Genomic DNA, 57,671 nt, shown 5'->3' with positions numbered 1-57,671 from the left:
AGAAGTGCCACTATTTTTAAAATGCCAATTTCTATGGAAGCTGCAATAGAGATTGCAGGTAGAAGTAGGGGAACACCTCGTATTGCTAATGCATTGTTGCGCCGTGTACGTGATTTTGCACAAATTAAAGGAAATGGTACAATTGACATAGAAATTGCTCGTTATGCCTTAAAAGCGCTTAATGTTGATGCGCATGGCTTAGATGAAATGGATAATAAAATCTTAACCACAATTATCGATAAATTTAAAGGTGGACCAGTTGGTTTAACTACTTTGGCGACAGCTGTTTCCGAAAGTAGTGAAACTATCGAGGAAGTTTATGAGCCGTTTTTGATTCAAGAAGGATTTATCATGAGAACGCCACGAGGGCGTGAAGTCACCGATAAAGCATACAAGCATTTGGGTAAATTAAATACAAATATTCAAGGAGGATTGTTTTAATTCCTTTTAGATCTAATTCCTACTATTTTCGTTGTTCCTTATTTTGTAAAACTAAGCATCAAAAAGGTTTGTTTTTCTAAATCAGGAGATGCTATTAGAGCTTTAAAAATCTGTTTATTAACTTCTAGATCCTGATTATAAACCACAAGTCTACATATACACAATTTATCAAATCCGAAGCGCAACGTCTCGGTTTTTTATCTTGTGGAATATCCAAAGCTGGCTTCTTAGAGCAAGAAGCACCACGTTTAGAAAGCTGGTTAAATAACAACCGAAATGGCCAAATGTCCTATATGGAAAACCATTTTGACAAGCGTCTTAATCCAACATTATTAGTTGATGATGCCAAAAGTGTTGTTTCGCTTTTGTTAAATTATTTCCCCGAAGAACTACAAAATCAGGATACTTATAAAATTTCAAAATATGCTTATGGGCAGGATTATCATTTTATAATCAAGGAAAAACTCAAAGAGTTTTTGTTTTCCATTCAATCAACAATTGGAGATGTATCTGGCCGTGCTTTTGTAGATTCTGCGCCTGTACTTGATAAAGCTTGGGCTGCTAAAAGTGGTTTGGGTTGGATAGGAAAAAACAGTAATTTATTGACTCAAAAAGTAGGCTCATTTTATTTTATTGCAGAACTTATTATTGATTTAGAATTAGACTACGATAATCCTACAACGGATCATTGTGGAACTTGTACTGCTTGTCTTGATGCCTGCCCTACAGAGGCAATAGTTGCTCCTTATGTCGTTGATGGTAGTAAATGTATTTCTTATTTCACTATTGAATTAAAAGAAAATATTCCTCACGAAATGAAAGGTAAATTTGATGATTGGGCTTTTGGATGTGATGTATGTCAGGATGTTTGTCCTTGGAATAAGTTCTCCAAACCTCATAATGAACCATTGTTTGATGCAAATCCTCAACTTATGTCTATGTCAAAGAAAGATTGGATTGAAATAACCGAAGAAACATTTAAGTCCGTTTTTAAAAATTCTCCACTCAAAAGAGCTAAGTTTCATGGCATAAAAAGGAATCTTGATTTTTTAAAATAAAGATATTTGAGATTTAATTTTTTTTATTTTTTATAGATGATTCTCTAATAATAACCCTAGTTTCTAATTCAACAGTTCTTGGAGTGAAAGGAATTCCTTCTTTATGACAATTCATTTCTTCCAATAATAAATTAAAAGATTCGATCCCCATTTCATGGCTTGGTTGATCCACAGTACTTAATTTTGGCGTTAGTACTTGTGACATAAACCAATTGCTAAAACCAATAACTGATACCTGTTCAGGAACATTGACTTTATTTTCATTAAAATATGCAAGTGTTCCAACTGCTACCAAATCTGTAATTGCAAAAACTCCATCGATGTCTGGATGTTCATTGATGATTTGTTTGGCAAAATTTTTTCCTTCTTCAAACGTCACGTTTTCGCAAGTATAAACTAATTTTGTGTCAAAAGGAATGTTGTTTTTCTCCAGCGCTTTTTTATAACCAATGTACCTGTCTATTGAATTTTGAGGATTCAATGGGCCGCGAATATGAGCAATCTTCTTACAACCATTATCAATTAAGTGTTGAACGGCATTAAAAGCGGCTTTTTGGTCATCAATTATTACCTTTGAGCATTTAGAGAGCTTAGCAATTTTGTCAAACATTACAAATGGAATGTTTCTATTTATTATTTCCTTAATATGGTCGTCATTATTAGATTCATTAGAAAGTGACATTATGATACCATCGACTCTTTTGTTAATTAGTAATTCTACTTGTTTTTTTTCTAAAGCCAAAGTTTCATTGGATTGTAAAATAATAACAAGATATCCGTTTTTCTCTGCTTCATTAATAATGGCATTTACCACATTCGAAAAAAAGTGATGTACTACTTCAGGAATAATTAATCCAATGGTTTTTGATTCTTTGGTTCTTAAATTTACGGCAAAACTATTAGGAGTATAATGTAGTTTTTGAGCAAGTTCAATTACCGCTCTCTTAGTTTTGTCACTAACATCGGGATAGTTTTTTAATGCTTTTGAAACTGTAGTTATCGAAATCCCCAGTTTAGTTGCAATTTCTTTAAGAGTAATATCTTTCATGAATCGAATTTCTACGGATTTTATTTTAGGAAAATATTTTTAGAAATGACTTTATTTTAAATCTCCAGATGTTTAATTTGTGCCTATAAAAACGGACTCTAACTTAAAATATTCTTTACCAAGATATTAATTTTTATCTTATTTCTGTATTTTTTATTAAAATAAACAAATTAATATTGATTAGTTAAATACGTGTTGGTTGATTATTAAGGATTCAATTTTTTTACGTCGACTCTCTTTCAATTATGTTAGTTTCTAATTCAATTGACTGGAAAATAACGGGTAAATTCTTCTTTTTTAGATTGATTTCGTCAAACAGAATCGCAGCAGATCTTCTTCCAATTTCAAAACCAGGTTGGTCAATTGTGGAGAGTTTTGGAGATATAACGCTCGACATAAACCAATTACTGAAACCTAGAACAGCGATGCGTTGTGGGATTGAAATCTCTATTTCGTTAAAATATTTAATGATTCCAATAGCAACTAAATCTGTGACTGCAAAAATAGCATCGATTTCAGGGTGCTCTTTAATTACTTTTTTAGCATTATCATAACCATCTTCAAAGTCTGCATTATTCTCACACACATAAACCAGAGATGAGTCATAAGTAATGCCATTATCTTCGAGTGCTTTTTTATATCCTAAAAATCGATCGATAGCATTCTGCGGGAGATAAGAACCTCTAAAGTGAGCTATCTTTTTGTATCCTTTTTTTATAAGATAACAAACCGCATTGTAAGCCGCTTTTTTATCATTGATGGTTATCTTAGAGCAATTTACAAGCTTTGCAATTTTATCAAGAAGTACCAGAGGAGTCTTATGAGCAAGAATCGATTTTAAATGTTCAAAATCACCTGTTTCATTAGATAACGACATTAAAATTCCATCAACTCTTTTATTTAATAATAGATTGATTTGTTTCTTTTCAAACTCTATTTTTTCATTCGATTGTAAAATGATAACCAAGTAATCCCTCTTCTCAGCTTCTTCTAGAATTCCTTTGATTACACTAGAAAAAAAATCATGCACAAGCGTAGGGATTATCAATCCAATAGTCTTTGATTCTTTTGTTCTAAGATTTACTGCAAAACTATTAGGTGAATAATGTAATTTTTGAGCAAGTTCAATAACTGCTTTTTTTGTTTTTTCACTGACGTCTGAATATCCTTTAAGTGACTTTGAAACGGTGGTTATTGAAATTCCCAATTGGTCGGCAATTTCTTTGAGAGTGGGGTTATTCATATTGCAATACTCTATTTGTAAAAGCCAAAAAACTGCTTTCTGAGAACGAATTTACAATTTATTTATTGTAAACCAATTTTCAAAAAACAGTTTCGTACACTTTTATTAGTTTTAAAAGAAAAAGAACATTTTAATACTAAATCAATTGTGTAATTATTAATTAAAGGGAAAATTTTATCAGAAAGTATTATTTTGTGATGCTCTTACAATTATTTAAATAAGTATTTGAGGATTCATAAAAGCATTGATTTCTTGAATGGATATTTTTGGATTTGCACCTTCATTTTTTGCTACAATAGCTCCTAAAGCGCAAGCAAAATCTATGGCTTCTTGCGGGTTTTCATCATACAATAGTTTAGAAAGTAAACCGGCTAAAAAAGAATCTCCAGAACCTACAGTATCTACAACATCAATTTTGTAGCCGCTATTGTAATACATTTTCTCATTGTAGTACAAAACAGCGCCATGACTTCCTTTAGTCACACAAATGTGTTTTGTGTTTGTCTGTTCTGCTATAAAAAGTATATTTTGTTCCAATGAATGATAGGGAGAGTTCATAAAAGCACTAATTTCAAATAACTCATCATCATTGAATTTTATAAAATCAGATTGCATCATCAAATTAATAAGTATTTCTTTTGTGTAAAAAGGAGCACGTAAATTAACATCGAAAACAGCGTATTTTGCATAGTTTATTATCTCTAAAAGGGATGTATGCGATACAGAATCTCTACACACAAGAGTCCCAAAAACAAGTGCATCCGCTTTTTTGACCATGATTTCATCTTCTGGAATACAAATAATTTTGTCCCATGCAACAGGGTAATTGATGGTGTAGGAAGCAGAACCTTTATCGTTTAATTGAACAATAACTTGTCCAGTAGATAAGTTTTCGTCTATTTGAATCGTTTCGGTAGCGACTCCGTTTTTTTCAATAAAAGCAAGGAGTTCTTTTCCGATTTCATCCTTTCCAATTCGGCTGATTATTTGCGCATTTACTCCAAGTGATGCGAGTCTTAATGCTACATTTAATGGCGCCCCGCCGATTTTCCGATGTGTAGGGAAAACATCAAACAAGACTTCTCCAAAACAGATTATTTTTTTGGTCATGATTATTCGTTTTTTGATAGACTTTCAGATAGTTCTTCTAATGTTCTTCCTTTGGTTTCTGGCATTTTTGTAAATACCCAAAGCAGTTGGAAAACCATCATAATACAGAATATAGCAAAAACAGTTGTTGTTCCAATTTCTTTGAATAAAAATGGAATAAAAGAAGGAATCAATGCAGCTAAGACCCAATGAACAGAGGTCCCAAAAGAGGTTCCGGCTGCTCTTAGTTTATTAGGGAACAATTCGGAGATAAATACCCAAATCACGGCTCCTTGTCCTATCGCGTGGGATGCAATAAACAAAAAGAAAAATAGCGGAACGGCCATTCCTTTCCATTCAAAATAAAAGGCAGTTGTTACTAATCCCAAAGAAATAATGTATCCAACAGAACCTAAATACATCAATGTTTTTCTTCCGTATTTGTCAATCAGCGAGATTCCAATCATGGTAAAAATCAAATTAATCACTCCAATTCCGATACTACTCAAAAAAGAAGCTGATTTCTCTAATCCTGCTAATTCAAAAATTCGAGGTGCATAATATAGAAAAGCATTAATCCCGGAGAGCTGATTGAAAAAAGCAATAAAAAAAGCCAATAGTAATGGTTTTCTGTATTTTGCCATAAAAATAGATTCGTTTTTTTCTTCATGTGATGTTTCTTTTTCAATAGCTGCTATTTCTGCTTCTACTGCTGAGTCACTATTAATTTGTTTCAAAATAGCGACTGCTTTTGCTCTGTCTTTCTTGTATTCTAAAATCCAACGCGGACTTTCCGGGATTCCAAATACCAGAATTGTGTATAGAAAGGATGGGAAAGCTTGTATTCCTAACATCCAACGCCAGGCATTTTCTCCAATATCCTGTAAATAATAGTTTGAGGTAAAGGCGATTAATATTCCAAAAACAATATTGAATTGGTATAAAGCAACTAATTTTCCGCGGTCTTTAGCAGGAGCTATTTCAGAAACATATGTAGGAGCAGCAATGGTTGAAGCCCCAATCCCAATTCCGCCAAGAAATCTGAAAATAGAAAATATAATAGGATCATTTGCAAAAGCAGTTCCAATGGAAGAAACAAAAAACAGCAAACCTATAATTATTAAAGTTTTTTTCCGACCTAATATATTCGTTGGAAACGCACCAAAAATAGCACCTATAACCGTTCCCCATAATGCGGATGACATTACTACCAATCCATGAAACAATTCAGAAGAACCCCATAATTGCTGCAATTGTTTGTCTGCTCCCGAAATTACTACGGTGTCAAATCCAAATAAAAATCCTGCAAACGCAACAATAATGGACCAATAGAGTATTTTTCTGTTATTCATTTTTTATAATTTAGGGTTAATAGTTTTGGTAGATTTAATGATTTGTATTGTTACCAGATTCCTTTAATTCTATGAATAGTGACGTTTTTTATTTCTAGTTTTTCATCAGATTGAATACTAAGTTTGGTGTACGGTTTGCTAGGGAAAATTTGTTCCGTAAAACTGTATACACCACCATTAAGAAAAATTTCAATTGAGGACCAATCTATTACGATTTGATAATCGATTGTTTCTGTTGTAATGTTTGGAATTTTGGTGTTGTGAATTTTTTCTCCAAAACTTTTTTCGAAATTTACTATTCCGGAATGTCGTCTGTCTATCGAAAAGTTTTTTTGTACAGCATCATAATTCAAAACCAAAGAATCATTTACTTCATTGGAAAAAACCAATTTTAAATTTTTTGAAGAAGCTTTAAATTTCACTTCAGATTGGTTGAAATTTTCATACGTAAAAGTGACTTTTTGGTTTGGTTTAATAGGCAATATATCCTTTGAGAATTCTGAAACTAATTGTTTTTTGAACGGTTCAACAGGACTGTTTTTTAGAACATAATTATTGTTTATTTTTTCAAGGGATAGTTCTCGAGGTAGTGTCATGGCACTTCTCCAGTTTTTTGTAGGGGTGTCTCTGGCATATGACCAGTTACTCATCCAGCCTATGAATATTCGTTTATTGTCTGGGGTATTGTTGTAGGTAACTCCAGCATAATTATCAGCACCGTTGTCAATCCATTTAATATCTTTTTGGGTGGTTTTAAAACTTTTCCCATCAAAATCACCTATGAAATATTGTGTTCCAGAGCCTCCATTTGGAGCCCCAGGATTGATACTGATAAGTAAAACCCATTTTTCTTCATTGGAATTGGCAACTTTCAATTTAAAAATATCGGGACATTCCCATACACCGCCATGAGCACCGATATTTTCACCAAATTGACTTTCGAATTTCCAATTAATTAAATTTTCAGAAGTGTAAAATTGAGCGTGATCTCCTGCTACTAATACCATATTCCATAGTTTAGTTTCATTATTCCAGAAAACTTTAGGGTCTCTGAAATCTTTTACGCCGGAATTTTTAACAATAGGATTTTTTTCATATTTCAACCAAGTTTCTCCTTCGTCTAAGCTGTAGGATAATCCTTGTGTTTGATAATCTGTCCTGCCCCCTTTTTCGCCTGCCATGTCGTGATAGGTGAAAACGGCGATCATTGGAGGATTTTCTTTTGTTCCCAAACCTGATGTATTGTCAATATCTACTACTGCACTGCCAGAGAATATCATGCCTAATTTATCAGGGAATAATGCAATTTTTTTATGTGTCCAATGAATTAAATCAGTGCTGGTGGCGTGTCCCCAATGCATCGGTCCCCAAACAATATCGTCTGGGTAATATTGATAAAACAAATGATAAATACCTTTATAATATACCATGCCGTTGGGGTCATTCATCCATTTTTTTTCTGGAGAAAAATGAAATTGTGGTCTAAACGGTTCTTTGTATTTTTCAGTAGAATCAATTTTTATTTTTTCAGAAGAGGTTATGGCAATGATGTTATTTCCTTCTTCTTTTTTACACGAAAACAAGAAAAATGTACTGCCCAAAAAGAAAAAAATCGATATGATGTTGTTTGCGAACTTCATAGAAAAAAGGATTTATTATTATGTTTTATACATAAAAATAGAATTCTATTTTTTAATAATTTAAAATCAAGGTACTAAAAACGTTTTCGGTATGTCGAAAACGTTTTCGATTTCTATTCTGTGCACTATATACAACTATTCAACTTTTTATGAATTAAATGATATAAGTTTGAAAATATTATTAAAAAATTAATTTATGATTTCAACAGTTAAAAGTTTGTTTTTCATGCTCTTACTAAGTTCAGTCGCTTTTAGTCAAAGCAAATCAGATGAGTGGCATTTATACGCAAATTCAAGAGTAAATTATTTTGGTGTTGCTATGGCAAATGGTCAAATAGGAATTGTTACCGATGATACGCCTTTAAAAACAAAAGAAATTATTCTGAATGGCGTTTATGACGGAAGTCCAGAAAATGGAATCAGCAGAATAGTTCGCGGAATTGAATTTCTGAATCTGCATTTGGATATCAATAATCAAGAAATTAAATCAGACAATATTGATAACTGGAGTCAAGTTATTTCGATGAAAGAGGGAACGAGTACGACTTCATTTTCATTTAAAGATTTAGCAACAATTAAGTATACGATTTTGGCAAATAGAGCTATTCCCTTCTCGGCGATGGCAATTGTCGAAATTACCCCTAGTAAAGATATCGATATTACGGCTAATAATTATATGGTTGTTCCGGATGAGTTGAAAGACGCTAAAAGTCAGTTTAGGATTTTGAAAGATAATCAATATTTAATGCCTGTTTTTGGAACAGTTGCTAAAACGCTTACAGGTAAATATACAGTTGCTGCTTCAACTACTTTTCTTTTTGACGGACAAAGCGAAGCTTTAAAGCAAACTGGAAATGAAGTAGGTTTTACTAAAAAATTACAGAAAGGAAAAAAATACCAATTTGCAGTAGCAGGAGGAATTTGTACTTCAAAAGATGTTACTGACCCGTTGAATGAGTCCGAAAGACAACCGATTTATGCATTACAAGAAGGAATTGATAAATTATTGAATCGTCACAAACAAGCATGGGCTGAGTTATGGAATACGGGCGATATACAAATTGAAGGTGATCTTGATGCACAACAACGTGTACGTTTTGCATTATACAATTTGTACTCCTACATCAGGCCTGATACCAGACAAAGTATTGCGCCAATGGGATTGTCATCGCAAGGATATAACGGACATATTTTTTGGGATACTGAACTTTGGATGTATCCAACACTTTTAGCGTTACAGCCAGATATGGCAAAATCATGTTTGGATTACCGTTCAGACCGTTTGCAAAAAGCAAAACAAAAAGCTTTTATTTATGGCTATAATGGAGCAATGTATCCTTGGGAATCTGACGATACTGGTGAGGAAGCCACGCCGACTTGGGCTTTGACCGGGATTTTTGAACAACACATAACTGCAGATGTTTCGATTGCTTTTTGGAATTACTACAGTTATACACAAGATAAGATTTGGTTGAAAAAAGAATGGAATGTTCTAAAAGAAACAGCTGATTTTTGGGTGAGCCGTGTAGTTAAAAATCAAGATGGAAGTTATTCTATTTTGAATGTAGTTGGTGCCGATGAATATGCACAACACGTGGACGATAATGCATTTACAAACGCATCTGCTATTGAGTCTTTGAAAAATACGATTAAGGCAGCCACAATTTTAAACGAGCCGATTAATCCGAGCTGGATAGAAGTTTCAGAAAAATTAATCATTCATAGTGAGAATGGAATTACTCAAAATTATAAAGGGTATGCTGGCCAAATGATAAAACAGGCTGATGTAAATTTATTAGCTTACCCTTTACACATAATCACAGACAAAGTTCAAATAGAAAAAGATTTAGAATACTATGCGGAAAAAATTGATAAAAAAGATGGTCCAGCTATGGCTTCCGGAGTTTTGTCTGTTTTGTATGCACGATTAGGCGATAGAGAAAAGGCTTATAGTTATTTTGTAAAATCCTATTTGCCAAATAGCCGTCCGCCTTTTGGAGTTTTTTCGGAATCAGCTAATAGCAATAATCCATATTTTGCAACTGGTGCAGGAGCAATGCTCCAGGCAGTTATTTATGGTTTTGGAGGAGTGGAACAAACTGATATGGGGTTGAAATACAACAAAGGATTGTTGCCAAAACAATGGAAATCGTTAAAGATTATCGGAATTGGAGTTGACAATAAAACCATTGTCATAAAATAATACTGCAAATAATACTGCAAAAATTTTTATTGCCACAAATACTTGATTTAATCTGTTTGTTATAGATTGAATTATGTGTTAGTGGCTTTTTTGTTTCCTATTATACATTGTATTCAAGAAATGCTATTGACAAAATAAATTTTAGATATACCGATGGATTTTATGCAACGCAAAACAGATTGATTTTTTTTTAAAAATAGGGTTAGAGTAACGAAATCGTTCCGTAAATGTGTTTATAATAGATCCCTGTTTTTTTTAGTGTTATGTAATAGAAAATACAGAATATTTTTTTTCACATCCAAATGTTTTATAGCACATCATTTTAGATAAATTCAGATTGTTAATTTTTGGCAAAAAACGACATTACTTTGCATAATTCGCAATGTTATTTCTTAATCGCGATTTTTTTTGATTAAAATGCAATGATTTTGTGTAGCATATGCGTAAATTATACAATAATGATTTTTTTATTGCTTTTTTTTTATGTTTATTATAATTTTAGTATTAAATTTTTAAAGGATTAATTTTAAAATCGAAAACGTTTTCGGCATAACGAAAACGTTATAGTTTACTTAAATCTTAATGTTATCATAAAATTATAATTATGTTTGATGTTAATATTTAAACAAACCATTTAAACAAATTATTAACCAACTTATTTATTACGTATGAAAAATAGTCTAATTAAAGGCTTGATGGTGTTTCTAGCGGTACTTTGTACAAGTTTGACTTATTCGCAAGATGTGTCCGGTACAGTATCTGATAGTAGTGGTCCGCTTCCAGGGGCTTCTATCTTAGTAAAAGGAACAACAAATGGAGCGCAAACTGATTTCGATGGAAAATTTACTATCAAGAATGTTGGCTCAAACGCAGTTTTAGTTTTTAGTTACATTGGTCTTAAAACACAAGAGGTAAATGTAGCGGGTAAAAGCACAGTAAATGTAGTATTAAAAGAAGATTCAGCTGAATTAAAAGAGGTAGTCGTTATTGGTTACGGTTCAGTTAGAAAGAAAGATGCAACGGGTGCAGTTGATCAATTGAGTTCTAAAAGTTTTGATAATGTAGGAGCACCTAACCCTGCTGATTTATTAAGAGGTAAAGTTGCGGGAGTTCAAGTAACTCAATCAAGTGGTGAGCCAGGAGCTGCTGCAAGTATCAGAATTCGTGGAAATTCATCTATCCGTTCTGGAAACGGACCACTTATTGTTGTTGATGGTGTGCCCTTAGATGGTGGTGATGTTTCTGCAGGAAATGATATTGGATTAGGTAGTCAATCTGCTAGAAACCCATTAAACTTTATCAACCAAAACGATATCGAAAGTATGACAGTCTTGAAAGACGCGTCTTCTACTGCTATCTATGGTTCTCGTGGAGCAAATGGTGTTATTGTAATTACTACAAAAAAATCTAAATCTAAAGAACCACAATTAACATACTCAAATTCATTCACTTTTAGTTCTTTAGCTAGTAATTTAGAGTTAATGTCAGGTGATGAGTATGTGGCTAACGGTGGTAGAGATAATGGATCAAGAAGTTATAACTGGGAAAATGCAGTTATGAGAAATGCATTTTCTTCTAACCATGATGTATCTTTTACTAAATCTACTGAAAATTCTTCTACAAGGGTTTCTATTGGAGCTTCTAATACAGAAGGTATTGTTAACAAAACAGGTTTAGATAAATATACATTTGCTTTAAACAACTCTAATGATTTCTTTGGTGGTGCTTTAAAAGTAGATACTAAAGTAAATTATTCTAGTCTTAGAGATGAGGCTGCTTTGATCTCAAATGATGTAGGTTTTGTTGGAAACTTAATTGCTACTGCAATTTATTGGAATCCAACAGACAGATTAATTAATGCTGATGGTTCATATAATGTTAGACCTAATGGTTCAGCAGATTTGAATAACTCTTTTTTGAATCCAGCTTTATTGTCTGATTCTTACAAAGACAACACAAACACTAACAAATTGTTAGCAAGTATTAAATCTACATTAAAAATTAATGACAATTTGAATTACCAATTCTTATTTGGTGTTGAAACTTCTAATTCTACTAGAAAATCTCAATTGTCTCCAGCAATTCAAATTCAAAACGTTGCACAAGCAACTCCTCCGGGATCTACTCAATTAAAATTTGGTCAGGCTGGTATTACTCAAATAGAAAGAGTGAACAGAACATTTGAGCACACATTGAATTACAACAAAACAGTTAATGATAATTTTTCTTTTGATGCTTTAGCGGGTTACTCATACTATGACTATAATGTAAGTGGTAGTAATACATCTGCGAAAGGTTTTGATCCAGGGCAAACAAACCTAATTGACAATATTGAAGGTGGTTTGCAAAATGAATTCAGAGCGTCTTCTTTTAGAAATAGAAATGAATTGCAATCTTTTTTTGGTAGAGTAAATACGACTTTGTACAAAAAGTTATTAATAACTGCTTCCTTTCGTTCAGACGGGTCTACTAAATTAGGTGCTAATAATAAATATGGTTCTTTCCCAGCAATCGGAGTAGGATATAAAGTTTTTGAAGATAAAGCTGGTTTAGTTAACAGTTTGAAATTAAGAGCTAATTATGGTGTTACAGGTAACCAAGAGTTTACTGTGAACTCTGCGGTAGCTCGTGCTTCTTATGGCTTAAACGGAGCATTAAATGTGGATTCTAATGCTAATGAAAATTTGAAGTGGGAAACTACTACATCTTCTGGAGTTGGACTAGATTTTGCTTTTATTAATAATAGACTTACAGGTTCTGTAGATTATTTTACAAGAGATACAAAAAACTTAATCTTTCCAGTACCATCAGCTGCTTCTCAGCCAGGTCCTCCATCACCACGTTTTGTGAATTTGCCAGGAAATTTAATTAACAACGGTGTAGAAGTAAGTGCAAATTATAAAATAATTGACACTGAAAAGTTAACTTGGGATTTTTCAGCTAATGCTTCCTTTTTATCTAATACAATGGAAAACTTTGCTGGATTTATTCAAGCAGGTGCTTTACATGGTCAAGGTTTAAGTGGTGCTTTTTCACAAGTTGTAACGAATAATGAGCCAATTTATAGCTATTATATGTATGAATTTAGAGGGTACGATGCTAATGGAGCCTCTATTTATGCTGATGCTGCAGGAGCAGATGCTTCTTTAGGTTTAGCTGCTAAAAAATTAGTTGGAAAACAAGGTTTACCAAAAATGAATTTAGGTTTTGCTACTAATGTAACTTACAAAAACTTTGATGCTGCAGTTTCTTTCTATGGTGCTTTTGGTCACTACTTGTATAACAACACTGCTAATGCATTCTTCTTCAAAGGAGCATTTCAAGGTGGTAGAAATGTACCTGCTAGTGTAGCTACTTCTCCTCAAGATGCAGGAGATCCAAACTCACCATCTACAAAATACTTAGAAAAAGGAGATTTCTTAAGAATGGGTAATTTGACTTTTGGTTACACATTTACTGGAGCTACATTAGAGAAAATGAAAATTTCATCAGCTCGTTTCTTCGTAAATGGACAAAACTTGTTATTATTTACCAATTATTCTGGATTTGATCCTGAGGTGAATACTGATAAGTCATTAAATGGTGTGCCATCAGCTGGTATTGACTACTTATCTTACCCACGTTCAAAAGCAATCGCTTTAGGACTTAACGTAACATTTTAATAATTTAAACTAATTAAATAATGAAAACAAATAACATAATAAAAGGTTTCGTATACTTAAGTATAGTGTCCCTAGGTGTTAGTTGTACTAACTTAGACGAAGAAATCTTAGATGGTGTTGCAATTACAACTAACGCAGGAGGTACAGTAAATACTAGTGCGACTCTAGTATCTGCTTATGAGGGGTTGAGAGATTTCAACGGACAAGGTGGAGTTTATGCAATGGATGAAATGTCAACAGACGCGATGGTAGGTCCTACGCGTGGTGGTGACTGGGATGATAATGGAGCATGGAGACAGATCCATACCCATACATGGGCTCCTGATCATCCGGAAGTACGTAACGCTTGGAATTCTTTACTATCTAATGCTTACAAATGTAACTTGGTAATAGAAAATGGAGGAACAGCAGCTGAAGTAATACAAGCTCGTTTTTTACGTGCATGGTACTATTATAATGTAGTAGACTTATTTGGTCAAGTACCTTACAGACCAGCTGGTTCACCATTAACTGACGATCCATTAGTTTGGCAACGTGGTGAGGCTATTGATTTTGTTATTTCTGAATTAGAAGCAGTCTTAAATACTTTACCAGCAAGAGTTGCTAATGATGCGAGTATTGCTAACAAAGATGCAGCTCATTTTTTATTGGCTAAAGCATATTTGAACAAAGGAGTTTTTACTGCGACTAGTCCAGCTGGACCTTACACTTTTGCTGCTGCTGATATGAACAAAGTAATTCAAAACGTTGATGCAATATCAAATACTTTAGCAAGTAGTTATTGGTTGAATTTCTCTCCTAATAACAATACATCTTCTGAAATTATTTTCTCTTCTAAAAATAACAAAGGTGGAGATGGTGGAAATATGCAGTCTAAATGGAGAATGTCTAACCACTATAATCAGACTCCTGACGGGTGGAATGGATTTGCAACTGTAGCAGATTATTACAATAATTTTACAAGTGCTGATGGTCGTAGAACATATTCAACGCCAAGTATTATTCAAAATTTTGGTAATCCTGCAGGTTTCCTTGAAGGACAAATGTTTAAGCCAGGTGGAACAGAGGCTTTGAAAGACAGAAACAACAATCCTTTGATTTACACAAAATCACTTACTCTAATTACTTCGGGAGCTTCTTTAGAAACAGCTGGTGTTCGTGCATTTAAATATGTTCCAGATGCAGATAACCTTGGACAACCAGATAATGATTTAGTCTTAATGCGTTATGCAGATGCTCTATTAATGAAAGCTGAAGCTATCGCAAGAGGAGGTTCAGGTTCTGTTGGAGACATAATGATTAGATTGGCATTAAGAGCAGGTGTTACACCAGCACCATCAACTTTAGACGGTATTTATACTGAAAGAGGTAGAGAATTATGGTGGGAAGGTTGGAGAAGAAACGATGCTATTCGTTTTGGAAAATTCTTAGGAGCTAGAGACTTAAAACCATATACTTCAGATGTGAAATATGTGTTGTATCCAATTCCTGCGGAAGCATTATTTAATTCAAACTTGAAACAAAATCCAGGTTATTAAAAATTTGTTTACTATTAATTGTTTTTTTTGAGTTAGTTATGAAGAGGGTATTTATTACCCTCTTTATTTTTTATCTATTTTATTCTTTTTTTATATCAATATTATATAAATTAGGCAATTCTAATCAAGCAATTACCTAACTAAAATGCTACAATATAATATGTCAAATCGTTTTGTCTTATTACCCTTAATTCTTCTGTTTTTTTCCAATTGTTCTAAAGAAAATTCAGAAAACAAAGACGTTTTATTCTCCAAACTAGATGCTTCACAAACCGGAATTAATTTCCTAAATGAAGTTAAAAATGGTGCGGATATGAATATATTCAAATACCGAAATTTTTACAATGGTGGCGGTGTGGCGATTGGAGATATTAACAATGATGGTCTTGCGGATGTCTATTTTACTTCCAATCTGGGAGCAAACAAACTTTACTTAAATAAAGGGGATTTTAAATTCGAGGATATTTCTAAAAAAGCAGGTGTTGAAGGAACCAAAACATGGTCAACAGGTGTTGTAATGGTTGATTTAAATGCGGATGGTTTACTCGATATTTATGTGTGTAATGCAGGAAATAGTTTGGGCGACCAGCAAAAAAATGAGCTTTTCATCAATAATGGTAATAATACTTTTACTGAAAAGGCAGCTGAATACAATCTGGCTGATACAGGAATTACAACTCACGCAGCTTTCTTTGATTATGATAAAGATGGAGACTTAGATGTTTATATTCTGAACAACAGTTTTATTCCAGTGAGTAGTCTTAATTATTCAAACAAAAGAGATTTAAGAGATAAAGATTGGGATGTAGCCGAAATTTTGAAAGGAGGAGGTGATAAACTTTTGCGCAATGATAACGGAAAATTTGTCGATGTAAGTGAGAAATCAGGAATTTATGGTAGTCTTATAGGCTTTGGTTTAGGAGTTACTGTAGGAGATGTAAACGGAGATTTGTATCCGGATATTTATATTTCGAATGATTTTTATGAAAGAGACTATTTATACATAAATAATAAAAACGGAACCTTTACCGAACAAATTCAGGGATGGACATCACATATCAGCCAATCTTCTATGGGAGCTGACATGGCCGATGTAAACAATGACGGGAAAGCCGATATTTTTGTAACTGATATGTTACCGGAACCGGACGAACGCTTAAAAACGACTACAAATTTTGAAAACTATGATTTATTTACCAGAAAAGTAAATCTTGATTTCTACAATCAATATATGCAGAACACCCTGCAAATTAATAACGGCGACAATCAATTTCTTGAAATAGCAAATCATGCTGGCGTTGCTAAAACCGACTGGAGTTGGGGCGCTTTACTATTTGATATGGATAATGATGGTTACAAAGATATCTACGTTTGTAACGGAATTTATAACGATTTAACTAATCAAGATTTTGTTGATTTTTTTGCCAATGAGTTCATGCAAAAAATGGTTGTCACTGGTAAAAAAGAAGAAATTCAAACTATTATCAGTAAAATGCCAAGTACTCCAATACCTAATTATGCATATAAAAATAACAAAAACCTAACCTTTAGCAATGAGGCTATGAAGTGGGGATTAGACACCCCAAGTTTTTCTAATGGTGCAGCATATGGAGATTTAGATAATGATGGAGATCTAGATTTGGTTGTCAATAATGTCAACATGGAATCGTTTATCTATCGCAATAACTCTCAAAAAAACAAGAGCAATCATTATGTTAAAGTAAAGTTGAAAGGTGAAGGTCAAAACAAATTTGCTGTTGGAAGTATTGTTGAGTTATTCTCCGGAAACGAGATTCTAAGACAAGAATTAATTCCTTCCAGAGGTTTTCAATCGTCTATTGATTATGTAATGACTTTTGGAATTGGAACTAAAAAAATTGACTCATTACAAGTAATTTGGCCAAACGGGAAATCTCAAACGATTAAAAAAATAGCCAATAATAGCACTTTAAATTTAGATATTGCTAATGCTAAAATAGATTACGTTCAAAAAAATGTCAAATCAAAACCATTGTTTGCTGAAAAGAAAGCAACTTTTTTAGCACACAAAGAAAATAATTATGTTGATTTTGACCATGAAGGTTTAATCTCTAAAATGCTTTCTCAAGAAGGGCCTTCACTGGCAGTTGCTGATTTAGATGGAGATGGAAATGAGGATGTTTTTATTGGCGGTGCCAAAGGGCAAGCCGGTAAAGTGTATTTAAATAAAGGGAATGGTAATTTTTTAGTTTCAAATCAAAAAGACATTGAAGCAGATGCTAATTTTGAGGATACTGCAGCCAGTTTTTTTGATGCTGATAATGATGGTGATATTGATTTATTGGTAGGTTCTGGTGGTAATGAAAAATCAGATCAGGCTAATTATAAGAACCGACTGTATTTGAATAACGGAAAAGGGGTTTTTGTAAAAAGTAAAACCAACTTTCCAACAACTAATAACAACGTATCGGTGATTGCGCCATACGATTTCGATAATGATGGTGATATTGATGTTTTTATAGGTAGTCGAAGCGTTCCGGGCGTTTATGGAATTGATCCTAAACATTTGTTATTGGAAAATGACGGCAAAGGAAACTTTACTAATGTAACGGATAAAAAAGCATTCAAAATAAACTCGTTTGGAATGATAACCGATGCAATATGGGAAGATATTGATAACGATTCCAAAAAAGATTTGATATTAGTGGGAGATTGGACGGCACCTATGATTTTCAAAAATAATGGACGCAGATTAGTCGAATTTAAATCAAATCTTTCGGGTTATCAAGGTTTTTGGAACGCAGTTAGCTGTGTTGATTTGAATAATGACGGTAAAAAAGATTTGATTCTGGGAAATAAAGGAACAAATACAAACTACAAAGCGACCAGTGCAAATCCGATGAAATTGTTTATCAATGATTTTGATAATAACGGAACTATCGAACAAATAGCATCTCGCTCTATTGGCGGCAAAGATTTACCAATAAACTTAAAGCAGGAATTAGCCAAACAAATTCCTTCCATTAAGAAGAAAAATTTAAGCTATGGGGATTATTCTAAAAAAACATTCCAGGAATTATTTGCTAAAGAAGTAGTCGATAATTCAATTCAAAAGACTGTCAATATTCAAGAAAGTGTGATTGCAATCAATAAAGGAAATGGTAAATTTGAGATAAAAGCACTTCCAAAAGAAGTTCAGTTTTCTAGCGTGAACACTATTACTACAATGGATGTAAACAATGATGGAATCATGGACTTAATCTTGGGCGGTAATCAATACGAATTCAAACCACAATTCTCCAGATTGGATGCTAATTATGGAAGTGTGCTTTTAGGAAATAAGAAAGGAATTTTCTCATGGATGCCATACAAACAATCCGGTTTCTTTATAAAGGGCGAAGTGAAACAGCTAAAAATAATAAAAGATAAGAATAAAACGGTTTCCATTATAGCTGTTGTAAATGATAATACTCCAAAAATATTTAGACGTAATGAATAATTTTTTCAGAATAGGACTGGCTTCATTGCTTTTTATGGGTTGTTCCAAAAAAGAAGGACAACTGTTTGAAAAATTGTCTTCTGAGGAAAGCAATATTACATTCAATAACCAATTATTAGAGTCCAAAAACATTTCTATTTTAGATTATCTCTACTATTACAACGGTGGGGGTGTTGCACTAGGCGATATTAATAATGATGGTTTGGTAGATGTTTATTTTACGTCCAATCAAGGAAAAAATAAACTGTATTTAAATAAAGGCAACAATAAATTTGAAGATATTTCAGCAAAAGCAGGCGTTGAAGGTCAAAGTGATTGGAACGCTGGTACTGTTATGGCTGACGTAAATGGAGATGGATATCTAGATATTTATGTTTGTGCGGTAGTTGGGATTAATGGTTTTGAAGGTCAGAATGAATTATTTATCAATAATAGAGACAATACATTTACCGAAAGTGCAGCCGAGTACGGATTAGATTTAGATAATTATAGTTCTTCAGCAGCATTTTTTGATTATGATTTAGACGGAGATTTAGATATGTATTTGTTGAATCACGCCGTACATTCTGAATCATCTTTTGGAAATGCGGACATTAGAAATAAAAGAAGCTACGAATGCGGAGATAAGTTATTTCGTAATGATAACGGAAAATTTGTAGACGTAAGTGAGCAGGCCGGTATTTTTGGTGGTGCGAATGGATATGGTTTGGGATTAGCCGTTTCTGATTTTAATTTAGATGGGTATCCAGATATTTATGTGGGCAATGATTTTCACGAAGATGATTATTACTATTTAAATAATGGAGATGGAACTTTTACGGAAAGTTTGAAACAGTATTTTGGTCACACCAGTCGTTTTTCAATGGGAGTTGATGTAGCAGATGTAAATCATGATGGTTTTCCGGATATTTTAAGCTTAGATATGCTTCCAGAAGACGAGAAAGTTTTAAAATCTTCCTTAGGCGATGATAATGTGCAAATGTTAAAAATGAGAACCGAAAAACTAGGGTATCATTATCAATACACCAGAAATATGTTGCAATTAAATCAGGCAGGAGGCGGCTTCACCGAAACGGCTTTGTTGAGTGGAGTAGCGGCAACTGATTGGAGTTGGAGTACTTTGTTTGGGGATTATGATCAAGATGGTGAACAAGATATTTTTGTTGCTAACGGAATCCCAAAGCGTCCTAATGATTTAGATTATGTGAAATATTATTCAAATGATCAAATAAAAAGCAAAATAAGTACAACTAAGTTATTGGATAAAGAAGCTTTGAAACGTATGCCAAAGGGAAATGTGACGAATTATGTTTTTCAAGGTGGAGCTGATTTGCAATTTAAAAACCGTTCAAGCGATTGGATAGAAAATGATTCTATAATTTCAAATGGTAGTGGATATGCTGATATTGATAACGATGGAGATTTAGATATAATTACTAATAATACCAACGCTATTGCTTCAGTTTATATCAATAAAACGGATACCAAGTCAAACTATTTAAAATTAAAACTGCGTTTTACAGGCAAAAATACTTTTGGGGTTGGAGCCAAAGTAATTTCTTATTCTAAAGGGAACAAGCAATTTAAGGAACTACAAACTACTAGAGGATTTCAGTCTTCATCAGAGCCTATGATTCATTTTGGGTATGGGAAAACAACTAAGATAGATTCGTTAGTGGTGATTTGGCCTGATAAAACATACCAAACAATAAAGAATGTTAAAACAAGTCAAACTCTTACCATAAAAGCTAATCCGAGTAGAAAAGCTTTTGATTATAAAAAATTACATCCGGCAGTTTTGCCAATTTTCAAAAAGGTTGAAACTGGATTGGGAATTGACTTTATGCATCAGGAAAATGATTTTATTGATATTTTATCTCAAAAATTGATCCCATACCAGCGTACTGATCGTGGTGCAGCAACTGCAGTTGGGGATTTGAATGGCGATGGAATGGATGATATTTTCTTTGGTGGTTCTAAAGGTAAAAAAGCTGCGATTTATTTTCAAAATGCCACGGGGTTTTCTAAAAAAGGATTTTCTGCAATCGAAAAAGACTCTATTTTTGAAGATGCTTCCGTTGCATTAGGCGATTTTAATAATGATAAAATTAATGATTTATATGTTGCTTCCGGTGGAGGTGAAAATGCATCTAATTTGCAAGACCGTTTGTATTTAAATAAAGCCAATCAGTTTCTAAATAAAGTTTTGCCTAAGCTGTCTCAAAATGCATCGGTAGTAAAGACTTTTGATTATGATAACGACGGAGATTTAGATATTTTTGTGGGCAATAATTCAATCAATAATAGATTTGGTAGTATGCCAGATTGTTATTTGCTAAACAATAACAAAGGTGTGTTTACGATTGTTCAAAATAAGATTTTTGAAAAAATAGGGATGGTTACGGATGCTGTTTTTACTGATTTTAATAAAGACGGAAAAACAGATTTAATTGTAGTGGGTGAATGGATGAAACCTACATTTTTTGAAAATAAAAATGGGAAATTCACAGATGTAACAGCAACAGTTTTTCCGGAAAAAAGCAATGGATTGTGGCAATCAGTAATTTCGTTTGATATAGATCAGGATGGTGACGAGGATTATTTGGTAGGAAACTGGGGGATGAATTCTAAATTTAAAGCTTCACAGGATTTTCCAATGAAAATGTATTATGATGATTTTGATGCGAATGGCTCTTTTGAAACCATAGTGGCAATTGAAAAGAAAGGACAATATTATACCACATTAGGTCTCGATGAACTTGCAGAACAATTCAGCGGAATGCTAAAAAAGAAATTTAATAGTTATAAATCCTTTGCAGGAAAAACAATTGAAGAAGTCTTTGATTTAAAAATGTTAGAGAAAGGAAAATTGTTCGAAGTACATAATTTGAAATCGGGTTATTTACGAAATGATAAGGGGAAATTTACTTTTGTTCCTTTTTCGAATAAAATGCAAGTGGCACCTATTACCAGTTTTCTGAAATCTAATTTTGATTCAGATGCAAAAGAGGAAGTTTTTGCGGCAGGAAATTACTTTGGAGTTTCACCGTATCACAGTAGATTTGATGGATTTTCTGGGGCTTTAATCAAAAATGAAAAAACCATATTCTTGGGGAATCAAATAGGAATTGATTTAACTCGGAAAGCAGTCAGACATCTTGATATTATTAATTTCAACGGTAAAAAATACATGTTGATCACGATTAATAATAAAAGTGCTGAAGTATATGAAATGCCCACGAGAAAAAAATAGTAAAAAAAGCAACCTACAAATTAATAAAAAATGAAAACAAAAATTTTTAGTATTGTGGTAATCTGTCTTCTTTTTATTTCTTGTAAAAAGGATAAGTCGATTGTAGTAACGACCGATGAATATCATGCAGCAATAGATAATGTTACACAGATTATGATTCATGATATTTTTTCTCCACCAGTTGCGAGCAGGATTTTTGTATATCCAAATATTGCGGCATACGAAATTATGGCTCAGAACAGTAAGACTTATAATAGTCTTCAAAATCAATTGAAAGGATTAGATTCTATACCAAAATTAGATTCTAAAAGCGGAGTCAATCAACCTTTAGCGGCTCTTATTGCACACATGGAATTAAGCAAGCAATTGGTTTTTTCAGAAGAAATTGTGGAAAAGTTTAGAGATAGTCTTTATCAAAAATGGACTGATGAAAATGAAGAAGAGTTTGAAGTGTCAAAACAATATGGATTGAAAGTTGCAGAACGCATTAAGAAATGGATGGGGAAAGATAATTATAAGGAAACCAGAACTATGTCTAAATTTTCTGTTTATGCTGATCAACCCGGAAGATGGCAACCTACTCCGCCAGCTTACATGGATGCTGTGGAGCCACATTGGGGGGAGATAAGAACTCTAGTTTTAGATTCTGCTTCTCAATTTAGGCCAATACCTGCTTTACCGTTTTCTGTTGATAAAAAATCAGCTTTTTTTAAAGAAGTACAAGAAGTGTATGATATTAGCAAAGAAATGGTGAGAAAAGGTGATAATTCTGAAGAAATTAAAATTGCTCAATTTTGGGATTGTAATCCATACGTTTCAGTTTCTCAGGGTCATATGATGTTTGCTAAAAAGAAAATTACACCAGGAGCACACTGGATAGGAATTGTGAAGATTGCCTCTAAAAAATCGAATGCTGATTTTGCCAAAACAGTTTTTGCATATACCAAAACTTCCATCGGAATTTTTGAAGGTTTTATCAGTTGCTGGGATGAAAAATTTAAGAGCAATGTTGTGCGCCCGGAAACGGTAATCAATCAAAATATTGATGAAAACTGGAAACCTTTGTTGCAAACGCCTCCTTTCCCTGAATATACTAGTGGACATTCTGTGGTTTCAACTTGCTCTGCAATAGTTTTGACTTCTGTTTTTGGAGAAAATTTTTCCTATGCAGATGACACAGAATTACAGTTTGGATTACCAACGAGAAAATACACATCCTTTAATGATGCTGCAAAAGAAGCTGCAATGAGTCGTCTTTATGGAGGAATTCATTACAGAGCAGCAATTGTAAACGGAATTGCTCATGGGAAAACTATAGGAGATTATATTGTTGGAAAATTAAAGATGATTAAATAATAATGGCAGTCAGAAAAAAAATTATAATTGGTTTTAGTATTTTACTTTCCTTGTTTTTGGTTTGGTATCTATTCATAAAGGAAACAGATTATTGTATTTCGTTTAAAGTTAATGCAGCTACTGGAACTGTTTTTCAAGGGATTCAGGAATGGACAGATGCTCAGGCTTTAAGTGAATTAGAGAAGTATGTGATTTTAGAGAAAAGGAACTTTGACTTTATCAAACACGGAATGACTAAAAAAGAGGTGCAAATGCATTACACTTGGGACATTATTTCTGTCAATGATTCAGTTACAAAAGTAAATGTTGGTATCAAAGACTTAAATCATAGTTGGTACAATAAAGTTACAGCACCTTTCTTTAACACTGATTTTAAGGAGCAACAAATCAAAAAAATTAGTGATTTTAAGAAAGGATTGAGCGAACATTTGAAGAAATTTAAAGTCAAAATCGAAGGAGAAGGGTTTTCAGAAGAAACATTTGTGGCTTACATAAGTATAACGAGTGTTTTACAGGAAAAAGCACGAAAAATGATTGCCAATGACGCTATTATTACGGGCTTTCTTTTTGAAAATCAAATTAAAATAAAAGGAAAACCTTACTTAGAAATTGTAAAGTGGGATGCTGATAAAGAGACAATAAATTTTAATTATTGTTTTCCAGTTGAAAAATCGGATAAGAATATTGGAAATGATGTGGTAAAATTCAAAAGCTTACCTCCTTTAAAAGGATTGAAAGCAACTTATTTTGGTAATTTTAGAACGTCAGACAGGGCTTGGTTTTCATTAATAGATTATGCAAAGCGTAATAATATTAAAATCAAAAACACTCCGTTAGAGCATTTCTTAAACAATCCATTTCTTGGCGGCAATGAATTAGATTGGAAAACAGAAATTTTAATACCTTTCGACGAAAAATTATAATTAATTGGTATTAATTTAAAATTATCGAAAACGTTTTCGGGTCTTCCGAAAACGTTTTTGTTTTTATTCTCTTTTTAATTGGCAATATTAAAATTAAATTTAGAAAAAATTAACAAATTAACCACTTAAAATGAATTTTAAAGTAAAATTGAGTTTCTGGCAAATAATCAATATGAATGTTGGTTTTTTTGGTATTCAATACAGTTTTGGTTTGCAACAAAGTGCCGTAAATCCTATTTATGATTTTTTACATGCAAGCCCGGATCAAATTCCTATGCTGAATCTAGCAGGGCCTTTGACTGGATTATTGATTCAGCCTATTATTGGTGCGATGAGTGATAAAACTTGGCATCCAAGATGGGGAAGGCGCAAACCCTATTTTTTTATTGGTGCTATAATCTGTAGTATTGCATTATTTCTATTTCCTTTTAGCAGTTCCTTATGGATGGCTGCAGGTTTACTTTGGATTTTAGATATTGGTAATAATACTGCAATGGAACCTTACCGCGCTTTTATTGCAGATACGCTGGATGAAGAACAACAACCTACAGGATTTCAGGCACAGAGTTTCTTTACTGGTTTCGGACAGTTTCTTGCTTATATTTCGTTGTTTCTATTTCCAATTGTTTTTGTTGGGTATACGGGCTCCTTACCTACATGGATTTACGCTTCCTTCTTTTTAGGAGCAGTCCTTTCTGTATCCTCTATTTGGTGGAGTATGAGTAAAACAAAAGAAATCCCACCCACGGAGGAGGAATTAGCTATTCTAAAAGCAGAACCACTTAAGGTTTTTTCGCCCTTTATAGATATTTATCAAGCTGTATTAGAAATGCCAACAGTGATGTGGCAATTGTTTCTAGTATATCTTTTTCAATGGTATGCCATGATGTGTTATTGGCAAAACAATTCAAAAAGTATTGCCTTATCTGTGTGGAATGTAACTCCTAAGAATGTGATGGGTTACGAAAAAGCAGTAGAATGGAACGGATTAATCGGAGCATTTGGCTTTATAGTTACCTTTTCAATTGCATTTTATTTGGCTAAATTAGCAAAAAAACACGGTGCTAAAATGATTCATTTTGTGTGCCTTTTATTAGGAGCCGTTTCTTTTTTATGGTTTCCAACAGTAGCGAATCAATATTTATTTTTTGCTGTGATTATAGGTTACGGAATTGCTTGGGCAAGTATGATGGGTATTCCATATTTGATGGTTGTTGCAGTGGTTCCAAAAGAGCGTTATGGGGTTTATATGGGAATTATCAATATGATGATAGTTATTCCTATGATCATCCAAAACTTATCCTTTGGTTACATTTTAAAGAACTTTTTAGACAACGACCCGCGTCAAGCGATTACTTTTGCTGGAGTATTACTAGTTCTTGCAGCAATAAGTACTTTATTTATTAAAATCAAAAAAACAAACGTAAGTGATTAATACAATATTTAATAAGATGGATGCTATAGATATTCTTTGTGTTGGAGAAGTTCTTGTTGATTTTATTGGGCACCAAGAAGGTGTGCTGATTAATGAAACTAGGGATTATCATAGGTATTTAGGTGGGTCACCTACTAATGTGGCTATGAATTCAACTCGATTAGGTTTGAACACTATTATGGTTGCAACTGTAGGGAACGATGGTTTTGGTTCTTACGTTACGGAACGATTAACAAGTGTAGGAGTAAATACAGAACACCTTAACGTTTTAGACAACAAGTCGACTAGTGTGATTTTTGTTTCAAGGTCTGAAGGCACGCCAGATTTTATCCCTTATCGTTCAGCAGATTGTTGCATTTATGAAGAGCAGATTTCAAAAGAAATTCTCGCTAATACAAGAATTTTTCACACTACTTGCTTCGCATTGAGTAAGAATCCTGCGCAAAAAACAATCTTAAAAAAAGCACAAGAAGCACACGAACTAGGTTGTAAGCTAAGTATTGACCTTAACTATGCCAGAAAATTGTGGAAAAGTCAAAAAAAGGCTTTCAAAGTTATCAAAACCTATTGCCAATTCAATCCATTAATAAAAATTAGTGAGGATGATATGTTGCGATTATTTGAGAAAGAACTTCCACATGATGAAATTTTCGAATTTTTTCACCAACAAGGTGTAGATTTAGTTTGCTTAACTTTAGGTAGTAAAGGTGTTAAATTATCTCAAAAAGGGAAAGAAGTAATACAAATGCCAGCAATAGAAATTGAAAAAGTAATGGATTCAACTGGAGCGGGTGACGCTTTTTGGTCTGGATTTTTATTTGCTTACATAAAAGAAAAATCAATTAATGAATGTTTGGATATCGCTTTAAAGTTAGCCGCATTAAAACTTCAAAATGTAGGTCGACTTCCAGATAATATCAATATCCTTTCTAAACTTCTTTAAAACACAATGATGCAAGACAATAAAAATATCAGCAATGGTGTAATGCTTAATGTTTATCCGGATAGTATTGGAGAAAAGTTTAGGGATTCAATATCCATGCTTAAAATGGCAGAATTTAAAGATGTATTTTCTCTTATATATGTTTTACCTACCTTTTTTAACAGTGATTTAGATAGAGGTTTTTCTATTATTGATTATGATATAAATAAGGATTTAGTAGATGAAAAAGATTTGCAGGACTTAAATGAACTCCAAATAAAACTGAAATTTGATATTGTATTAAATCATCTTTCTGTTGCTTCTCCTCAGTTTAAGGATATGTTACTATATGGGAATAAATCTAAATTCAAAGATTTTTTTATCAATTGGAATGAATTCTGGGAAGGAAACGGCACAGAAAATGAAGATGGAATTATAATACCAAAACCAGAATTTCTCAATAAATTATTCATGAGAAAGTCAGGTTTGCCCATATTAAAAGTACGTTTCCCAGATGGATCAGAACAACCATATTGGAACACTTTTTATCAACAAATAACCTACAACCCAATTACCGAAGCTGATTTGCAGTCTATCAAAGGGTTGACAGAGGCGCAAAATCAATCTGTTGTTGCTATCGTGAACACAGCTATAAATACCAATCAGGACTTTGCTGCCCTAAATTTTGATGATTGTGCTCCGTTTAAATCAGAAATTTTACAAGTTGTAGAACAAAAAAGATCCTATTTAGGTCAAATGGACGTCAATGCCGCTTCGCCATTAGTATGGGAATTTTACGAGGAGACTCTGAAAAAATTAAGTGGATATGGTTGTTCGATTCTTAGATTAGATGCTTTTGCCTATCTGCATAAGCAAGTGGGAGAATCTAATTTTTTTAATATACCAGGAACCTGGGAATATTTAGAGCGTATCAAGAAAATTGCACAACAAAATAATTTGATGCTTTTGCCAGAAATTCACGCAGAATATGGCTTGCATTTACATGATGAGGTTGCTAATGAAGGGTATTATATTTATGATTTTTTCTTGCCAGGCTTAACCATTCACACTATCGAAAGTCAAACTAGTAGCGCATTAATTCGATGGGCTAAAGAAATCATTTCTAAAGGTTATAAAACGGTAAATATGCTTGGTTGCCATGATGGAATACCGGTTTTAGACCTGAAAGGCAAGGATGTAAATGGCGTTTATAATAAAGGATTGTTGGAAGATGCTGAGATAGAAAGCATCATGACCACAATTATGGAAAGAGGCGGTCGTGTTAAAAATCTGTACGATCCTTCTGGGAATAAAATTTCTTATTATCAAATAAATGCTACTTTTTTTAGTGCATTAGGAGAAGACGAACAAAAATTACTGCTTGCTAGAGTCATACAAATGTTTGTGCCAGGAATACCCCAGATTTGGTATCTGGATATTTTTGCAGGTAAAAATAATTATGAAGCTGCGGATAATGGAGGTAGTGCTGGTCATAAAGAAATTAACCGCACGGCATTGTCAATGATTGATATTGAAGAAGGTCTGAAAACAGAAATTGTTAAGAAACAGCTCGAAATCATTCGCTTAAGAAATACTTCGGATGCATTTTCTGGTGACGTAGAAATAAATGATATAGCAGATGACATCTTAGATATCAAATGGACTAATGGTACAAGCATTGCGCACCTAATAGCTAACCTTAATAGTAAAGGTTTTTCAATAACACATACTGAGAATGGAATAACAACCACTAAAAGTTATTGATTACTCAAGAATCAAAATTTAATGTAAAAAGGTATATCACGATGGATAATTACTTAAAAACATTGAAATAAAAAAATTATTCAAATCAATAAAAAATGAAAAAAAGTACAGTTAAAATTGCCATGTATCTCAATTACTTTGTATTTGCGATTTTGCTGAACAGTGTTGGGATTGTGATACTAAAAGCGCAGAAAAATTATGGTGTAGATGAATTACAAGCCAGCGTTTTAGAGGCTTTTAAGGATTTACCTATTGCCATAGTTTCGTTTTTAATCGCATCGTTTTTACCTAGAATAGGATATAAAAGGGCTATGCTAATTGGTTTAGGCCTAGTTTCTTTAGCCTGTATTAGTATGTATTTTGGAAATTCTTTTGGAACGGCAAAATTACTATTTGCTACCGTAGGAGTTTCTTTTGCATTGATAAAAGTATCAGTGTATTCGCTTATTGGAACCATAACAGAAAATCAGCAAGAACACAATAGTTTGATGAGTAGCATTGAAGGCGTATTTATGATGGGAATTGCTTTAGCGTATTTCTTGTTTCCTGCTTTTAATTCAGATGCGAATCCAGATGCTTGGCTGAATGTTTATTGGTTATTGGCTGGGATTTCGTTATTGTCTTTTGGTTTTCTGTTTTTTACTAAATTCGAAAATCAAACAGATATTCCAGGTGTTGATTTAGTTGATGACTTTAAAGAAATGTTTAAATTATTCGCAAAACTGTTAACTATTGTTTTTGTGATCAGTGCTTTCTTATTTGTTATGATTGAGCAGGGAATCATGTCTTGGTTGCCAACTTTTAATAGTAAAGTGTTACATCTTCCCGAGAATATAAGCATAATGATGGCGAGTATTTTGGCAATCTCATTAGCAGTAGGCCGACTTTTAGCGGGTGTAATTACTAAAAGAGTCAATTGGATTTGGGTACTTAGTTTTTGTATCGTTGCAGCTATGCTTATTGTAATTTTTGTACTTCCTAAAACAGTAGGTTTGGAGGTCAAAGAAATCAATTCGCTTGGGGATATTCCCTTGATAGGATTTGCATTTCCATTAGTAGGACTTTTTATTGCTCCAATTTACCCGCTATTAAACTCAGTGGTTCTGAGTGCTTTGCCTAAAAAATTACATAGTTCAATGACTGGTTTGATTGTTGTTTTCTCTGCTCTTGGAGGTACATTAGGGTCAAGAATTATAGGCTATTTGTTTAAGAATGAAGGTCCAGAAAATGCCTTTTACTATACCTTAATTCCTATGTCATTTTTACTTGTTTCTTTCTTTATTTTAAAAAAACTTACCGCTAAACAATGAAATTTTTACTCAACGTAGACAAAGTATTCCAGGAGCTGCTGCTTCAGGAGGATACCGATCAAGATAAAAAAATCACTAAAGATGATAGTGGACCAAAAAAATTTGTTTTGGTTGACGAAGTTACCAAGCAAAAGGAGACAATTGTGGGGACCTATCAACTATCCAATTTGTTACAGGAACTAGCACAGCTTAAGGAAACAAATTTAACATTAGGAGAAGTGGATTTGAGTAGAATCCAAGAGAATCCTGTACACCGAATTTCAAGAAAAATCAAAGATGATTACTGGGAGGAGCTCTCGCGTACGATTGATAAAAAAGGATTGACTCAAATTGTTGAAGATGAGAAGACCTCTAATGAAGTGGCTACACTTTATGTTTCAGCAAAAGACAAGCAGGGAGTTACTTATTTTCAGGAATTAGAACAAGAATTACCAAATTTTAAAGTAGAGATTCTGCCTGAAGATTATACTGTGGAATTTGTGGAAACTTTAAATGAAAAACCGGGAATTCTTGCCTTAGCTTTAGAACAAAAAATTTATAGTTTGCAGGGTGTCCCTTTTGTTGTGCCTGGCGGAAGATTTAACGAAATGTATGGTTGGGATAGCTATTTTATTGGGGTTGGGTTACTGATTGATAATCAAATAGGCAAAGCAATCGCGATTGCTGAAAATTTTAAATATCAAATCATTCATTACGGAAAAATTCTAAATGCGAATAGAAGTTATTATTTAACTAGAACACAACCACCATTATATTCTTCTTTGATTATTGAAATTGCAAAAAAGAAAATACCAAGTTTGGATTGGCTTCGAAGCCATTTAGAAACAATAATTTTAGAGTACAACACTGTTTGGATGGTTCAAGGAAATCGATTAACACCCACGGGTTTAAACCGATACAAAGCAGATGGAATTGGAATGCCTTTTGAAGTAGAGCCTGGGCATTTTGATGATGTTTTAGAACCATTTGCTAAAAAATATAATTTACCAATTCGAGAGTTCGAAAAACAATACTTGAAGAGAGCGATAGTTGATGACGAGTTGGATGAATATTTTGTACATGATAGAAGTATGAGAGAAAGTGGACATGATACCACAAACCGACTCATTAATACGTGTGCTAATTTGAATTCAGTAGATATCAACAGTTTTCTTTATAAATATGAGAAAGATGTTGCTCATCTTATTGCAATCTATTTCGATAATGTTTTTCAAGTTGGATCTATCGTTTATACTTCGGAAGATTGGGAACAAAAAGCAATTTTACGCAAAGATAAAATAAATGAATTGTGCTGGAACGAGGAGGCAAGTATGTATTTTGATTTTGATTTTGTGAATCATAAGCAGTTCCCGTTTGAAGCTGCAACAACATTTTTTCCTTTGTGGGCTGGGCTGTGTGATGAAAACCAAGCTAAGAAATTAGTAGAAATTGCCTTACCTCAATTTGTAAAAACTGGAGGAATAACCGGTAGTACTAAAGCGAGTATTGCTACAGTTTCAGAGGAAGCGCCGCCGCGACAATGGGATTATCCTTTTGGTTGGGCGCCGCACCAAATGTTGTTATGGGAAGGATTGATTAACTATAATTATCTTGATAAAGCACAAGAAATGGTTTATCGATGGTTGTGGCTAATTACCAGAAATGCGGTGGATTATAATGGTACAATTCCGGAAAAATTTGATTTGGAAATAAGTTCGCATAAAGTCTTTGCTGAATATGGAAACGTAGGAACAGAATTTGATTATATCGCAAAGGAAGGTTTTGGGTGGGTGAATGCGTCCTATCAGTATGGATTACAAATTTTGAACGAAGAATTAAGAAAGAAATTGAGTGAATTGATTTCCCCCGATGATATTTTTTAGTGCGAGATAATATTTTTGTTTTTTGAATGTATATTTTTTTTAACTTTATGATTCACTAAATGAATTAATTATGACAGTTAATCAAATTTTAAGCACTAAGGGAAAAGAAGTATATTCCATACTTTCCACTAATACTGTATACGAAGCATTGACAGTGATGAGCGAAAAAAACATCGGGGCAATTCTTATTATAGAAGACACTGTTCTCAAAGGTGTTTTGTCAGAAAGGGATTATGCTAGAAAAATTGTTTTGAAAGCTAAATCTTCAAAAAAAGCCTTTGTTTACGAAATTATGGAAACTGATGTAGTTACAGTAAGTCCATCCGATAATTTAGAATATTGTATGGAGTTAATGAGTACCAAAAGAGTACGCCATTTACCCGTTTTAGAAAATAATATTGTTATTGGGATAATTTCAATTAGTGATGTTGTAAAAGCTATAATCGAGTTGCAAAAAGATACTATTCAACATTTAAATTCTTACATTACTCAATAAAAAGAATCAAAATAATGATACTAAAAAAAAGCTGCAGGTATTGCAGTTTTTTTTTTGGGAATCTAAATAGGCTTGTTTTTATGCAAAAGAATGGGGTAAAAGTCCTCTTTTTTCAAATCTAGACTCCTATCTTTGTAAGCTAGAATAAAATCTAAAAACAATGGAAAAGAATAGCAAAAGAAGAGAAGCATTACTATACCACGCAAAGCCAACTCCTGGTAAAATTCAAGTAGTTCCCACTAAGAAATACGCAACACAAAGAGATTTGTCTTTGGCGTATTCACCTGGTGTAGCAGAGCCGTGCTTAGAAATTGCTAAAGACGTAAACAACGTTTATAAATATACAGCTAAAGGAAATTTAGTTGCAGTAATCACTAATGGAACAGCAGTTTTAGGATTGGGTGACATAGGCCCAGAAGCATCAAAACCAGTAATGGAAGGTAAAGGACTGTTGTTTAAAATCTTTGCTGATATTGATGTATTTGACATCGAAATTGGAACTAAAGATATTGAAGAATTTATCCAGACGGTTAAAAATATAGCACCAACTTTTGGTGGAATAAACCTTGAAGATATTAAAGCGCCAGAATCTTTCGAAATTGAAAGACGTTTGGTCGAAGAGTTAAATATTCCTGTCATGCACGATGATCAGCACGGTACGGCTATTATCTCATCTGCAGCATTATTGAACGCATTAGAATTAGCAGATAAAAAGGCCGAAGATGTTAAAATGGTCGTTTCAGGAGCAGGTTCTGCGGCTTTAGCTTGTGCTGATTTATATGTTCTTTTAGGAGTGAAAATTGAAAATATTTTCATGTTTAATAGCAAAGGATTATTGACAAAAGACAACCCGAAATTATCGGAATTGCAGTTAAAGTATGCAAAAGACATACCTTCTATGAATTTAGAAGAAGCATTAGTTGGTGCAGATATCTTTTTAGGTCTTTCTACGGGCGGAATTATGTCTCCGCAAATGTTACTTGGAATGGCTGATAATCCTATTGTTTTTGCAATGGCGAATCCTGATCCGGAAATCGATTATAATTTGGCAATTGCAACCCGTAAAGATGTAATTATGGCCACAGGACGTTCTGATTTTCCTAATCAGGTAAACAATGTTCTTGGATTTCCCTATATTTTTAGAGGAGCACTTGATGTTCGTGCTACTAAAATTAATGAAGCCATGAAAATGGCAGCCGTTAAGGCATTGGCATTATTGGCTAAAGAATCAGTTCCAGAGCAAGTAAATGTTGCTTACGGAGCAACTAAATTAAACTTCGGAAGAGAATATATTATCCCAAAACCTTTTGATCCAAGATTAATCACAATTGTTGCACCGGCTGTGGCAAAAGCAGCAATGGATTCCGGGGTAGCATTGAATCCGATTACCGATTGGAAAAAGTATGAAGAGGAACTAATGGACCGTTTAGGGAATGATAATAAAATGGTTCGTTTGATTACAAATAGAGCCAAAATAGATCCTAAACGAATTGTTTTTGCTGAAGCAGATCATTTAGATGTTTTGAAAGCAGCTCAAATTGTTTTAGAAGAAGGGATTGGTTTCCCAATATTATTGGGAAATAAAGAAATCATATTGGAACTAAAAGAAGAAATAGGTTTTGATACGGATGTTCAAATTATAGATCCTAAAATTGACGAAGAGGCGGATAGAAGAAATAAGTTTGCCAATACCTATTGGTCAACGAGACAAAGACGTGGAATTTCGTTTTTGGATGCACAGAAATTAATGCGTGAAAGAAATTATTTTGCAGCAATGATGGTTAATGAAGGGGAAGCTGACGCAATGGTAACAGGACACTCTCGAAGTTATCCTTCGGTGGTTAAACCCATGTTGCAATTAATAGAAAAAGCACCCGGAGCTTCTATTGTAGCGACTACAAATATGATGATGACGGCACGTGGGCCAATGTTCTTGTCAGATACTGCCATAAATATCAATCCATCAGCTGATGATTTAGCTAAAATTGCAATCATGACGGCTAAAACAGCTAAGATGTTTGGTGTAGATCCTGTTATAGCAATGATTTCATTTTCAAATTTTGGCTCCTCAACAAACGAAAGTGCAAATAAGGTAAGAGAGGCAGTTGCTTATTTACATAAAAATTATCCGGATATGATAATAGACGGGGAAATTCAGGCAGATTTTGCTTTGAATCCTGAAATGTTAAAAGAAAAGTTCCCTTTTTCTAAATTGGCAGGGAAGAAAATAAATACATTAATTTTTCCAAATTTAGAATCAGCAAATATTACTTACAAGCTCTTGAAAGAACTAAATAAGGTAGATTCTATAGGACCAATTATGTTGGGAATGGGAAAACCAGTCCATATTTTTCAATTAGGAGCCAGCGTTGAAGAAATGGTCAACATGGCAGCTATTGCTGTGATTGATGCTCAGGAAAAAGAAATGAAAAGAGTTAAACAAATTTAATACACTAATTACAAGAAGCGTAGATAAAATTTTAAATTTGATTTGACACTATGCTAATTTTGTTATATTTGGAAATATATTAGTACTTCATGATAGCACATTTACAAGGTAAACTAGTAGAAAAATCACCAACACAAATAATTATTGATTGTGGAGGAGTTGGCTATGATGTTAATATTTCCTTACATACGTATTCATTGCTGCCAAGCACCGATTTTATAAAAGTATATACGCATCTTCAAATAAAAGAAGATGCGCATACACTTTTTGGTTTTATGGAAAAATCAGAAAGAGAGATTTTTAGACTCTTGCTGTCTGTTTCAGGGATAGGAGCGAGTATCGCTCGTACAATGCTTTCGTCATTAGACCCAAAACAAATTACCAATGCAATTGCTTCTGGTGATGTAGTAACTATTCAATCTGTTAAAGGTATAGGAAGTAAAACAGCTCAAAGAACAATTCTGGATTTGAAAGATAAAGTATTAAAATTGTATGATTTAGACGAAGTTTCTATGTCGCAAAGCAATACAAATCGAGATGAGGCGTTATCTGCTTTGGAGGTTTTAGGGTTTTTACGTAAAACTTCAGAAAAAATTATAGAAAAGATTGTCAAAGAAGAACCGGATGCTTCTGTTGAATCAATAATCAAGAAAGCTTTAAAAAACCTTTAAAAGGGTATTCAAGAAACACGAGTTGTATGCATAAAATTTGTATTTTTTTACTTGTATTATTATGTGGTTTTGCATCGCAAGCCCAAGTAAATCAAGCAGCTCAGGATACCGTTAAAACAGGATTTTCTATTGGGAAAGTCCAGATGAAAAACCCAAAGAGTATTCTCTCTGCCTACACCTATGATCCTATAACAGACAGGTATATATACACTAGTTCTATTGATGGATTTTCTATCAACTATCCTATTATATTGACGCCAAAAGAATACGAAAAATTGGTTTTGAAAGAATCAATGCGCGATTATTTTAAGAAAAAGTTAGATGCAATTGAAGGAAAAAAAGAAGGTAGTGATGAAGCTAAAAAAGATTTATTGCCAAGATATTATGTAAAATCAGGACTTTTCGAGTCTATTTTTGGAAGCAATACCATTGATGTAAAACCTACAGGATCTATAGAAATGGATTTAGGAATGCGGTACACAAAACAAGACAACCCCTCTTTTTCTCCCAGAAATAGGTCTAATCTTGCTTTTGATTTTGATCAAAGGATTAGTATGAGTTTGATGGGTAAGGTAGGTACACGACTTAATGTAAACGCTAATTACGATACGCAATCAACATTTGCTTTTCAAAACCTAATGAAGTTGGATTATGCGCCAACTGAAGATGATATCATCCAAAAAATCGAAGTGGGTAACGTTAGTATGCCTTTGAATAGTTCTTTGATTAGGGGAGCACAAAGTTTATTTGGTGTAAAAACACAATTGCAATTTGGAAAAACTACAGTTACCGGCGTGTTTTCTGAGCAAAAATCACAAACAAAAAGTTTAATTGCTCAAGGCGGAGGGACAATTCAAGATTTTGACATGTTTGCATTGGATTATGATAATGATAGACACTTTTTTTTATCCCAGTACTTTAGAAATAAATACGATAAATCATTAGTAAATTACCCATTCATAGACAGTAGAGTTCAAATTACCCGACTGGAAATTTGGGTAACCAACAAGCAAAATAGGGTAGTAGCTACTAATAATAACCTTAGAAATATTATTGCACTTCAGGATTTAGGGGAAGGACAATTAAACGGTTTGATGGATAATGAAGTAGTTGTTTTAGACCCTATTCCTTCAAGTCCTCCTTTTTTTGTTGCTGGACCGGAAACTCCAACTGATAATAGAAACAATGCATACAATCCTGAATTAATACAAGCAGGAGGAGGTTTACTTAATCCTAATATTCGTGAAATTGTAACGGCAAACTCAGGTTTTAATGTCACTGTAAGCGAAGGACAAGATTATTCTAAATTAGAAAATGCTAGAAAGCTGAACCCAAATGAATACACCTATAACGCACAATTAGGATATATCTCATTACAACAAAGATTGGCTAACGATGAGGTTTTAGCAGTGGCGTACCAATACACAATTGGAGATCAGGTGTATCAAGTCGGGGAATTTGGAAATGACGGTGTAGATGCGACAGTAGTTACAGGAAACAGCCCATCAAATCAAGCTATTATTTCTCAGAGTTTAATTCTGAAAATGCTGAAAAGTAATTTGACGAATGTTAAAAATCCAGTTTGGAACCTGATGATGAAAAACATCTATCAGATTCCGGGGGCTTATCAAGTAAAACAAGAGGATTTTAGATTTAACATTCTTTACACAGATCCTTCGCCTTTAAATTATATTACTGAAGTTCCAGGAAGTTCTTTTCCGCCGAATCCATTGCCTCAAAATGAGGTTGCCCAAACGCCTTTGTTAAAAGTGTTTAACTTGGATAAATTAAATTTTAACAATGATCCTCAAGCTGGAGGGGATGGTTTTTTTGATTTTATGCCGGGTTTAACTATGGATGCGCAATACGGAAGAATTATTTTTACTACAAAAGAGCCTTTTGGAGAATTATTGTTTTCTAAATTGTCAACCGGAGGAGAAAATTATAGTAACACGAGTTCTTATAATGAAAATCAAAAAAAATATGTTTTCCGCAGTATGTACCGTAATACACAGTCAGGTGCCTTGCAAGACAGTGATAAAAATAAATTTTTATTAAGGGGTAGGTATAAATCATCAGGCGGAGATGGGATACCTATTGGTGCTTTTAATGTGCCGCAAGGTTCTGTAGTAGTTACAGCGGCTGGTAGAGTTTTAGTAGAAGGAATTGATTATAGTGTAAACTATCAGTTAGGAAGAGTTCAGATTTTAGATCCGTCACTACAGGCTTCGAATACACCTATCGAAGTTTCATTGGAAAATAATTCCATTTTTGGTTTGCAAACTAGAAGGTTTATGGGTGTTAATGTCGAACATAAAATTTCAGATAATTTCTTGATTGGAGGAACTTTCCTCAAGATGACTGAAAGACCATTTACTCAAAAATCAAGTTTTGGTCAGGAATCTGTTAACAATACTATTTTTGGATTCAATACTAACTTTTCAACCGAGGTTCCATTTTTTACTAGAATGGTCAATAAATTACCCAATGTAGATACTGATGTGCCATCTAATATTTCTGTAAGAGGTGAAATTGCTTTTTTGAAACCGGATACTCCACAAGCCGATCAATTTCAGGGCGAGTCTACTATTTATGTAGATGATTTCGAAGGGTCTCAATCAACCATTGATATGCGTACCCCTTATGCTTGGAGTCTGGCATCAACACCGGAGAGAAATGCCATGAGCACTTATGATTTCAATGCAAATGCAAATGATTTAAGTTATGGTTTTAAACGCGCAAAGCTTTCTTGGTATTCTATTGATCCTGTTTTTTACACTCAAAAACCTACAGGGATTTCAAATGAAGATTTGTCATTTAATACTACTAGGAGAATTTTTAGTGAGGAATTATATCCTTTGACGGATATCGCACAAGGACAGTCGCAAGTTATAAATACGTTGGATCTAAGTTATTATCCTTCTGACAGAGGTCCGTATAATAACAGTTTAAATTCGGCAGCAAATCCTAGAGATAATTTTGGAGGAATTATGCGGTCATTAAATTCTACAAATTTCGAACAAGGAAATGTTGAATATATCCAGTTTTGGATATTAGATCCATATGTAGGAAACGGTCAGGCACCACAATCCAATACGGGAAAAATATATTTCAATTTAGGTGAAATATCTGAAGATGTTCTGAAAGATGGGCGAAAACAATATGAAAACGGACTGGGACCCGATCAAATATTAGTTAATCCTCAACCATTATGGGGAGATGTTCCAGCATCTCAATCTTTAATTTATGCTTTTGACACTAATGCAGCAAACAGAAAGAATCAAGATGTGGGTCTTGATGGTCTAGCTAATGATAAAGAAGCTTCTGTTTATACTAATTTTGCCTCAGAGTTAGATCCGGCTGCAGATGATTATATTTTTTATTTGAACACAACCGGAGGGATTTTGGAACGGTATAAAAACTATAATGGTACTGATGGAAACTCGGCGGTGGATATCACTGATCCAAATCGAGGTTCATCAACGGTTCCTGATGTAGAGGATATCAATAGGGACAATACGATGAATACTATAAATGCTTATTACGAATATAGTATTGATGTTCAGCCAAACATGAGTGTAGGGCAAAATTATATTACTGATATAAGAAATACCCAAGTGACTTTGCCTGATGGTTCCACTACTGATGCGAGATGGTTACAGTTTAAAATACCGGTTTCACAACCCGAAAATACTATTGGAAACATTTCTGATTTTAGATCGATACGTTTCATGAGAATGTTTATGACTGGTTTTAATGAAGAGGTAACCGTTCGTTTTGGTGCATTGGATTTAGTACGAGGTGAATGGAGACGTTATACCAATACACTTGATTTTAATGATACTAATGTTGATGACGATGGTACTAATCTAGATGTGTTAGCAGTCAATGTTCAAGAAAATAACGAGAGATGCCCTATAAATTATATTCCTCCTCCAGGAGTACAACGGGAGCAACTATTTAACAACAATACGATTATTAATCAAAATGAACAGTCGTTAGCGTTGAGAGTATCTGGAAAAGGATTAGAGCCAGAGGATTCCAGAGCGGTTTTTAAAAATGTAAGTATTGATATGCGTCAATTCAAGAAACTGAAAATGTTTTTACATGCAGAATCATTACCTAATGAAGTTGCTCTTCAGGACAATCAAATGGTAGGATTCATCCGTTTTGGTAATGACTTTACTCAAAATTTCTATCAAATTGAAATTCCTTTAAAAGTGACGAGTCCTTCTTCTGGTTCTAATACGAATTGTTCGCCTTTGAGTGCTGCGGAAGTATGGCCAGAAGAAAATGAGATAGATTTATCATTGGCTTTATTGACAAAATTGAAGATTCTCGCAATGAGTATTAATCCAAGCACTCTGCCATTGGACGGTATTTATTATCCAGATAATGACCCAGCAAATACTGATGGTGATGGAAGTGACAGACTTCGATTGGGTATAAAAGGGAACCCTAATTTTGGATTAGTACGTACCCTGATGGTAGGTCTTAAGAACAACGAATCTCGAAATGATATCAAAGGAGAAGTCTGGTTCAATGAACTTCGCTTAGCTGATATGGATAATCAAGGAGGGATGGCAGCTGTATTAAATGTAGATACAAATTTAGCTGATTTTGCTACAGTTTCTGTTTCAGGTAAAAAGAGTACTATTGGTTTTGGAACTTTAGAACAAGGACCAAACGAAAGAAATCGTGAGGATATGGAGCAATATAGTATTATTACTAATGTAAATCTTGGTAAATTATTGCCTCCAAAATGGCAAATTAACCTGCCTTTCAATTATGCTATTGGTGAGGAGACTATAACTCCGCAATATGATCCTTTTAATCAAGATATAAAGCTAAAACAATTACTAAATAATACAGCTAATCAAGCTGAAAAAGATAATATCGAAAAAAGAGCAATTGATTATACAAAACGTAAAAGTATAAACTTAATTGGTGTTAGAAAAGACAGAGGACCAGAACAAAAACAACACATATATGATCCGGAGAACTTTACTTTTTCTCAGTCAATTAATCAAGTAGAAAGACATGACTTTGAAATTGAAGATTATGCAGATCAACAGGTAAATACATCAGTAGACTATGCCTATACATTTAAACCAAAATCGATAGAGCCTTTCAAAAAGTCAAAATTCATGAAAAAAAGTAATTATTGGAAATTATTAAACGATTTCAATTTTAATTATTTGCCTTCTAATGTGACCTTTAATACTAACATCATCAGGCAATACAACCGTCAGCAATTTAGACAGGTTGATGTAGAAGGAATTGGTCTAGAACCTTTGTATCGTAGAAATTTTGCTTTTAATTATCAATATGGATTTAATTATAATTTGACTAAATCATTGAAATTGAATTATACGGCTTCTTCAAGTAATATTGTAAAAAACTATTTGAATGAAGATAATGAACCTATAGATACTTTTACAATTTGGGACAGTTATTGGGACATTGGAGATCCAAATCAGCATATGCAACAATTGGTTTTGAATTATGAAATTCCAATCAATAAAATTCCGTTGTTCAGTTTTGTTAAAGCAAATTATTCTTACACGGGTGACTATAGCTGGCAGCGTACTTCTAATGCATTATCTCAAATAGAAATTGAAGGAAATAGTTATAATTTAGGAAACACTGTTCAAAATTCGAGTTCAAATAATTTGAATGCAACTTTCAATATGGATATGTTGTATAAATATTTAGGTCTTACAAAAAATGCAAATAAAACGGTTCCAAAACCTAAAGCAACTGCTCCAAAACCAGGCGAAAAAATTGTAAATTCAAATCCTACTCAAGCTCAAAAAAACAATAGTTTTTTAGATAGTTTTATAGGTGTCTTGACTAGTTTTAAAAACATTCAGATGAATTACACCCATAACAGCGGTACTATCTTGCCAGGTTATACACCAGGTGTTGGATTTCTTGGCTCGTCTAGACCATCGTTAGGATTTATTTTTGGAAGTCAAGAAGATGTAAGATATGAAGCAGCTAAAAGAGGCTGGTTGACTAGCTATCCTGATTTTAATCAAAATTTTTCTCAGGTGACTAATAAATTATTTAAGGCAACTGCAAATGTAGATTTGCTACCGGATTTAAAAATAGACTTGACACTTGATCGAGCTTATTCAGAAAATTCTACCGAGCAATATGATGTTATTGACGGGGTTTATAATCCGAGATCGCCATTTGATACCGGTATTTTTTCAATTTCTACAATGTTGATAAAAACTTCTTTTTCAGTTAGTGATGAAAATTCATCAGTTGCATTTGATGATTTTAGAATAAACAGACTTACGGTGGCTAATCGATTAGCTACGCAAAGAGGAATTGACATTAATAATTCAGTTAATTTGGACCCAGATGGATTCCCGCTAGGATATGGAAAAAATAATCAAGCGGTATTATTACCTGCTTTTTTAGCGGCTTACTCAGGTGGAAATGCCTCGGATGTTTCTCTTGGGATTTTTAGAAACTTCCCTATTCCAAACTGGGCAATAAAATACAATGGTTTGATGCGATATGCTTTGTTTAAAAAGAATTTTAAACGTTTTTCATTGCAGCATAATTATAGAGCTTCCTATACGATAAACGCTTTTAGATCAAATTTTGAATACGATAAAGACCCAAGCGGAAAAGATGCGAGTGGGAATTTTTTCAATCAAACGATTATGTCGAATATTAACTTGGTGGAACAATTTAATCCATTATTGCGTATGGATTTTGAATTGAAAAGCTCATTAAAAGTGTTAGCTGAAATAAAGAAAGATAGAGCTTTGTCCATGAGTTTTGATAATAATTTATTGACAGAAGTTAAAGGTGTAGAATATGTTATAGGATTGGGTTATCGTTTTAAAGACGTAATTTTCTCATCTAGGCTAGCTGATAATCCAACAGGTATAATAAAAAGTGATATCAATTTGAAAGCGGATATAAATTATAGAAATAATCAAACGATTGTAAGATATTTAGATTACGACAACAATCAATTAGCAGGTGGACAAAATATATGGTCTTTGACTCTCAAAGCTGATTATGCTTTCAGCAAAAACCTAACGGCTATTTTTTACTACGACCACTCTTTTTCGAGAGCAGTAATATCTACTTCTTTTCCGTTGACAAATATCCGTTCAGGAATCACACTTCGTTATAATTTTGGGAATTAATTTTTCTAAAAGGAACAATTTTGAATAGAAGATTATTACATTTGTGACATAAAATTTAAATTATCAATAAATACAATTTATATGAACATACCAGTAAGTTTAAAGTATACTAAAGATCACGAATGGGTTAGTATTGATGGGGATATTGCAACTGTAGGAATCACAGATTTTGCACAAAAAGAATTAGGTGATATTGTATATGTTGAAGTTGAAACTTTAGACCAGACTTTAGAAAAAGATGAGGTTTTTGGTACAGTAGAAGCTGTTAAGACCGTTTCTGATTTGTTTCTTCCGTTAACGGGTGAAATTATTGGATTCAATGACGCTCTTGAAAGTAATCCAGAAAGTGTTAATTCTGATCCTTATGGAGCTGGATGGATGATCAAAATAAAAATAGCTAATATGGCAGAGGTAGATGGTTTGTTATCTAGTGATTCTTACAAAGAACTTATTGGTGCCTAAACAAGTCTATTTTTTTGCTGCTTTATTATGGACTGGAATTATTGCTTTTTTTTGTTTAGTTCAACTAAATAATGTTCCGCTGAAAGAGGTTTCAAATCTAGATAAATTAGTGCACGTCTTTTTTCATTTTGTTTTAATAGTGCTTTGTTTTTTGTTTTTTCAAAAATATACAAACGCTGTAAACAGTGTTAAATGCATAATAACCTCATTTCTGTTTTCTGTTCTTTTTGGAATTGGTATTGAAATTGCCCAAGAATTATTTACCACCACTAGGCATGCAGATGTATATGATGTTTTAGCAAATATATTCGGTGCAATTTTGGGAGTAGCTGTTATTATTTTATTCGATTTAAAAACAAAAATCAGATAAGATTCGATTTATTATAGAGTCCCACTTAGTTGGGACTTTTTAATTTTATAGCCCTTGCATCTAGAATGTTTTTTGAGTATTGTTAGTCTTTTTTTTTAAAATAGTTAGAAACTTCAGTTCTAGCATTAAAAATATAAAATAGTGAAATTTTAAAGTAAACTTATGTTTATATAAAATGTATTTTTGTACTAGATAATCTACTCTAATTAAGAAATCAAATCGCATGAATATCAAGCAATATCTAGATTCTACCTATTTGAAAACGGCAGAACAAGCGGGACTCAGCGAAAAAGAAAACACTTTGGTCGTTCAAGGATTTATCCGTGAAGCAATTGAGGAACATTTTAAACTTATTATGATTCGTCCTAATATGGTTTCATTAGCAAAAAAAATGATTGTTGAATCAAATTCAGTTGTCTTAATAGGAACTGTAATTGATTTTCCAGAAGGGAAATCTTTGTTAGAAAATAAACTTAGCGAAGCACTTCAAGCGATACATGATGGTGCTGATGATCTAGATTTTGTATGTAATTATGATGCGTTTAAAAGAGGGGAAATAGCCTTAGTTAAAGAAGAAATACTGAAATGTACCCAATTGGGTTTAGATAATAATAAGGTAGTAAAGTGGATTATTGAAGTTGCAGCATTAACTGACAAGGAAATTATTCAGATATCCAGTTTAATAAAAAATGTAATAGTTTCTAATTTCAAACAAGAGCTTTTTTCATCGGTTTATGTAAAATCTTCTACTGGATTCTACAAGACAGAAAATAATTTGCCAAACGGCGCTACTATTCCCTCAATATTGATGATGTTAGAAAACGCATCACCTCTCCCAGTTAAAGCTGCAGGAGGTGTAAGAACTTATGATGAAGCAGTCAAGATGATTGAATTAGGTGTTAAAAGGATAGGTACATCTGGCGCGAAAAGTATTGCTAACGGACAAAATTTAAATAATGAATATTAAATTCACAAAAATTATAAACATGAAGAAAAGGTTGCTGGCTTTGTTTCTATTTTCGTTTTCCTTTTTTACTTATTCACAAGACATTACTAATACATCAGCCCAATCGGGAAACTCAACAGTGCGATTTCCTGTTTTTTTAGAATGTGTCAATTTACAATCTAAAGAGCTAGAAAACTGTTTCTACAGTCAAGTTCAAGATTTTGTTTTTCAAAATTTTCAAGTTCTAGATAATTTGAAGCAAAATAATTTTCAAGGGAATGTAAAAGTTCTTTTTGAAGTAGATAGTGATGGCGTTTTTAAAGTGATTTATGTTGATGCTATTGATGAGGCATTGATAAAAGAAACAAAAAGGGTTTTTGGTGCTTTTCCTAAAATACAGCCTTCAACATATAACGGGAAACCTAACTATTCTAAGTTTACCATAACTATTGCTATACCCTTAAAAAGTAGGGCTGAACTTGAAGCAGAAACTTTGGCAAAAGCTGAAATAGTGTCAAATAACAAACCGAAACTTACAGAATTGGATAGTATTGTTTATAAAAAATTTACTAATCCAGATTTAGATAGTAATTTAAATGTTCCTTTTTCACACAGTTATTACGCGCAGTTTGACAGTTCCTTAAATCAAGTGGGAAGTAATAATCACACGGCATCAAAACCATACACGTATGCAGAAGTTTCAAAATATTATGATCTAAAAGTAGTAAATGATAACTTAAAAAAAAGAGCATCCAGTTGGTGGGCAAGAAAATTATGGAATGAGAGTGCTGTTGAAATACAGGGTGACGGGTATTGGTTTACATTAAATCCTATATTTGATTTGCAGGTTGGTAAAGCTTCAAAAAGCGAGGCGTCTTATAGTTATGTAAATACACGTGGAATTAATTTTAGAGGTGGTTTGGGAAAGCAACTTAATTTTTCTACAACTGTTTTTGAGAGTCAAGGGCGTTTTGCAGATTATTTCAATCGTTATGCAGAATCTATTAAACCTGCGGGAGGTAATCCAGCTATTATTCCTGGGATAGGAATCGCAAAGGACTTTAAAACTGATTCCTATGATTTTCCTTTGGCAGAAGCCAATTTGACTTTTGTACCAAGTAAATATCTTGATTTACAATTAGGTTATGGAAGAAATTTTATCGGGGATGGATACCGTTCTTTGTTAGAAAGTGATGGTGCAAGTCCGTATCCTTATTTTAAATTGAATACTAATTTTTGGAAAATAAAATATACAAATACTTATATGTGGCTCAAGGATGTTCGTCCAGAAGTGACATTAGAAAGAACGTATGCCACAAAATTTATGGCGAATCATTATTTGAGTTGGAATGTTTCTAATAAACTGAATCTTGGTTTCTTCGAATCAGTAATTTGGACTAATACAAATGACAGAGGATTTGATGTGAATTTTGTTAGTCCAATTATATTCTATCGTTCGGTTGAATTTGCCTCATCTGCCAGAAGCGGAAATGCTGTTTTAGGATTGACTTTTAAGTATAAATGGAGTAATCAAATCAATTTTTATGGACAGTTTATTTTAGATGAATTTTCTCTAGGGGATGTTAAGGCAGGAGACAATAGTTGGAAAAACAAGTATGGGTATCAGTTAGGTGCTAAGTACTACAATGCTTTCAAAGTAGATAATTTACTGTTGCAGTTAGAGTACAATCACGTACGTCCTTATGTGTATTCTCATAGTATGCCAATCACAAATTATGCTCATAATAATCAGAGTATAGGACATCAATGGGGAGGAAATTTCAAAGAATTTATTGCTATTGCTCGATACCATAAAGGAAGGCTTTTTGCTGATGCAAAACTTACTGTGGGAACCCGAGGACTCGATTTTGATAATGCTGAAGATAGTTTTAATTACGGTGGGAATATCTATAAAGATTATGATGAAAATAGGCCTTTTGATAGTGGTGTAAAAGTAGGTCAGGGAAATAAAACGGCTGTTTTTATTGCTGACTTTCAAGGTGGTTATTTAGTTAATCCTGCTACAAATTTGAAGCTTTTTGGAAGTTATATTTATAGAAGTTTTGATCCCACAAAAAATACGGCAAACACTTTCACCGAAAGTACTAATTGGATAACTTTAGGACTAAGAGCAGATATTTTTAACTGGTATTTTGATTATTAATATTTTGTGAATTGTTTTTTGCCAAATCCCTTTTGATACACTACTTTTGCAGAAGTTTTTCAAAACAAATAAACTCTAGTATTGAACGCAACACAAAATACATTTTCATTAAAATCTATTTATATTGATTTCCGAGAAATTACTAAGGCTCGTTTAGCCATTAGTGTAGTGTTTTCGTCTATCGCGGGATTTATGCTTGGGATTTATGATTTGCATTCATTAGATTGGATGATTTTGTTAAAACTAGCTGTTGGAGGCTATTGTATGGTAGGAGCGTCAAATGCTTTTAATCAAGTTATTGAAAAAAACTTGGATGCGTTAATGGATAGAACTAAGAATCGTCCAGTTCCCGCGGGTAGAATGTCTTCGTTATCGGCTTTGATTTTAGCAAGTTTTTTAACGGTTCTTGGAATTGTGTTACTTTATACAATCAATCCTAAAACTGCAATGTTTGGCGCTATTTCAATTTTTTTATATACAAGTGTTTACACTCCTTTAAAAACGATGACTTCATTGTCTGTTTTTGTGGGAGCTTTTCCTGGAGCAATTCCTTTTATGTTAGGTTGGGTTGCGGCAACAGGAGATTTTGGAATAGAAGCAGGAACCTTGTTTTTAATTCAGTTTTTTTGGCAATTTCCACACTTTTGGGCTATTGGGTGGTTTTTGTATGATGATTATGAGAAAGCTGGTTTTTTTATGTTGCCCACGGGAAAAAAAGATAAAGGAACTGCATTGCAGGTTATACTATATACGGTTTGGTTGATTTTAGCTTCACTTTTACCAGTTTTAGGTTACACCGGACGTTTGTATATGACTCCAATAGCCGCTACTTTTGTTTTTTTACTAGGATTGTGGATGCTTTATTATGCTGTAAGATTGTACAAATTAAGATCTGAAAAGGCGGCCAGAACATTAATGTTAGTAAGTGTTTCTTATATAACATTGTTACAGTTGGTTTATATATTTGATAAATTTTTAAGATAGATATGGAAATAGTAATGACAGCTGAAGAGCAAAAATCCAGAACAGCCAGATCATATAAGTTGATTTTGTTGTTTGCAATAGTAAGTATGATAATGATGTTTGCGGGCCTTACCAGTGCTTTTGTGGTAAGTAAATCTAGAGCAGACTGGTTGAAAGATTTTCAATTGCCAATAGCCTTTTATTACAGTACTGCAGCAATAATAGGATGTAGTGTGTGTTTTCATTTGGCTAAAAAAGCAATTCAGAAAAACAATCAAGGTAAAACGACTATTTTTCTTTTAACGACATTAATTCTAGGAATATTGTTTGTAATTTTACAGTTCGTAGGATTTGGACAAATAGTGGATAACGGGTATTATTTTACCGGAAGCGGAAGCTCAATAACCACTACTTTTTTATATGTTGTAACTGTTGTGCACTTGATTCACCTTGCTGGTGGCGTGATTTCACTTCTAATTATAATTTATAATCATTTTAAACAAAAATACAATTCATCTCAAACCCTTGGAATAGAACTAGGTGCAATGTACTGGCACTTTCTTGACTTATTATGGGTTTATTTGTTTTTGTTTTTATATTTCTTTAAATAAGAAAAAAACGTAAATTTGTGAACTTTTTAACGAATAACTTTTATGGAAGCGACAGTTACTACTGCAAATAGTGAAGAAAAAACTTGGGGAGGCGGCAATGAGCCTATGGGAGCAAGTTATGGTAAATTAATGATGTGGTTTTTTATCGTATCAGATGCTTTAACGTTCTCAGGATTTCTAGCGGCGTATGGTTTTTCACGATTTAAATTTATTGAAACTTGGCCATTGGCCGATGAAGTGTTTACTCACTTCCCATTTATGCACGGCGTTTCTGCTCCGATGTATTATGTGGCATTGATGACTTTTATTTTGATTTTTTCATCTGTAACAATGGTTTTGGCTGTTGATGCAGGTCATCAAATGAAAAAGGATAAAGTTGTTCTTTATATGTTTTTAACCATTATCGGAGGTTTGATTTTCGTAGGTTCTCAAGCATGGGAATGGAAAAACTTTATCAAAGGTGAGTATGGTGCTGTCGAAACTAGTGGCGGTAGTTTGCTACAATTCGTTGATAAAGACGGAAAAAGAGTTGCTTTAGCAGAATTTGCAACTACTCTTCCTGAAGAGAGAGAGCAGCTAACCCGTAACAAAGCGAAATGGTTTATGGATGAGCCAAGTTTGCCTTCTTATTCAGTTGCGGAAGTTCAAGCTGGTTTCAAAGCACATCCTGAACTTCTTATTAGAACGGAGGTAATTACTGCTGCAAAACAGAAAACAGTTCTTACTAGAGCGGAATCTGAATCAAGATTGAGTCAAGCTCAATATGTGGTAGAAGGTGCAAATTTAGTTAGAAACGAATACGGAAGTAAATTATTTGCTGACTTCTTTTTCTTTATCACTGGATTTCACGGTTTTCACGTTTTTTCTGGAGTAATCATAAATATTATCATATTTTTTAATGTGTTAATAGGAACTTACGAAAAAAGAAAAAGTTATGAAATGGTAGAAAAAGTAGGTCTATATTGGCACTTTGTCGATTTAGTTTGGGTATTTGTATTTACAGTTTTCTATCTAGTTTAATTTCAAAAAGTAATTATCATGTCACACGAACACGTATCTAATACTGGTAGAATCTGGAAGGTTTTCGGAATATTATCTGCCGTTACTATTGTTGAAGTTTATTTGGGTATATTAAAACCTGATTTTCTTTTCATGAATAACTTTTTAAGTATGAACTTACTTAATTGGATATTCTATGCTCTTACAATTTTTAAAGCTTACTACATTGTTTATGCATTTATGCATATGGAAGGAGAGAAAAGTTCCTTAAGAAATGCAGTTGTTTATCCAGTTATTTTTTTGATTTTATATTTACTTTTCATTCTTTTGACAGAAGGTGATTATATTTATGAGGTTTTTAAAAATTCTACTATAAAATGGAATTTTTAACAAGATATTAATTCAAAAAGAGGGTACGCATTGCGTACCTTTTTTTATTTTTGTACTTTAATAAAGCAGCACTACAATGAAAAAAAATATTGTCCTTTTCGTTCTTTTTATTTTGCCTATTGTTGCGTACCTTTTTTTTGCTTCAGGTGTAAATGGGTTTACCAAATTACCAACTATAACTCCAAATACTGCTGATTTGGGTGATTGGCAATCTTTAGACGGAAAAAAAGTCAGTTTGAATGGTAAAGTAACGATTCTTGGTTTTATGGGTGATGAGCTCTTGAAAAATAGAGGAAATCTTTTCAATTTAAACCAAAAAATTTATCAAAGATATCATGAGTTCAAGGATGTTCAGTTTGTGATGATTTGTCCTATTGGGACAGAAAAAGACGCAAAAAAAGTTGTGGATGCGTTGGGTGCTTTTACTGATGTCGCGCAATGGCGCTTTGTTTTTGCATCAACTGATGCTATTAACACATATTACGATCAATTAAAATTAGTTGAGAAATTAGATGAGCATACTGGGACGCCAAATGTCTACATAATTGATAAAAAACGAAATCTTCGTGGAAGAAAGTTAGTCAAAGATGCTAAAGAAGGCTACAATACTTTTCATCCAGCGGAGTTAAGTAACGAAATGCTTGACGATTTTAAAGTGATTCTGTATGAGTATCGTGCAGCGCTTAAAAAGAACAATAATGCCACTAGAAAAATTTAATATTTTATGTTTAAAAATAAATCTTACATAGGAATATCATTTATTATTTTGATTTTTGGTATTTATGTCGTTCCAAAAATAGTAGAAAGAATAAAAAATGACAAAGTAGTTCAAGGAGACCGATTAGACACTGTTAATCCAGCATCAGTAGAAGAAGGACAGTTAATAAAAATTGGTCCTGCTCCTAAATTTGAATTATTAAATCAAGATAATAAAAAGATTACTAATGCAGTATATAAAGGTAAAGTGTATGTATTAGAGTTTTTTTTTACTACCTGTCCAACCATTTGTCCAAAAATGAATGAGAGTATGTTAGTTTTAGAGAAAAAGTTTTTTGGTAATCCTAATTTTGGATTAGCTTCTATAACTATTGATCCGGAACATGATACAGCAAAAGTATTAAAAGAACACGCAACTCTTTTGGGTGTTAAATCTTCCAATTGGAATTTTCTAACGGGTGACAAAGCATATATTTTTAATTTAGCCAATAAAGGATTTAATCTTTATGCTGGTGAAAACAAAAAAGTAGCGGGTGGTTTTGAACATTCAGGTTTATTCGCCTTAATTGATAAAAACGGGAACATACGTTGCAGAAATGATGAGTTTGGGAATCCGATTTTATATTATGATGGTTTAGATAAAAAAGGGGTACGTAACCTTCAACAAGATATTAATATTTTATTAAAAGAGTAGAAATGGAAAATAATTCGTTAGAAAAAAAATTCAATAAATTTATTATTACGGTATCTATCATAATACCGGTAGCGGTAGCTATACTTTTTGGAGTTAAACTTAAAGATTTTGGTTATGAAGTAGAACCTCTTTCTTTTTTGCCACCCATTTATGCAACTACTAACGGAATTACAGCTGTATTACTAATTGCTGCTGTCGTAGCAATTAAAAATGGTAAAAGAAAACTTCACGAAAGATTAATGACAGGTGCAATTGCTTTGTCAGTAGCTTTTTTGGTGATGTATGTTGCGTATCACATGACTTCTGACTCTACTAAATTTGGTGGTGAAGGAGCTGTTAAATATGTTTATTTCTTTATTTTGATTACACATATCATCTTGTCAATTGCTATTATTCCTATGGTATTAATTACTTATGTGAGAGCTTTAGCAGGTAATTTTGAAAGACATAAAAAGATTTCGAAAATCACTTTTCCTATCTGGTTGTATGTTGCAGTAACTGGAGTTGTTGTTTACTTTATGATTTCACCTTACTATGTTTATTAAAGCCAACAATACTGAAATGACAATCAAAAAAAATGTGAAAAAAGTCATAGGTTATACTTTTCTGATAGTTCTTGGATTATTTAGTGGTACAGCAAATGCACAATGTGCGATGTGTCGTGCTGCATTAACCAGTGAAGGCAATGCAACTCAAGCTGCAGCAGTAAATGATGGTATTGTTTACTTAATGGTAATTCCTTACATACTAGTCGCAGGAATAGGCTATGCTGTTTATCGAATGAAAATGAAAAAATCCTAAAAAATTAATTTCAAAAGTATTTTCAACATTCATTCTCAAAATTAGTGTAATTTAGTTAAGCATAGATAACGAATCACTATTTCTAAAGCACAGGATCTTGACGACAGACCACTTTATTTTAATCCATCTACAGATACGTTTACTGTTCCTTTTACTTTTATAAAAGCAATGATAGCTTGATTTGTTAGTTGTATTTTTTGGAACTCAACCGCTGCCATTTTTCCATTTACATATACTCCTTGCATAGGAGAATAGTTTTTTAAATACGTCATCATACTTTTTTGACCTTCCTCAAGATTAGGTTTTATGGAGTATCTGCAGTTTTGTTCAATTTTTTTGAGAACTAATCCTTGTGTTAGCCAATTTGCTGTTCGCATCAATTTGTTTTTAGTATCTAAAGCGTAATCTAATTGGTCGAAAAACACTTCCTTAGTCTTGTCGTTATATTGCGGAAATCCGGCTAAATAGATAGTTCCATTCACAGAACCTAATACATCTAAAGCAATTATCATTTTTCCTTTTTTGTGCCAAATGGCTACATTTTGAACTTTGACTTTATTTGAACCAGAACCAAATTCTTGACCGGCAAAATTCTTGGTCATAATTTTTGAAGCTTCTTGATACGTAGAAATAGCAACAATATTTGCCGTAATGTCCTCGGGTATTTTGCTTACGGATTTTATTATTATTTTCGAGGCATTGAATTTAGATTCCGGTTGTTTTCCAATTAATGTTTCCATGTTACATTTCATTCCCATATCCAGTACGAAAGTATCATTCTTCAACTTAGCATTGGTCGAGTAAATTTCAATTGGCACAATCCGAAGCCAACTTTCATACGTGTCATTCATTAGAAAAGGAACGCAAATTTTTTCTAAAGCTGCTAAGACATTTGGTTTAAAATCCATGGCTTTAGTTATAGCTTCGTCAATTTTGTTTTCAATTTTTGATTTAAATAGTTTTACTCCAGGGTTAATTAAGTAGGTAACAGGAACATTTTTTCCAAAGACAGTCATTGTAGGACTCTCATTCCAATCTAATGATTTTAGTTCCGTTTTGGTGTTTAATTTCCAATTTATCAAAGCCACATCACTTACTAAAGTCACAACACCATCAAGGTTAAATTCTCGAGTGTCGTACATTTCTACTCCTAATTTTTTGGTTCCAATTCTATATTTTACGATTGCTTTTAAAGGTAAAATAGTTTTAATTTTTTCGCCTTTTTCACCAGCATCATTCTTGATTGTTAATGGGGCAAGTTTCCAGACCTTCATTGCGATGTCATCATCTTCAATGTTGTTATCTTCATAAATTAAACCGCTTAGTACTGCATTAGTTTGGTTTTCGATATCTTTTAATTTGACACTAATAGGCATGTTTATGTAAGACGGAATGTTTTCGTATGTCAATGGTGTAGCGTCATCTGCTTCTGGTTTTAAAGCGTCTATTTTATTCGTTGTAGCGCAGCTTGAGACGAATAAAATTGAAAGGAATATAAGTAAAGTGGGAGAGAATTTCAGCATATTTACGGGAGTTATAAAAGCAAAATTAACAAAAGAATTCTTTTTTTATGAATTTTTGTAACAAATGCTAATTTCTAAAGTCTAATTGTTTTATAACTGATTTATGATTTAAATATTTTATTTAATTTCATAGATTTTTATTAGAAAAAGTTAAATTTGTTTGCAGCAATGCTGCGCTTTTATTCAAAATTTATGGAAAAAAGAAGTTTTCTTAGTTTAATTGCCATGCTGATTAGTTGCGTATCAATTCAGGCTCAATCTAAAAAATGGACCTTAGAGGAATGTGTTAAATATGCCATTCAAAATAATATTTCCGTTAAGCAATCCGAATTGGATTCAAAAACGGCATTGATTAACAAGAAAGATGCCGTTGGGAATTTCCTTCCTTCTCTAAATGCTAGTGCATCCCATTCTTGGAATATTGGTTTAAACCAGGATATTACTACAGGGCTTTTACGTAATCAAACGACTCAATTTACATCTGCTGGCGCTAATGTTGGTGTAGATATTTATAAGGGATTACAAAATCAGAATACGCTTCGTAGAGCTAATCTTTCGATAGTTGCGGCCAAATATCAATTGCTTAAAATGCAAGAGGATATTGCCTTAAATGTTGCTAATGCTTTCTTGCAAGTGCTTTTCAATAAGGAAAATTTAAAAGTTCAAAAAGAGCAATTGGGAATTAATGAAAAGCAATTTGCACGTTCAGAAGAATTAGTAAAAGCAGGATCGATTCCTAGAGGAGATTTATTGGATATAAAAGCAACTGTAGCTCAAAATAATCAGAATGTTATTATTGCAGAGAATGCATTATTAATTTCGAAATTAAGTTTAGCGCAATTGTTACAGTTAAAAGATTTTGAAAATTTTGATGTTGTAGATGATACAAACATGAAAGATGATAATAATATCATGGCTCAAACTCCAGTTGCTATTTATGACATAGCGGTTGAGAATAGAACAGAATTGAAAATTGCCAGAACAAATTTAGAGATTGCCCAGAAAGATCTTGAAATTGCAAAAGGAGCTTTTCAGCCAACTATACAAGGATTCTATAGTTTTAACAGTAGGGTTTCTTATGCTGATGTGCCAGAATTTGATAACATGGGAAATATAATTGGCACAAGAAATTCAGCACCATTTTTTAATCAGTTTAGTGATAATAAAGGACAATCTTTTGGAGCGCAATTATCTGTTCCAATTTTTAATGGGTTTTCAGTAAGAAATAATGTAGAGCGTTCTAAGGTGAGTTTAGAACGATCTAAAATTGCTGTAGAGCAACAAGATTTAGATTTGCAGAGAAATGTTTTTACTGCATTTACAGATGCAAAAGGAGCGTTGAATGCATATGAATCCTCAGTTGTTGCATTAGATTCCAGACAAGGAGCGTATAATTATGCTAAAGAAAGATACGATGTAGGTTTGATGAATTCTTTTGATTTCAACCAATCGCAAACCTTATTGACTAATGCACAATCAGAAGTTATCAGAACCAAATACGATTATATTTTCAAAATCAAAATTTTAGAATTCTATTTTGGAATTCCACTTATCAAAAACTAATTTATTATGTCTAAGAAAACAATTTATATCCTAATAGGTAGTGCAGTTATAATCATTGCAGGTTTAATAATACTTTCAAAATCAGGTGTTATCGGTAATAAAGATAAAGGAACCGAAGTTGAAATTACCCAAGTAATTCCGGCTACAATTATCGAAACGGTGTCGGCTACAGGGAAAATTCAACCGGAAATTGAAGTGAAAATTTCATCGGAAGTATCTGGAGAGATCATTTCCTTGAATGTAAAAGAAGGTCAAGCAGTAAAAAAAGGAGATTTATTGGTAAAAATAAATCCTGATTTGTACACTTCTGGCTATAATCGTTCGGTTTCAAACTTATCAGGAACCAAAGCAAATTTAAGCCAAGCAGACGCTTCTTTTAAAGAATCGAAATCTAATTACGATAGAAATAAAATTTTATTTGAAAAAGGAATTATCTCAAAAGCTGACTGGGATAAAGCGATTGCGTCATATGAAGTAGCAAAAGCAACCAAACAAAACGCATATTTTAATGTTCAAAGTGCCTCTGCAACTGTAAATGAAGCTAAAGATAATTTAGGTCGAACTACAATTTATGCCCCTGCGGATGGAACGATTTCTATGTTAAATGTAGAGTTGGGTGAGCGTGTTTTAGGAACGCAACAAATGACAGGAACAGAAATATTGAGAGTGGCCAACTTGAATAATATGGAAGTAGAAGTAGATGTCAATGAAAATGACATTGTAAAAATAAAAGTAGGTGACGATGCTAATATTGAAGTTGATGCGTATTTGAAAAAACAATTTAAGGGAACTGTAACAAGTATTTCTAATTCCGCTAGTTCAGCATTGACAGCAGATCAAGTAACTAATTTTAAAGTTAAAGTAAGAATTCTGAAAGAATCGTATCAAGATTTATTAGAGGGAAAACCGGACACCTATTCTCCATTTAGACCAGGAATGACTGCTACGGTAGATATTATTACTGAAACAAAAGCGAATGTTTTATCTGTGCCAATTAGTTCAGTTGTGGTAAAATCAGATACTGCTGACGTAAAAGACATTGTAGTAGTTGATCCAAAAGAAGAGCAAAAAGGAGCAGCACCTAAAAGTGATAAGAAATATGAATGTGTATTTGTAAAAGTAGGGGATAAAGCTAAAATTAGAATCATTAAAACCGGAATTCAAGACGACACAAATATTGAGGTTTTAACAGGTCTTAAAAAGGGAGATGTTGTGATTACGGGACCATATACTACCGTTTCTAAGGACTTAAATTCAGGAGACAAAGTAATGCTAAAAACGGATAAAGAAAAAGGAGAAAGTAAAAAGTAACCTATAATGTTAACAATTTTGAAATCACAATCATAAAATCTAATTTTGTGCTTGTGATTTCTTAATTTAAAATAAAATCTAAAATTGGGCTACATACTAAATATTGAAACAGCGACAAAAAATTGTTCAGTCGCTCTCGCAAAAGATGGGGAAACTATTTTCTGTAAAGAAATTGCAGAGGAAGGATATTCACATGCGGAACGACTACATGTTTTTATTGAAGAAATTATAAAAGAAGCTGGAATAACCTTTAAAGATTTATCAGCTATTGCTGTAAGTCAGGGTCCAGGTTCATACACAGGATTGCGAATAGGTGTTTCAGCAGCTAAAGGGTTGTGCTACGCGCTCGAAATCCCATTAATTGCTGTAGATACATTACAATCTTTAGCGTCACAGGTAACTGTTTCTAGCGGATTAATCATTCCCATGATTGATGCCCGAAGAATGGAAGTGTATAGTGCTGTTTTTACTCCAAATTTTGAGCAAAAAAGAGAAGTTCTTGCAGAAATAATTACAGAGAATTCATTTGAAAATTTTCAAGAAACCCTTTATTTTATTGGTGATTGTTCCGAAAAATGTAAGTCGGTTTTGACCAAAGAAAATTTTGTTTTCCTAGACAAAGTTGTATATCCTTCTGCTAAAGGAATGAGTGTAATAAGTTTTGAAAAATTCAAAATAAACGACACAGTTGATGTCGCTTATTTTGAACCGTATTATTTGAAAGACTTTATGGTTACATCTTCAAAGAAATAGAGCATTCCTGAATGTATTGATTATTCCAGCTGTTCAGTTGGGTTATTTTTTTTAGAAGATTCTTTGACAAATGGCTGAATAATAATTCCTGCGTCATCAAAAGCCTGTTTACAATTTTGTAGTGTATCAGCATAAACGCCCCAGAAATCTTCGTTATTCGCCCATGGTCGCACGGCAATTTGTATGGCACTATCAGTAAGGTTTTTTACAGAAACTTCGGCAGCTGGTGTTTCTAATATTTTTGGATTATTCTTTAAAACCTTAGTAATAATGTCTTTAGCTTCTTTAATGTTTGTGTCATAAGAGATAGCAATAGTCAAATCAGCTCTTCTGATTTTTTCCAATGAATAATTGATAATGTTTCCGTTAGAAAGGGAACCATTTGGTATAAAAATAGTTTGATTGTTAGCCGTAACTAATTTGGTTACAAAAATTTGTATTTCACTTACAGTTCCTATAACGCCTTGTGCTTCGATAGTATCACTCACCCGAAAAGGTTTAAAAAGGATAATTAACATTCCACCTGCAAAATTCGACAAGGAACCTTGCAGTGATAAACCTACTGCGAGTCCCATTGCACCAAGAATGGCCACAAATGACGATGTTTCAATCCCCAGTTTGGAAATAAAGGAAACAAACAAAATTATTCTCAAAACCCAAAGTAAAATATCAGCCAGAAAACGGGTCAGTGTAGGGTCCAAATTCCGTTTTACCATTATTCTTCGGATAAACCTGTTGATAAGCCTGATGATATAAAGACCTGCAAAAAGAATTATGAATGCAGAAATTAATTTTGGAGAATAGTCAATTAACACTTTGATAAAAGTATTGGCGTAATCAGTTAGCTGATTGGGATTTATGTTCATTTTTTGTCTAATAAAAAACCTTCCCAAAAGAGAAGGTTAAGTTTGAAGTTCAAAAATACAAATAAATTATTTTTTACCCGTTGGGTGAAATTAGTTTATTTGAATTTTGATATTATTGATTGGTCTGTCAAATATGAATTTGTTGATATATTGAACCAATGTTAATGCTG

General features: G+C 33.1%; 40 protein-coding genes (1 of these 40 running past the window's edge). 33 read left to right on the top strand and 7 right to left on the bottom strand.

Annotated elements, in window-relative coordinates:
• Window positions 1-441 carry the 3' portion of a Holliday junction branch migration DNA helicase RuvB gene (gene ruvB, locus DFR66_RS10845; RefSeq protein ID WP_113665015.1) on the top strand. It extends 582 nt beyond the left edge of the window, so 441 of the gene's 1,023 nt are visible here — the last part of the coding sequence; the start codon falls outside the window, past its left edge; the stop codon is at window positions 439-441.
• Between the two features lie 134 nt (window positions 442-575).
• Entirely contained in the window at window positions 576-1,499 is a 924-nt protein-coding gene (queG, locus tag DFR66_RS10840; protein WP_114754866.1) for a tRNA epoxyqueuosine(34) reductase QueG, read from the top strand.
• Between the two features lie 13 nt (window positions 1,500-1,512).
• On the opposite strand, the gene DFR66_RS10835 is transcribed toward queG, so the two are convergent.
• The 5 genes from DFR66_RS10835 to DFR66_RS10815 form a co-directional block, all read right to left on the bottom strand.
• Window positions 1,513-2,547: a LacI family DNA-binding transcriptional regulator gene (locus tag DFR66_RS10835; RefSeq protein ID WP_114754865.1), complete on the bottom strand. Its 1,035-nt coding sequence runs from the start codon at window positions 2,545-2,547 to the stop codon at window positions 1,513-1,515.
• A 223-nt stretch (window positions 2,548-2,770) separates the two neighbouring features.
• On the bottom strand, window positions 2,771-3,790 hold the full coding sequence (locus tag DFR66_RS10830; RefSeq protein WP_114754864.1) for a LacI family DNA-binding transcriptional regulator: 1,020 nt from the start codon (window positions 3,788-3,790) through the stop codon (window positions 2,771-2,773).
• Window positions 3,791-4,003: 213 nt separating this feature from the next.
• Entirely contained in the window at window positions 4,004-4,900 is an 897-nt protein-coding gene (locus DFR66_RS10825; RefSeq protein ID WP_114754863.1) for a carbohydrate kinase family protein, read from the bottom strand.
• Between the two features lie 2 nt (window positions 4,901-4,902).
• Window positions 4,903-6,231, bottom strand: coding sequence for a sugar porter family MFS transporter (locus tag DFR66_RS10820; protein WP_114754862.1), 1,329 nt, complete (start codon window positions 6,229-6,231; stop codon window positions 4,903-4,905).
• 50 nt (window positions 6,232-6,281) lie between these two features.
• Window positions 6,282-7,871 carry a glycoside hydrolase family 32 protein gene (locus DFR66_RS10815; RefSeq protein WP_114754861.1) on the bottom strand — a complete coding sequence of 530 codons (1,590 nt, stop codon included), beginning with the start codon at window positions 7,869-7,871 and terminating at the stop codon, window positions 6,282-6,284.
• 196 nt (window positions 7,872-8,067) lie between these two features.
• Between DFR66_RS10815 and DFR66_RS10810 the strand changes: the two genes are divergently transcribed.
• The 28 genes from DFR66_RS10810 to DFR66_RS10675 all read left to right on the top strand — a co-directional run bounded on the left by DFR66_RS10810 (window position 8,068) and on the right by DFR66_RS10675 (window position 51,485).
• Entirely contained in the window at window positions 8,068-10,074 is a 2,007-nt protein-coding gene (locus DFR66_RS10810; protein ID WP_242008670.1) for a glycosyl hydrolase family 95 catalytic domain-containing protein, read from the top strand.
• Between the two features lie 668 nt (window positions 10,075-10,742).
• Complete coding sequence (locus tag DFR66_RS10805; RefSeq protein ID WP_242008669.1) at window positions 10,743-13,736, top strand: SusC/RagA family TonB-linked outer membrane protein; 2,994 nt, start codon at window positions 10,743-10,745, stop codon at window positions 13,734-13,736.
• A gap of 20 nt (window positions 13,737-13,756) precedes the next feature.
• Window positions 13,757-15,274 carry a RagB/SusD family nutrient uptake outer membrane protein gene (locus tag DFR66_RS10800; protein ID WP_114754860.1) on the top strand — a complete coding sequence of 506 codons (1,518 nt, stop codon included), beginning with the start codon at window positions 13,757-13,759 and terminating at the stop codon, window positions 15,272-15,274.
• A gap of 145 nt (window positions 15,275-15,419) precedes the next feature.
• On the top strand, window positions 15,420-18,752 hold the full coding sequence (locus DFR66_RS10795) for a VCBS repeat-containing protein (protein WP_242008668.1): 3,333 nt from the start codon (window positions 15,420-15,422) through the stop codon (window positions 18,750-18,752).
• Window positions 18,745-22,005 (top strand): VCBS repeat-containing protein, encoded by a 3,261-nt coding sequence (locus tag DFR66_RS10790; protein ID WP_114754906.1) that lies wholly within the window; start codon window positions 18,745-18,747, stop codon window positions 22,003-22,005. Before DFR66_RS10795 ends, DFR66_RS10790 begins: the two co-directional genes overlap by 8 nt.
• Window positions 22,006-22,035: 30 nt before the next feature.
• Window positions 22,036-23,361 carry a vanadium-dependent haloperoxidase gene (locus DFR66_RS10785; RefSeq protein WP_114754858.1) on the top strand — a complete coding sequence of 442 codons (1,326 nt, stop codon included), beginning with the start codon at window positions 22,036-22,038 and terminating at the stop codon, window positions 23,359-23,361.
• Between the two features lie 2 nt (window positions 23,362-23,363).
• Entirely contained in the window at window positions 23,364-24,284 is a 921-nt protein-coding gene (locus tag DFR66_RS10780; RefSeq protein ID WP_114754857.1) for a hypothetical protein, read from the top strand.
• A 130-nt stretch (window positions 24,285-24,414) separates the two neighbouring features.
• Window positions 24,415-25,719, top strand: a complete 1,305-nt coding sequence (locus DFR66_RS10775) for an MFS transporter (RefSeq protein ID WP_114754856.1) — start codon at window positions 24,415-24,417, stop codon at window positions 25,717-25,719.
• Between the two features lie 16 nt (window positions 25,720-25,735).
• Window positions 25,736-26,662, top strand: coding sequence for a carbohydrate kinase family protein (locus DFR66_RS10770; protein WP_114754855.1), 927 nt, complete (start codon window positions 25,736-25,738; stop codon window positions 26,660-26,662).
• 6 nt (window positions 26,663-26,668) lie between these two features.
• Entirely contained in the window at window positions 26,669-28,405 is a 1,737-nt protein-coding gene (locus DFR66_RS10765) for an alpha-amylase family protein (protein WP_114754854.1), read from the top strand.
• A 95-nt stretch (window positions 28,406-28,500) separates the two neighbouring features.
• Window positions 28,501-29,715: an MFS transporter gene (locus DFR66_RS10760; RefSeq protein WP_114754853.1), complete on the top strand. Its 1,215-nt coding sequence runs from the start codon at window positions 28,501-28,503 to the stop codon at window positions 29,713-29,715.
• Window positions 29,712-31,577: a trehalase family glycosidase gene (locus DFR66_RS10755; RefSeq protein WP_114754852.1), complete on the top strand. Its 1,866-nt coding sequence runs from the start codon at window positions 29,712-29,714 to the stop codon at window positions 31,575-31,577. Before DFR66_RS10760 ends, DFR66_RS10755 begins: the two co-directional genes overlap by 4 nt.
• Before the next feature lie 70 nt (window positions 31,578-31,647).
• Window positions 31,648-32,073, top strand: a complete 426-nt coding sequence (locus DFR66_RS10750) for a CBS domain-containing protein (RefSeq protein ID WP_114754851.1) — start codon at window positions 31,648-31,650, stop codon at window positions 32,071-32,073.
• Window positions 32,074-32,233: 160 nt separating this feature from the next.
• Window positions 32,234-34,522, top strand: a complete 2,289-nt coding sequence (locus tag DFR66_RS10745) for an NADP-dependent malic enzyme (RefSeq protein WP_114754850.1) — start codon at window positions 32,234-32,236, stop codon at window positions 34,520-34,522.
• Window positions 34,523-34,611: 89 nt separating this feature from the next.
• Window positions 34,612-35,193 (top strand): Holliday junction branch migration protein RuvA, encoded by a 582-nt coding sequence (gene ruvA / locus DFR66_RS10740; RefSeq protein WP_114754849.1) that lies wholly within the window; start codon window positions 34,612-34,614, stop codon window positions 35,191-35,193.
• Between the two features lie 26 nt (window positions 35,194-35,219).
• Window positions 35,220-42,368 carry a T9SS outer membrane translocon Sov/SprA gene (sov, locus tag DFR66_RS10735; protein ID WP_114754848.1) on the top strand — a complete coding sequence of 2,383 codons (7,149 nt, stop codon included), beginning with the start codon at window positions 35,220-35,222 and terminating at the stop codon, window positions 42,366-42,368.
• Window positions 42,369-42,449: 81 nt separating this feature from the next.
• Window positions 42,450-42,830 carry a glycine cleavage system protein GcvH gene (gene gcvH / locus DFR66_RS10730; RefSeq protein ID WP_114754847.1) on the top strand — a complete coding sequence of 127 codons (381 nt, stop codon included), beginning with the start codon at window positions 42,450-42,452 and terminating at the stop codon, window positions 42,828-42,830.
• The gene (locus DFR66_RS10725) at window positions 42,784-43,200 is read left to right on the top strand and encodes a VanZ family protein (RefSeq protein WP_114754846.1); all 417 of its coding nucleotides are present in this window, start codon (window positions 42,784-42,786) and stop codon (window positions 43,198-43,200) included. The genes gcvH and DFR66_RS10725 overlap by 47 nt, the downstream gene beginning before the upstream one ends.
• Window positions 43,201-43,423: 223 nt before the next feature.
• A complete protein-coding gene (gene deoC / locus DFR66_RS10720; protein WP_114754845.1) occupies window positions 43,424-44,167 on the top strand; it encodes a deoxyribose-phosphate aldolase in 744 nt (247 codons plus the stop codon).
• A gap of 19 nt (window positions 44,168-44,186) precedes the next feature.
• A complete protein-coding gene (locus DFR66_RS10715) occupies window positions 44,187-46,310 on the top strand; it encodes a gliding motility protein RemB (protein ID WP_114754905.1) in 2,124 nt (707 codons plus the stop codon).
• A gap of 81 nt (window positions 46,311-46,391) precedes the next feature.
• Complete coding sequence (gene cyoE / locus DFR66_RS10710; protein WP_114754844.1) at window positions 46,392-47,294, top strand: heme o synthase; 903 nt, start codon at window positions 46,392-46,394, stop codon at window positions 47,292-47,294.
• A 2-nt stretch (window positions 47,295-47,296) separates the two neighbouring features.
• On the top strand, window positions 47,297-47,884 hold the full coding sequence (locus tag DFR66_RS10705) for a cytochrome c oxidase subunit 3 (RefSeq protein ID WP_114754843.1): 588 nt from the start codon (window positions 47,297-47,299) through the stop codon (window positions 47,882-47,884).
• 42 nt (window positions 47,885-47,926) lie between these two features.
• Window positions 47,927-48,904: a cytochrome c oxidase subunit 3 gene (locus DFR66_RS10700; RefSeq protein WP_114754842.1), complete on the top strand. Its 978-nt coding sequence runs from the start codon at window positions 47,927-47,929 to the stop codon at window positions 48,902-48,904.
• An 18-nt stretch (window positions 48,905-48,922) separates the two neighbouring features.
• Window positions 48,923-49,273: a cytochrome C oxidase subunit IV family protein gene (locus DFR66_RS10695; protein ID WP_114754841.1), complete on the top strand. Its 351-nt coding sequence runs from the start codon at window positions 48,923-48,925 to the stop codon at window positions 49,271-49,273.
• Between the two features lie 76 nt (window positions 49,274-49,349).
• Window positions 49,350-49,991: a hypothetical protein gene (locus DFR66_RS10690; protein WP_114754840.1), complete on the top strand. Its 642-nt coding sequence runs from the start codon at window positions 49,350-49,352 to the stop codon at window positions 49,989-49,991.
• Between the two features lie 6 nt (window positions 49,992-49,997).
• Window positions 49,998-50,684, top strand: a complete 687-nt coding sequence (locus DFR66_RS10685) for an SCO family protein (RefSeq protein ID WP_114754839.1) — start codon at window positions 49,998-50,000, stop codon at window positions 50,682-50,684.
• Between the two features lie 2 nt (window positions 50,685-50,686).
• A complete protein-coding gene (locus DFR66_RS10680) occupies window positions 50,687-51,229 on the top strand; it encodes a DUF420 domain-containing protein (RefSeq protein WP_114754838.1) in 543 nt (180 codons plus the stop codon).
• Window positions 51,230-51,245: 16 nt separating this feature from the next.
• Window positions 51,246-51,485 (top strand): hypothetical protein, encoded by a 240-nt coding sequence (locus tag DFR66_RS10675; protein WP_114754904.1) that lies wholly within the window; start codon window positions 51,246-51,248, stop codon window positions 51,483-51,485.
• 113 nt (window positions 51,486-51,598) lie between these two features.
• Here the strand turns inward: DFR66_RS10675 and DFR66_RS10670 are convergent, their stop codons facing one another.
• Window positions 51,599-53,008: a DUF4403 family protein gene (locus DFR66_RS10670; RefSeq protein WP_114754837.1), complete on the bottom strand. Its 1,410-nt coding sequence runs from the start codon at window positions 53,006-53,008 to the stop codon at window positions 51,599-51,601.
• 192 nt (window positions 53,009-53,200) lie between these two features.
• Between DFR66_RS10670 and DFR66_RS10665 the strand changes: the two genes are divergently transcribed.
• The 3 genes from DFR66_RS10665 (at window position 53,201) to tsaB (ending at window position 56,635) form a co-directional block, all read left to right on the top strand.
• Window positions 53,201-54,571 carry a TolC family protein gene (locus DFR66_RS10665; protein ID WP_114754836.1) on the top strand — a complete coding sequence of 457 codons (1,371 nt, stop codon included), beginning with the start codon at window positions 53,201-53,203 and terminating at the stop codon, window positions 54,569-54,571.
• 6 nt (window positions 54,572-54,577) lie between these two features.
• The gene (locus DFR66_RS10660) at window positions 54,578-55,882 is read left to right on the top strand and encodes an efflux RND transporter periplasmic adaptor subunit (RefSeq protein ID WP_114754835.1); all 1,305 of its coding nucleotides are present in this window, start codon (window positions 54,578-54,580) and stop codon (window positions 55,880-55,882) included.
• 84 nt (window positions 55,883-55,966) lie between these two features.
• The gene (gene tsaB / locus DFR66_RS10655) at window positions 55,967-56,635 is read left to right on the top strand and encodes a tRNA (adenosine(37)-N6)-threonylcarbamoyltransferase complex dimerization subunit type 1 TsaB (RefSeq protein ID WP_114754834.1); all 669 of its coding nucleotides are present in this window, start codon (window positions 55,967-55,969) and stop codon (window positions 56,633-56,635) included.
• Between the two features lie 20 nt (window positions 56,636-56,655).
• Here the strand turns inward: tsaB and DFR66_RS10650 are convergent, their stop codons facing one another.
• A complete protein-coding gene (locus DFR66_RS10650) occupies window positions 56,656-57,501 on the bottom strand; it encodes a mechanosensitive ion channel family protein (protein WP_114754833.1) in 846 nt (281 codons plus the stop codon).
• Window positions 57,502-57,671 lie beyond the last annotated feature (170 nt).

Origin of the sequence: Flavobacterium glaciei (assembly GCF_003350545.1) — a bacterium.
Lineage (GTDB): Bacteria > Bacteroidota > Bacteroidia > Flavobacteriales > Flavobacteriaceae > Flavobacterium > Flavobacterium glaciei.
Note: the sequence above shows the minus strand (reverse complement) of the source record. Positions and strands in the feature narration are given on the sequence as shown.

Excerpts from the sequence above, each read along its gene's own strand:
- DFR66_RS10835 (WP_114754865.1), bottom strand. The coding sequence starts at position 2,547 with ATGAAAGATATTACTCTTAAAGAAATTGCAACTAAACTGGGGATTTCG.
- DFR66_RS10830 (WP_114754864.1), bottom strand. The coding sequence starts at position 3,790 with ATGAATAACCCCACTCTCAAAGAAATTGCCGACCAATTGGGAATTTCA.
- DFR66_RS10825 (WP_114754863.1), bottom strand. The coding sequence starts at position 4,900 with ATGACCAAAAAAATAATCTGTTTTGGAGAAGTCTTGTTTGATGTTTTC.
- DFR66_RS10820 (WP_114754862.1), bottom strand. The coding sequence starts at position 6,231 with ATGAATAACAGAAAAATACTCTATTGGTCCATTATTGTTGCGTTTGCA.
- DFR66_RS10815 (WP_114754861.1), bottom strand. The coding sequence starts at position 7,871 with ATGAAGTTCGCAAACAACATCATATCGATTTTTTTCTTTTTGGGCAGT.
- DFR66_RS10810 (WP_242008670.1), top strand. The coding sequence starts at position 8,068 with ATGATTTCAACAGTTAAAAGTTTGTTTTTCATGCTCTTACTAAGTTCA.
- DFR66_RS10805 (WP_242008669.1), top strand. The coding sequence starts at position 10,743 with ATGAAAAATAGTCTAATTAAAGGCTTGATGGTGTTTCTAGCGGTACTT.
- DFR66_RS10800 (WP_114754860.1), top strand. The coding sequence starts at position 13,757 with ATGAAAACAAATAACATAATAAAAGGTTTCGTATACTTAAGTATAGTG.
- DFR66_RS10795 (WP_242008668.1), top strand. The coding sequence starts at position 15,420 with ATGCTACAATATAATATGTCAAATCGTTTTGTCTTATTACCCTTAATT.
- DFR66_RS10790 (WP_114754906.1), top strand. The coding sequence starts at position 18,745 with ATGAATAATTTTTTCAGAATAGGACTGGCTTCATTGCTTTTTATGGGT.
- DFR66_RS10785 (WP_114754858.1), top strand. The coding sequence starts at position 22,036 with ATGAAAACAAAAATTTTTAGTATTGTGGTAATCTGTCTTCTTTTTATT.
- DFR66_RS10780 (WP_114754857.1), top strand. The coding sequence starts at position 23,364 with ATGGCAGTCAGAAAAAAAATTATAATTGGTTTTAGTATTTTACTTTCC.
- DFR66_RS10775 (WP_114754856.1), top strand. The coding sequence starts at position 24,415 with ATGAATTTTAAAGTAAAATTGAGTTTCTGGCAAATAATCAATATGAAT.
- DFR66_RS10770 (WP_114754855.1), top strand. The coding sequence starts at position 25,736 with ATGGATGCTATAGATATTCTTTGTGTTGGAGAAGTTCTTGTTGATTTT.
- DFR66_RS10765 (WP_114754854.1), top strand. The coding sequence starts at position 26,669 with ATGATGCAAGACAATAAAAATATCAGCAATGGTGTAATGCTTAATGTT.
- DFR66_RS10760 (WP_114754853.1), top strand. The coding sequence starts at position 28,501 with ATGAAAAAAAGTACAGTTAAAATTGCCATGTATCTCAATTACTTTGTA.
- DFR66_RS10755 (WP_114754852.1), top strand. The coding sequence starts at position 29,712 with ATGAAATTTTTACTCAACGTAGACAAAGTATTCCAGGAGCTGCTGCTT.
- DFR66_RS10750 (WP_114754851.1), top strand. The coding sequence starts at position 31,648 with ATGACAGTTAATCAAATTTTAAGCACTAAGGGAAAAGAAGTATATTCC.
- DFR66_RS10745 (WP_114754850.1), top strand. The coding sequence starts at position 32,234 with ATGGAAAAGAATAGCAAAAGAAGAGAAGCATTACTATACCACGCAAAG.
- ruvA (WP_114754849.1), top strand. The coding sequence starts at position 34,612 with ATGATAGCACATTTACAAGGTAAACTAGTAGAAAAATCACCAACACAA.
- sov (WP_114754848.1), top strand. The coding sequence starts at position 35,220 with ATGCATAAAATTTGTATTTTTTTACTTGTATTATTATGTGGTTTTGCA.
- gcvH (WP_114754847.1), top strand. The coding sequence starts at position 42,450 with ATGAACATACCAGTAAGTTTAAAGTATACTAAAGATCACGAATGGGTT.
- DFR66_RS10725 (WP_114754846.1), top strand. The coding sequence starts at position 42,784 with ATGGTTTGTTATCTAGTGATTCTTACAAAGAACTTATTGGTGCCTAAA.
- deoC (WP_114754845.1), top strand. The coding sequence starts at position 43,424 with ATGAATATCAAGCAATATCTAGATTCTACCTATTTGAAAACGGCAGAA.
- DFR66_RS10715 (WP_114754905.1), top strand. The coding sequence starts at position 44,187 with ATGAAGAAAAGGTTGCTGGCTTTGTTTCTATTTTCGTTTTCCTTTTTT.
- DFR66_RS10705 (WP_114754843.1), top strand. The coding sequence starts at position 47,297 with ATGGAAATAGTAATGACAGCTGAAGAGCAAAAATCCAGAACAGCCAGA.
- DFR66_RS10700 (WP_114754842.1), top strand. The coding sequence starts at position 47,927 with ATGGAAGCGACAGTTACTACTGCAAATAGTGAAGAAAAAACTTGGGGA.
- DFR66_RS10695 (WP_114754841.1), top strand. The coding sequence starts at position 48,923 with ATGTCACACGAACACGTATCTAATACTGGTAGAATCTGGAAGGTTTTC.
- DFR66_RS10690 (WP_114754840.1), top strand. The coding sequence starts at position 49,350 with ATGAAAAAAAATATTGTCCTTTTCGTTCTTTTTATTTTGCCTATTGTT.
- DFR66_RS10685 (WP_114754839.1), top strand. The coding sequence starts at position 49,998 with ATGTTTAAAAATAAATCTTACATAGGAATATCATTTATTATTTTGATT.
- DFR66_RS10680 (WP_114754838.1), top strand. The coding sequence starts at position 50,687 with ATGGAAAATAATTCGTTAGAAAAAAAATTCAATAAATTTATTATTACG.
- DFR66_RS10675 (WP_114754904.1), top strand. The coding sequence starts at position 51,246 with ATGACAATCAAAAAAAATGTGAAAAAAGTCATAGGTTATACTTTTCTG.
- DFR66_RS10670 (WP_114754837.1), bottom strand. The coding sequence starts at position 53,008 with ATGCTGAAATTCTCTCCCACTTTACTTATATTCCTTTCAATTTTATTC.
- DFR66_RS10665 (WP_114754836.1), top strand. The coding sequence starts at position 53,201 with ATGGAAAAAAGAAGTTTTCTTAGTTTAATTGCCATGCTGATTAGTTGC.
- DFR66_RS10660 (WP_114754835.1), top strand. The coding sequence starts at position 54,578 with ATGTCTAAGAAAACAATTTATATCCTAATAGGTAGTGCAGTTATAATC.
- DFR66_RS10650 (WP_114754833.1), bottom strand. The coding sequence starts at position 57,501 with ATGAACATAAATCCCAATCAGCTAACTGATTACGCCAATACTTTTATC.